Origin of the sequence: Acinetobacter beijerinckii CIP 110307 (genome assembly GCF_000369005.1) — a bacterium.
Lineage (GTDB): Bacteria > Pseudomonadota > Gammaproteobacteria > Pseudomonadales > Moraxellaceae > Acinetobacter > Acinetobacter beijerinckii.
In genome coordinates, this window is the sequence record NZ_KB849765.1 from 773,881 (window position 1) to 831,551 (window position 57,671).

At 37.8% G+C, this 57,671-nt stretch carries 52 protein-coding genes (1 of these 52 running past the window's edge); 36 read left to right on the forward strand and 16 right to left on the reverse strand.

Annotation, left to right across the window (positions count from 1 at the left end; genetic code table 11):
- Window positions 1–206: 206 nt before the first annotated feature.
- The 5 genes from argA to ubiG form a co-directional block, all read right to left on the reverse strand.
- Window positions 207–1,562, reverse strand: coding sequence for an amino-acid N-acetyltransferase (gene argA, locus F933_RS09185; RefSeq protein WP_005060556.1), 1,356 nt, complete (start codon window positions 1,560–1,562; stop codon window positions 207–209).
- 109 nt (window positions 1,563–1,671) lie between these two features.
- A complete protein-coding gene (locus tag F933_RS09190) occupies window positions 1,672–2,052 on the reverse strand; it encodes an RcnB family protein (RefSeq protein WP_005055445.1) in 381 nt (126 codons plus the stop codon).
- A 180-nt stretch (window positions 2,053–2,232) separates the two neighbouring features.
- Window positions 2,233–2,979 carry a YciK family oxidoreductase gene (locus tag F933_RS09195; protein WP_005055446.1) on the reverse strand — a complete coding sequence of 249 codons (747 nt, stop codon included), beginning with the start codon at window positions 2,977–2,979 and terminating at the stop codon, window positions 2,233–2,235.
- A 30-nt stretch (window positions 2,980–3,009) separates the two neighbouring features.
- On the reverse strand, window positions 3,010–3,708 hold the full coding sequence (locus F933_RS09200) for an HAD family hydrolase (protein WP_005060559.1): 699 nt from the start codon (window positions 3,706–3,708) through the stop codon (window positions 3,010–3,012).
- Window positions 3,708–4,421: a bifunctional 2-polyprenyl-6-hydroxyphenol methylase/3-demethylubiquinol 3-O-methyltransferase UbiG gene (gene ubiG, locus F933_RS09205; protein ID WP_005060561.1), complete on the reverse strand. Its 714-nt coding sequence runs from the start codon at window positions 4,419–4,421 to the stop codon at window positions 3,708–3,710. Before ubiG ends, F933_RS09200 begins: the two co-directional genes overlap by 1 nt.
- Before the next feature lie 177 nt (window positions 4,422–4,598).
- On the opposite strand from ubiG, the gene F933_RS09210 reads away from it, so the two are divergent.
- Complete coding sequence (locus F933_RS09210; protein ID WP_005060563.1) at window positions 4,599–5,219, forward strand: thiol:disulfide interchange protein DsbA/DsbL; 621 nt, start codon at window positions 4,599–4,601, stop codon at window positions 5,217–5,219.
- Window positions 5,220–5,269: 50 nt separating this feature from the next.
- On the opposite strand, the gene F933_RS09215 is transcribed toward F933_RS09210, so the two are convergent.
- Together F933_RS09215 and F933_RS09220 are read right to left on the reverse strand one after the other, a co-directional pair.
- Window positions 5,270–5,905, reverse strand: coding sequence for a TetR/AcrR family transcriptional regulator (locus F933_RS09215; RefSeq protein WP_005060565.1), 636 nt, complete (start codon window positions 5,903–5,905; stop codon window positions 5,270–5,272).
- A gap of 107 nt (window positions 5,906–6,012) precedes the next feature.
- Window positions 6,013–6,663: a TetR family transcriptional regulator gene (locus F933_RS09220; RefSeq protein WP_005060567.1), complete on the reverse strand. Its 651-nt coding sequence runs from the start codon at window positions 6,661–6,663 to the stop codon at window positions 6,013–6,015.
- 312 nt (window positions 6,664–6,975) lie between these two features.
- Here F933_RS09220 and F933_RS09225 point away from each other — a divergent pair, with 312 nt between their 5' ends.
- The 5 genes from F933_RS09225 to F933_RS17250 all read left to right on the forward strand — a co-directional run bounded on the left by F933_RS09225 (window position 6,976) and on the right by F933_RS17250 (window position 13,169).
- Complete coding sequence (locus tag F933_RS09225) at window positions 6,976–8,016, forward strand: ferredoxin reductase (RefSeq protein ID WP_005060569.1); 1,041 nt, start codon at window positions 6,976–6,978, stop codon at window positions 8,014–8,016.
- Between the two features lie 29 nt (window positions 8,017–8,045).
- Window positions 8,046–9,236 carry a fatty acid desaturase family protein gene (locus F933_RS09230; RefSeq protein WP_005060571.1) on the forward strand — a complete coding sequence of 397 codons (1,191 nt, stop codon included), beginning with the start codon at window positions 8,046–8,048 and terminating at the stop codon, window positions 9,234–9,236.
- A 124-nt stretch (window positions 9,237–9,360) separates the two neighbouring features.
- Window positions 9,361–10,077, forward strand: a complete 717-nt coding sequence (gene rph, locus F933_RS09235) for a ribonuclease PH (RefSeq protein WP_005060574.1) — start codon at window positions 9,361–9,363, stop codon at window positions 10,075–10,077.
- Window positions 10,078–10,391: 314 nt separating this feature from the next.
- Window positions 10,392–12,572 carry a phosphocholine-specific phospholipase C gene (locus F933_RS09240; protein WP_005060575.1) on the forward strand — a complete coding sequence of 727 codons (2,181 nt, stop codon included), beginning with the start codon at window positions 10,392–10,394 and terminating at the stop codon, window positions 12,570–12,572.
- Between the two features lie 429 nt (window positions 12,573–13,001).
- Complete coding sequence (locus F933_RS17250; protein WP_005060578.1) at window positions 13,002–13,169, forward strand: ABZJ_00068 family colistin stress protein; 168 nt, start codon at window positions 13,002–13,004, stop codon at window positions 13,167–13,169.
- Here the strand turns inward: F933_RS17250 and nadC are convergent.
- Window positions 13,166–14,011, reverse strand: a complete 846-nt coding sequence (gene nadC, locus F933_RS09245) for a carboxylating nicotinate-nucleotide diphosphorylase (RefSeq protein WP_005060580.1) — start codon at window positions 14,009–14,011, stop codon at window positions 13,166–13,168. The genes F933_RS17250 and nadC overlap by 4 nt on opposite strands.
- Window positions 14,012–14,156: 145 nt before the next feature.
- Between nadC and ampD the strand changes: the two genes are divergently transcribed.
- Together ampD and murJ are read left to right on the forward strand one after the other, a co-directional pair.
- Window positions 14,157–14,735 carry a 1,6-anhydro-N-acetylmuramyl-L-alanine amidase AmpD gene (gene ampD, locus F933_RS09250; protein WP_005060582.1) on the forward strand — a complete coding sequence of 193 codons (579 nt, stop codon included), beginning with the start codon at window positions 14,157–14,159 and terminating at the stop codon, window positions 14,733–14,735.
- 61 nt (window positions 14,736–14,796) lie between these two features.
- Window positions 14,797–16,350, forward strand: a complete 1,554-nt coding sequence (gene murJ, locus F933_RS09255) for a murein biosynthesis integral membrane protein MurJ (RefSeq protein WP_171065941.1) — start codon at window positions 14,797–14,799, stop codon at window positions 16,348–16,350.
- A gap of 32 nt (window positions 16,351–16,382) precedes the next feature.
- Here the strand turns inward: murJ and F933_RS09260 are convergent, their stop codons facing one another.
- From F933_RS09260 to F933_RS09280, 5 genes are all read right to left on the reverse strand, one after another.
- The gene (locus F933_RS09260; RefSeq protein WP_005060586.1) at window positions 16,383–17,066 is read right to left on the reverse strand and encodes a BamJ family beta-barrel-assembly machinery protein; all 684 of its coding nucleotides are present in this window, start codon (window positions 17,064–17,066) and stop codon (window positions 16,383–16,385) included.
- 50 nt (window positions 17,067–17,116) lie between these two features.
- Window positions 17,117–17,824 carry a BamJ family beta-barrel-assembly machinery protein gene (locus F933_RS09265; RefSeq protein WP_005060588.1) on the reverse strand — a complete coding sequence of 236 codons (708 nt, stop codon included), beginning with the start codon at window positions 17,822–17,824 and terminating at the stop codon, window positions 17,117–17,119.
- Between the two features lie 174 nt (window positions 17,825–17,998).
- On the reverse strand, window positions 17,999–20,182 hold the full coding sequence (locus tag F933_RS09270) for a polysaccharide biosynthesis tyrosine autokinase (RefSeq protein WP_005060590.1): 2,184 nt from the start codon (window positions 20,180–20,182) through the stop codon (window positions 17,999–18,001).
- Between the two features lie 18 nt (window positions 20,183–20,200).
- The gene (locus F933_RS09275; protein ID WP_005060592.1) at window positions 20,201–20,629 is read right to left on the reverse strand and encodes a low molecular weight protein-tyrosine-phosphatase; all 429 of its coding nucleotides are present in this window, start codon (window positions 20,627–20,629) and stop codon (window positions 20,201–20,203) included.
- Window positions 20,630–20,634: 5 nt separating this feature from the next.
- The gene (locus F933_RS09280; protein ID WP_005060594.1) at window positions 20,635–21,735 is read right to left on the reverse strand and encodes a polysaccharide biosynthesis/export family protein; all 1,101 of its coding nucleotides are present in this window, start codon (window positions 21,733–21,735) and stop codon (window positions 20,635–20,637) included.
- A 533-nt stretch (window positions 21,736–22,268) separates the two neighbouring features.
- Here F933_RS09280 and wecB (F933_RS09285) point away from each other — a divergent pair.
- From wecB (F933_RS09285) to galE, 18 genes are all read left to right on the forward strand, one after another.
- Window positions 22,269–23,393: a non-hydrolyzing UDP-N-acetylglucosamine 2-epimerase gene (gene wecB, locus F933_RS09285; protein ID WP_005060596.1), complete on the forward strand. Its 1,125-nt coding sequence runs from the start codon at window positions 22,269–22,271 to the stop codon at window positions 23,391–23,393.
- Between the two features lie 39 nt (window positions 23,394–23,432).
- The gene (wecC, locus tag F933_RS09290; protein ID WP_005060598.1) at window positions 23,433–24,692 is read left to right on the forward strand and encodes a UDP-N-acetyl-D-mannosamine dehydrogenase; all 1,260 of its coding nucleotides are present in this window, start codon (window positions 23,433–23,435) and stop codon (window positions 24,690–24,692) included.
- Window positions 24,693–24,700: 8 nt separating this feature from the next.
- On the forward strand, window positions 24,701–25,864 hold the full coding sequence (locus tag F933_RS09295) for a lipopolysaccharide biosynthesis protein (RefSeq protein ID WP_005060600.1): 1,164 nt from the start codon (window positions 24,701–24,703) through the stop codon (window positions 25,862–25,864).
- 12 nt (window positions 25,865–25,876) lie between these two features.
- The gene (locus F933_RS16870) at window positions 25,877–26,914 is read left to right on the forward strand and encodes a glycosyltransferase (protein WP_005060602.1); all 1,038 of its coding nucleotides are present in this window, start codon (window positions 25,877–25,879) and stop codon (window positions 26,912–26,914) included.
- On the forward strand, window positions 26,911–28,026 hold the full coding sequence (locus F933_RS09305) for a glycosyltransferase (protein WP_005060604.1): 1,116 nt from the start codon (window positions 26,911–26,913) through the stop codon (window positions 28,024–28,026). Before F933_RS16870 ends, F933_RS09305 begins: the two co-directional genes overlap by 4 nt.
- Window position 28,027: 1 nt before the next feature.
- The gene (locus F933_RS09310; RefSeq protein ID WP_005060607.1) at window positions 28,028–29,335 is read left to right on the forward strand and encodes an O-antigen polymerase; all 1,308 of its coding nucleotides are present in this window, start codon (window positions 28,028–28,030) and stop codon (window positions 29,333–29,335) included.
- Between the two features lie 19 nt (window positions 29,336–29,354).
- The gene (locus F933_RS09315) at window positions 29,355–30,392 is read left to right on the forward strand and encodes a polysaccharide biosynthesis protein (protein ID WP_005060608.1); all 1,038 of its coding nucleotides are present in this window, start codon (window positions 29,355–29,357) and stop codon (window positions 30,390–30,392) included.
- A gap of 2 nt (window positions 30,393–30,394) precedes the next feature.
- Entirely contained in the window at window positions 30,395–31,507 is a 1,113-nt protein-coding gene (gene wbjC / locus F933_RS09320; RefSeq protein ID WP_005060610.1) for a UDP-2-acetamido-2,6-beta-L-arabino-hexul-4-ose reductase, read from the forward strand.
- Window positions 31,508–31,519: 12 nt separating this feature from the next.
- A complete protein-coding gene (gene wecB, locus F933_RS09325; protein WP_005060612.1) occupies window positions 31,520–32,650 on the forward strand; it encodes a non-hydrolyzing UDP-N-acetylglucosamine 2-epimerase in 1,131 nt (376 codons plus the stop codon).
- Window positions 32,651–32,661: 11 nt separating this feature from the next.
- On the forward strand, window positions 32,662–33,855 hold the full coding sequence (locus F933_RS09330; RefSeq protein WP_005060614.1) for a glycosyltransferase family 4 protein: 1,194 nt from the start codon (window positions 32,662–32,664) through the stop codon (window positions 33,853–33,855).
- A 1-nt stretch (window position 33,856) separates the two neighbouring features.
- Window positions 33,857–34,816 (forward strand): NAD-dependent epimerase/dehydratase family protein, encoded by a 960-nt coding sequence (locus F933_RS09335; protein WP_005060616.1) that lies wholly within the window; start codon window positions 33,857–33,859, stop codon window positions 34,814–34,816.
- A 3-nt stretch (window positions 34,817–34,819) separates the two neighbouring features.
- Window positions 34,820–35,833 carry an MraY family glycosyltransferase gene (locus F933_RS09340; RefSeq protein WP_005060618.1) on the forward strand — a complete coding sequence of 338 codons (1,014 nt, stop codon included), beginning with the start codon at window positions 34,820–34,822 and terminating at the stop codon, window positions 35,831–35,833.
- A complete protein-coding gene (locus F933_RS09345) occupies window positions 35,826–36,353 on the forward strand; it encodes a PglD-related sugar-binding protein (protein WP_005060621.1) in 528 nt (175 codons plus the stop codon). The genes F933_RS09340 and F933_RS09345 overlap by 8 nt, the downstream gene beginning before the upstream one ends.
- A 135-nt stretch (window positions 36,354–36,488) precedes the next feature.
- Window positions 36,489–38,363, forward strand: coding sequence for a polysaccharide biosynthesis protein (locus tag F933_RS09350; protein ID WP_005060624.1), 1,875 nt, complete (start codon window positions 36,489–36,491; stop codon window positions 38,361–38,363).
- Window positions 38,364–38,376: 13 nt separating this feature from the next.
- Complete coding sequence (gene galU, locus F933_RS09355; RefSeq protein WP_005060627.1) at window positions 38,377–39,252, forward strand: UTP--glucose-1-phosphate uridylyltransferase GalU; 876 nt, start codon at window positions 38,377–38,379, stop codon at window positions 39,250–39,252.
- A gap of 16 nt (window positions 39,253–39,268) precedes the next feature.
- A complete protein-coding gene (locus F933_RS09360) occupies window positions 39,269–40,528 on the forward strand; it encodes a nucleotide sugar dehydrogenase (RefSeq protein ID WP_005060629.1) in 1,260 nt (419 codons plus the stop codon).
- Between the two features lie 2 nt (window positions 40,529–40,530).
- The gene (gene pgi / locus F933_RS09365) at window positions 40,531–42,204 is read left to right on the forward strand and encodes a glucose-6-phosphate isomerase (RefSeq protein WP_005060632.1); all 1,674 of its coding nucleotides are present in this window, start codon (window positions 40,531–40,533) and stop codon (window positions 42,202–42,204) included.
- Window positions 42,197–43,213 (forward strand): UDP-glucose 4-epimerase GalE, encoded by a 1,017-nt coding sequence (gene galE, locus F933_RS09370; RefSeq protein ID WP_005060636.1) that lies wholly within the window; start codon window positions 42,197–42,199, stop codon window positions 43,211–43,213. The genes pgi and galE overlap by 8 nt, the downstream gene beginning before the upstream one ends.
- A 55-nt stretch (window positions 43,214–43,268) precedes the next feature.
- Here the strand turns inward: galE and F933_RS09375 are convergent, their stop codons facing one another.
- Both F933_RS09375 and F933_RS09385 read right to left on the reverse strand, forming a co-directional pair.
- Window positions 43,269–44,639 carry a phosphohexomutase domain-containing protein gene (locus F933_RS09375; RefSeq protein WP_034710677.1) on the reverse strand — a complete coding sequence of 457 codons (1,371 nt, stop codon included), beginning with the start codon at window positions 44,637–44,639 and terminating at the stop codon, window positions 43,269–43,271.
- 226 nt (window positions 44,640–44,865) lie between these two features.
- Window positions 44,866–46,071, reverse strand: coding sequence for an amino acid aminotransferase (locus tag F933_RS09385; protein WP_005060640.1), 1,206 nt, complete (start codon window positions 46,069–46,071; stop codon window positions 44,866–44,868).
- Window positions 46,072–46,514: 443 nt separating this feature from the next.
- Here F933_RS09385 and F933_RS09390 point away from each other — a divergent pair, with 443 nt between their 5' ends.
- The 8 genes from F933_RS09390 to F933_RS09420 all read left to right on the forward strand — a co-directional run bounded on the left by F933_RS09390 (window position 46,515) and on the right by F933_RS09420 (window position 55,520).
- The gene (locus tag F933_RS09390) at window positions 46,515–47,225 is read left to right on the forward strand and encodes a GntR family transcriptional regulator (protein WP_005060641.1); all 711 of its coding nucleotides are present in this window, start codon (window positions 46,515–46,517) and stop codon (window positions 47,223–47,225) included.
- The gene (prpB, locus tag F933_RS09395; protein ID WP_005060644.1) at window positions 47,218–48,099 is read left to right on the forward strand and encodes a methylisocitrate lyase; all 882 of its coding nucleotides are present in this window, start codon (window positions 47,218–47,220) and stop codon (window positions 48,097–48,099) included. Before F933_RS09390 ends, prpB begins: the two co-directional genes overlap by 8 nt.
- Window positions 48,100–48,217: 118 nt before the next feature.
- Entirely contained in the window at window positions 48,218–49,375 is a 1,158-nt protein-coding gene (gene prpC, locus F933_RS09400) for a bifunctional 2-methylcitrate synthase/citrate synthase (RefSeq protein ID WP_004680106.1), read from the forward strand.
- Entirely contained in the window at window positions 49,375–51,993 is a 2,619-nt protein-coding gene (gene acnD, locus F933_RS09405) for a Fe/S-dependent 2-methylisocitrate dehydratase AcnD (protein WP_005060646.1), read from the forward strand. The genes prpC and acnD overlap by 1 nt, the downstream gene beginning before the upstream one ends.
- Before the next feature lie 78 nt (window positions 51,994–52,071).
- Window positions 52,072–53,835 (forward strand): DUF262 domain-containing protein, encoded by a 1,764-nt coding sequence (locus tag F933_RS09410; protein WP_005060648.1) that lies wholly within the window; start codon window positions 52,072–52,074, stop codon window positions 53,833–53,835.
- A 168-nt stretch (window positions 53,836–54,003) separates the two neighbouring features.
- Complete coding sequence (locus F933_RS17035) at window positions 54,004–54,147, forward strand: zinc ribbon-containing protein (protein ID WP_004637424.1); 144 nt, start codon at window positions 54,004–54,006, stop codon at window positions 54,145–54,147.
- Between the two features lie 125 nt (window positions 54,148–54,272).
- On the forward strand, window positions 54,273–54,851 hold the full coding sequence (locus tag F933_RS09415; protein WP_005060651.1) for a DUF4126 domain-containing protein: 579 nt from the start codon (window positions 54,273–54,275) through the stop codon (window positions 54,849–54,851).
- Window positions 54,852–54,866: 15 nt separating this feature from the next.
- On the forward strand, window positions 54,867–55,520 hold the full coding sequence (locus tag F933_RS09420; RefSeq protein ID WP_005060653.1) for a hypothetical protein: 654 nt from the start codon (window positions 54,867–54,869) through the stop codon (window positions 55,518–55,520).
- 88 nt (window positions 55,521–55,608) lie between these two features.
- Here the strand turns inward: F933_RS09420 and F933_RS09425 are convergent, their stop codons facing one another.
- A complete protein-coding gene (locus F933_RS09425; RefSeq protein WP_005060655.1) occupies window positions 55,609–55,968 on the reverse strand; it encodes an Mpo1-like protein in 360 nt (119 codons plus the stop codon).
- Between the two features lie 69 nt (window positions 55,969–56,037).
- On the opposite strand from F933_RS09425, the gene F933_RS09430 reads away from it, so the two are divergent.
- Together F933_RS09430 and F933_RS09435 are read left to right on the forward strand one after the other, a co-directional pair.
- A complete protein-coding gene (locus F933_RS09430; RefSeq protein ID WP_005060657.1) occupies window positions 56,038–56,853 on the forward strand; it encodes a helix-turn-helix transcriptional regulator in 816 nt (271 codons plus the stop codon).
- 82 nt (window positions 56,854–56,935) lie between these two features.
- Window positions 56,936–57,671: the 5' portion of a carbon-nitrogen hydrolase family protein gene (locus F933_RS09435; protein WP_034710682.1), read on the forward strand. 230 nt of this gene lie beyond the right edge of the window; 736 of the gene's 966 nt are visible here — the first part of the coding sequence; its start codon is at window positions 56,936–56,938; its stop codon lies beyond the right edge, outside the window.

Sequence of the window (57,671 nt, forward strand, 5' to 3'; positions counted from 1 at the left end):
TTTTATATGATTTTATATGATTTTATATGATTTTATATGATTTTATATGATTTTATATGATTTTATATGATTTTATATGATTTTATATGATTTTAAAATGTTGATAATTAAAACTGTGGTTCTTTAAAAAAATTATATAAGCAGAATAAATGAGCTTACATAGATATCATTATCAGAAATAACGATATCTATGCATCGTAGTATTACTAAATTAAAGCCTTTTTAAATACCAAAGAATTGCGCTGATAGTTATACAAGGCTTGGCGTGCATTCGGTAAATCATCCACACTTGCAGCAACAAAACCATGTTCTAAAAACCAATGTGCCGTTCGAGTAGTGAGTACGAATAACTGTTGAATGCCTTGTTGTTTAGCTTTGCTTTCTAAAAACTGTAAAATTTGACTACCACGATTAGACTTCCGATAGCTTGCATCTACGGCCACACATGCAATTTCGGCTGAATGAATTTCCCCTGATCCAACCGGAATTGGATAGAGTGCTGCGCAAGCTAAAATCATCCCATCTCGTTCAATTACCGCAAATTGTTCAATTTCACTTTCCAGCAATTCTCGTGAGCGATAGACTAAAATACCTTCCTGCTCAAGTGGACGTAGTAGGTTCATTAGACCGCCGACATCATGAATATTAGCAATTCGCACTTCTTCATAATGTGCATCAGTGATCATGGTGCCAATACCATCACGTGTGAATAGTTCTTCAATCAATGCGCCATCATAAGCATAGGAAATCAGATGCACACGATGTACACCAGATAAAGACGCCTGTTGTGCTTGTTTGAGATGCAAAGCGAATTCTGGATACTGAGTTTGATATTGTTGAATATACGGTTCGAGTTGGTGCGAACTTAACTCACGTAATAATTGTGCTTTCTCATTCAGTAAACCTTGTTTTTCTCCTAAGAAAATCAACTTATCAGCTTTTAACGCAGTTGCTGTTTTGGTTGCCACTTCTTCGGCAAGTAAATTAAAAACCTCGCCTGTGGTTGAATAGCCTGTGGGTCCCAGTAGCACAATATTATGATTATCTAAGTGGCGTTGGATCGCATTCGTATCTATAGAACGTACTTCACCTGTTAATTGAAAATCAACGCCGTCACGGATTCCATAAGGTTTGGCGGTGACAAAATTGCCTGAAACCACATCGATACGTGCACCATACATGGGTGAATTTGCTAATCCCATCGACAGTAAAGCTTCAATTTCTAGACGTATTGAACCGACAGCATTCATCACACCACGTAAAGACTCGCGTGTGGTAATGCGACGGCTTTGGTGAAATGGTGTCTCAATGCCTCGTTCAGATAAATTTTGATTAATTTGAGGACGTGCGCCATGAACCAAAATCAATCGGATGCCTAGTGAATGCAGTAAGGCAATATCATGAATAATATGTTGGAAATTTTCATGCTGAACGGCTTCACCACCAAACATCAATACAAAAGTTTTATGGCGGTGTGCGTTGATATAAGGTGCAGAGTGGCGAAACCAATGTACATAATCTTGCGCTGTACTTTGTAAAGTTTCAGAAATTTGGTTCGCCATGTGGATCTCGAATTTACATCATTGGTTTGATTCTATCGAAAAAAAAGAAAAGATAAATCAATTCCTAGAGCAACAATTCAAGTTTATGGCGATGTTGCTTCAAAATGGCTTAAAAACCCATAATTTTAACAATGCTATTATCATCAGAGTTCACCAAGATATAGTCATTATTAATTTTATACCATTGTTCGTTTCGTCCAGGTCGAGGTAGATTATTGTCTTTATAATCAACCTTGTAACCATTTCCGCGATAATGCTGTGGCATTACATAACCTGCTTGCCAGCGATGTTGTTTTAGACGTTCTACACCACGTTCTTCACGCATGCGACGTTCACGCATGCGATTTTCATCATTTGGACGATCAACATTACGACCTTGCCAACCACCACGAGGATTTTCCTCACGGTCGAAGTGCGGACCTGCGAAACTACCCATACTCGTGAACAGGGTGGTTGAACCTAAAACCAAGATAATGAAAAAATTTTTCATGATGCACCTTAATGGACTTCGGATGTCTCTCATGTGAAAACTGTACCTTAAAAATGCAGAGAAACTGTGAAGATCAATTCATTCTTCCATTAAAAAGATGAAGATTTTCGAGCAACTTCTATGCATCAACACATTTAAGGTCAGTGCTTAATATTGTTTAAAATTATTATAATCAATGAATTAACTTTGTGCATCAATACTTTGACCATTCATATCTAAGCTATCATCACCCATCAGGTACAGATAAGCGGGCATGATGCTATCGGCTGTAGGTAATGTTTTAGGGTCTTCATCAGGATAAGCCTTTGCGCGCATCGCTGTACGAGTGCCTCCTGGGTTAATGCAATTGAAACGAATATTTGGATAGCTGTTTTCGGCAGCAAAAATCTTGCTCATAGCTTCAGTTGCCACTTTGGACACCGAATATGCTCCCCAAAGCGCGCGTGCTTCACGACCGACACTTGAACTGGTAAACACCACAGAAGCATGTTCTGATTTTTCAAGTAAAGGAAGTAATGCTTGTGTTAAAGCAAAAGGTGCACGTAAATTCACCGCTAAAACATCATCCCAGACATCGACGGGATAATGCGCTAATTCAACACGATCACCGAGCATGCCAGCATTATGCAAAATACCATCTAAGCGACCAAATTGTTGCTCTAAAGTACTGACCAAAAGCTCATAGTCATGGCTAGAAGCAGTTGAAAGCTGTAGTGGCAAAATGGCAGGTTGAGGCGCACCTAAGCCCTCAATCTCATCATAAATAACTTCCAGCTTATTCAGTGTACGACCATGTAAAACAACAGTTGCACCATGAAGAGCATAACTAAGAGCGGCAGCTCGACCAATTCCATCACCTGCGCCAGTGATGAGAATAATGCGATCTTTGAGTAGATCTGGGCGAGGTTGATATTCTGAGTATTTCATTGTTATGCCTCCTATAGTTATCTTCAATGTTTAATTCATCATACCCTGATTTTCTGACAATACAGTGATTTTCTGTTTAAGCAGTTGATGTAATTCAGGGATGGTGTAAATAATCGAATCCGCTTGCCATGCATCAAGATCATCACGGGATTCAACAGGTAAATAGCCGTAAGCCGCTAAAATGGTATACATCGATGCATTTCGACCCGCATCAATATCACGTGGATGATCACCCACATAAATAATATTTTCAGCATCAATCCCGAGCTGCTGAGCTGCTAAATACATGGGTTCTGGATCAGGTTTAGTATGCGTGACATCTTCAGGGCATACCAAAACGGCACAGCGTTGAGTCAGATTTAATTCAGCCAATAATGATTCACTTAAACCACGTGGTTTATTGGTGACAATGCCCCACGGAATTTGTTTGGCTTCAAGTGCTTCAAGCAAAGGATACATGCCTAAAAATAGATCGGTATCCACTACAATATTGCCACCGTATAGATCTAAAAAGCGCTGACGATGGGCGAGAAAAATTGGATCAGTGACTTCTAATTCAGGATAAACCAGCTTCACCATGGCACGTGCGCCTTCAGATACTTGAGTACGAATGGTTTCAGCATCTACAACTGGACGTTGTTCATCGCGACACATTTGTTGAATGATACGAATAAAATCCGCCGCAGTGTCAATCAACGTTCCATCAAGATCAAATAATACCGCTTTCATTAGGCACCCGTATTCGTGGTATGAACCATATAATTCACATCAACATTTGGTGCTAACCAGTAATGTTTAGTGATTGGGTTGTAATGTAATCCCGTCATTTCTTTTAGTGTCAGACCGGCATTACGAATGTCATGTGCCATTTCTGATGGGCGAATGAATTTATGATAATCGTGCGTACCTTTGGGTAATAATCGCAATACGTACTCAGCACCAATAATCGCAAATAAATAAGATTTTGGATTGCGGTTAATAGTTGAGAAGAACACATGACCACCTGGTTTAACCAAGCTTTGGCATGCTTTAACAATAGATGCTGGATCTGGTACGTGTTCCATCATTTCCATACAGGTCACGACATCGTATTGACCAGCTTGCTCTTGAGCGAGTTGTTCAACTGGAATCTGACGATATTCAATATTTTGTACATTGTCTTGTTGAGCATGCAAACGACCCACCGCAAGCGGTGCTTCACCCATATCAATACCCAAAACATCAGCACCTCGACGTGCCATGCTTTCCGCCAAAATACCGCCGCCACAGCCGACATCGAGCACTTTTTTTCCAGCCAAGCCACCGACACGTTCATCAATCCAATTTAGACGTAAGGGATTGATCTGATGTAGAGGTCGGAACTCAGAATGTTGATCCCACCATTTGGCAGCCAATGCTTCAAATTTTGCGATTTCTTGTGGGTCAACATTCAATTGCGACATGACTTACCTCTGTATTAGGATGATTATTTCGGTTTAATCTGTTGGTAGTGTAGCGCTTCTTGAAAAAAAAGCGATAAATCCAATAAAAAACTTCACACAAGCAAAACGAATTGCTCGTGTTTGTTTTATATTTAGCATATAAACTTACGAAAAATGCTTAGAGGAAAAGCAAAGTCAATGAAAAATTTAGTATTAAGTGGTTTAACAGCAGCTGTAATGGCATTTTCTGCAAATGCAATGGCTGCAGATTTTGTTGCTGGTAAAGACTATACGGTTGTTGCCAATCCAGGTAAAACAGCAGCACCAGCAGGAAAAATTGAAGTACGTGAATTTTTTTGGTACGGATGTCCACACTGCTTTAAACTTGAACCACATATGCAGACGTGGTTAAAGAAAGCACCGAGTGATGTATATTTCCTTCGTACCCCAGCAGCGATGAATAAAGTATGGGAACAAGGCGCTCGTGGCTACTATGTTTCTGAAGCACTTGGTGTCCGTAAGAAAACCCATATTCCATTATTCCATGCCATTCATGAAGGTGGTCAGCAAATTTTTGACCAAGCATCACAAGCAAAATTCTTTGCGCGTTATGGTGTACCTGAGCAGAAATTTAACAGCATGTTTAACTCTTTCCCAATCACTGCAAAAGTGGCTGAGTCAAACAAATTGGCGCAACAGTATCAATTGACAGGTGTGCCAGCGGTTGTGGTAGCTGGTAAGTATGTGGTGCAAGGTGAAGATGGAAAAGTAACTCAAGTCGTAGATTACTTGTTGGAAAAAGAGCGTAAAGGAAAATAAACCTCACGCTTTTTGATATAAAAAAGGACTGTAAAAACAGTCCTTTTTATTTATGCTTGATCCATTTGAAAGTCTTTCAGATCAATTTGAACTTTTTGTGTTGGCAACGATAAGGCCTGATTCACATACAGATTAATCAATTTCTCACGTGAACCAATCGAACGTTGATAATAGCTTGAATTTAATAATAAAGCCGCGCCGTAAGTGAGTGACCAAATATAAGAAAGATAATCACGAATCGACATGTCATAATTCTGTGATTTTAAATATTTCTCAGTCATTTCTTTCAGTGAAACAATACGTTGTTGACGAATAGCATATAACTCATCGAACAAATGTTTTAACTTCGATTCCGTCATCGTTAAATGTTCTTCTAACTGATGCAGCAGAATCGTGCGACTCGGTGAGGTTAAATGATAGAGCATATAACGCGGTGCATATTCTTTGACATCAGTGTTGTAGTTTTCTGAAATCTTTAAAATTTCTTTTTCGTTTTGAATGATCAGTTCCAGTAATAATTCATTTTTACTACGGAAATGTTTGTATAGCGTACCTTTAGCAATATCTAGCTCGGCAACCAGTTCATCTAAGGTCATTTCTTGGTTGTTTTCTAATAATAGCTTTTCCGCAACCTGCAAAATTTTTTCTTTACGAATTAAGAACTGAGTATGACGATCAGGATTCATGATGCTTGTAAGCTCCTCATAGTGTTCTAAACGGCATTTGCATTAGTGTCTAATGAATACTAACGCTAAGCAATGCTTTTATATATCAAACTTTCGCTTGGATAGGATCAGGCGTTTTGTGGTTCCCAATTTGAGATGCCACGGAATAACAAGCGCACTTGAGTCGCTGCATTATCAATAAACAAATTTTGCTGTTCTAACAGGTGATCAATGGTGAATTGTTTCGGTAAGTTGATCCATGTCATTGCCCAAGTAAAAGACATATTAATTAAGATCGTGGATAACACTTGCAAATCTTTGGCTTCTTGAATGTGTTTAAACGTATCCAATTTGCAAAGGTCGATAGCAAGATCTTCAATCAAAAATTCGATTTCGCGTGCAATCGCAATTCGTACGGTTTCAGAACCACCCCAACGTTCAGAAATCATAAATTGCCATTGTTGTGGGCTATGATTCACAGCTTGTACAAACAATTCAATACTGGTACGAGTTTTAGCAGATCCGCTGTGCTTTAAATAGCTTTGTCCTAACTGATGAATCAGACTTTTTAAATGCAAAGAAACTTGATCAACCAGTTCTTGACCTAAAGTGTCCATATCTTGGAAATGACGATAAAACGCCGTTGGTACTAAACCAACTTCTCGCGCAACTTCACGCAAACTAATACTACTAAATGAGCGCCCAGATGTACTGAGATGAAGTGCTGCATCAAGTAAAGCCTGTCGACTCTGTTGTTTTCGTTCATCTCTAATCGACATGAATAAGATCCATTAAAACCGTACGCTAGAGTCTAGCAAAAAAAACATGATTTTTTTAGCTTTTATCCATTGCTAAATCATATGCATTTGTGGTTTTAGCTAAATAAATCGTTTTTTTAAAAAATAATAAATGCTAGATCGTGATCAATTTTCAAGAAAATTGAAATGTTTATAGGAAAGAACAAAAAATATTCAAAAAAATAAGTGTACAAGTGTTGACTCAGTGAACACAAATAAATATAGTGTACACATGTTCACTACACGAACATTTGTTCACTCAAAATAAATAGCCAGATACAAAACGAGGAACGTATGAGCGCACAGTTAAGTTATCAGCCACATTGGATTCGAGAAGATTTTGTTGATTTTATCCTTGCAAAGGTTAACCCGATGTGGACTTTGCGTCGCATTATGGCAAAAATCGAAGCGATTGAGCCTATTGCCGATGAAATGATCAAGGTCACTTTAAGCAGTAACAATAAATTTACAACCTATCAGCCTGGTCAATTTGTGATGGTGACGGTTCGTATTGATGGTGTGCAGCATCAACGAGCGTATAGCTTGGTGAGTTCACCAAGTCACGACAAATTGGTATTAGGTATCAAAAAACAAGGTCGAGTATCTAACTATTTAGCCAACAGCGCACGTGCTGGTGATGTGATTGAAATTACTCAGGCGATGGGCGAATTTACGCTAAAAGACTTTGATACAGAAGAAGGTAAACAACCGATTCTTTTGGTATCTGCGGGTAGTGGTATTACGCCGATTATTCCGATTGCGAAACAGGCATTAGCACGTTCGAATCAACCTGTGACATTGATTTATTACTCACGTGATCCAGCGTTCCGTACTGAATTGGAAACACTGGCAGCAGAATATGCGCACTTTGACCTACACATTATTGTCGATAGTGCTGAAAAACCTGCTTATTTTGATGAAGAAACTTTGGACCGTTTGTGTGCCGATGCTGTTCAACGTCAAACCTATGTGTGTGCTGCTCCAGGATTGATGAAAGCGACACGTCAAATTTGGGCGAAACGTGGTTGGTTAGACCGTTTAACGCAAGAAAGCTTCTTGCCAGTGACGATGGATGTGGATGCTCAAATCCAACCGGTCAATTTCCGTCGCAGCATGCAAGAGTTTGAAGGCCGTGGCAACCTATTGGCCAGTGCTGAAGCTGCGGGTTTGAAACCATCTTTTGGTTGCCGTATGGGGATTTGTAATACCTGTGTTTGTACCAAGATCAGTGGTGCAGTGAAAAATCAACTTACAGGTGAAATCGATAACCAAAACAATGTGCAAATTAAGTTGTGTGTGAGTGAAGCAGTGAGTCCCGTTGAGATTGACCTTTAATTCATATTGACTAGATAGAGAATAATATTATGAACATGATGACAGTAAATCCGACTAAAACGATTCCTCCAATCAAATTTGGCGGTAACACAAGCCGTGCATTAACACCAGAAGAAGTACAAGAGTTTGGCCGTAAGATTGACACCATCCGTACTGAAACCATGGCTAAAATTGGCAAAGAAGATTCTGATTATATTTATAAAGTACGTAACTTTGTACGCTACACCGAAATTGCATCGCGTGGCATGTTGATGTTTGGTGGTTGGATTCCACCTGTCTGGTTATTAGGTACCGTTATGCTAGGCGTATCTAAAATTGTTGAAAATATGGAACTCGGTCACAACGTGATGCACGGTCAGTTTGACTGGTTAAACGATCCAACCTTGAACGGTGCAACCTATGATTGGGATACCGTGTGTACTGGTGAGGACTGGAAATATACCCATAACTATAAGCACCATACCTATACCAATGTGGTTGGCATGGATCATGACATTAGCGGTTATGGTGTGATGCGTATGAGCCGTGAGCAAAAGTGGGAACCCCGCTTTTTATTTAACGTACCAACGGGTTTTGTATTATCTACGGGTTTTGAATGGCTACTGGCTTTACAACGTCTAGAGATGGAAAAAGTATTGTTTGATGGCACCAAGACTTGGAAAGAAGTGTATGTAGAATCAAAAAATCTACGTAAAAAGATGGTACGTCAGTTTGGTAAAGATTATGTATTGTTCCCATTGATCGCGGGCCCAATGTTCTTGCCAGTATTAGCAGGTAACTTTTTTGCCAATCTGATCCGTAACTACTGGGCATCGACCGTGATTTATTGTGGTCACTTTACAGAAGATTCTGAAATTATCACTGACAATATTGATAATGAAACCAAAGCAGAATGGTACTTACGTCAGATTCGTGGTTCAGCAAACTTTACTGGCGGTAAAATCATGCACTTCTTGAGTGGTAACTTGAGTCATCAAATCGAACATCACTTGTTCCCTGATGTACCTGCCAACCGCTATCAAGAGATGGCACCTAAAGTACGTGCAGTCTGTGCAGAGTTTGGTCAACAGTACAATACAGCACCGTTTGGCTCTCAAATTGTGAGTGTATATAAACGTTTGGCTATCCACTCTTTGCCTGACAATATGGTTGACCGTTTGGGGGCGATCAAGCATAGCCTTGTTGACGCAGTGAAAAGTATGTTTGGTAAAGCTGCTTAATCAATTTAGAGCATTCTTTGAGTCATCAAGCGATGCTCTTTACCAACAAGTAAAAGGGAAAGTACGAGTAATTGAGATATACTATGGTGCAATTATATTTGTGCCATCGTTTTAAGGAATCATTATGCGTATTGACCAAAGAGAATTAGACCAGTTACGTGAAGTAAAAATCACCCGTAACTATACCCGTTACGCAGAAGGTTCAGTTCTGGTTGAGTTTGGTCATACCAAAGTATTGTGTACGGCAAGTATTGATAATTCGGTTCCACGGTTTTTAAAAGGAAAAGGACAGGGCTGGGTCACTGCCGAATATGGCATGTTACCGCGCTCAACCCATACCCGTAGTGACCGTGAAGCGGCGCGTGGTAAACAGTCAGGTCGGACACAGGAAATCCAACGTTTGATTGGTCGTAGCTTACGTGCCATGGTGGATTTGAAAAAACTGGGTGAGAACACGATTACGATTGACTGTGATGTGATTCAAGCTGATGGCGGTACGCGTACTGCTGCGATTACTGGTGCAGCGGTGGCTTTAGTCGATGCAATGAATGTGTTGCTGAGCAATAAAAAAATTAAACAAGACCCTTTAAAAGGTCTCGTGGCAGCCATCTCAGTCGGGATGTACCAAGATGAAGTGCTCCTCGATTTATGCTACGAAGAAGATTCAAATTGCCAAACGGATTTGAATGTGGTGATGACACAAGCGGGCGAATTTATTGAAATTCAAGGAACGGCAGAAGAGAAACCGTTTACTCGTCAACAGTCTAATGCCATGTTAGAGCTTGCAGAAAAAGGAATCGCTGAATTGATTCAGAAACAACAGCAGGCACTCGGTTGGTAATCTCCAGTTGATAGTGCGGGCGGTCTGGTATGTTTAGACCGCCTTTTTTTTGTCTTATATTTTCTGTCATCAAATTGCGATCTAATCATCATCGAATTGTCATTTATATTGTATTGACTATCTGCACGAATATTTAACGGATAGTAAAATGCGCAATTTCCTTTTAATACTGCTTTGTAGTAGCTGCTTATTGTTAAGTGCCTGTAACGACAGTGATGGCGATAATAATAATTCTACGCCAACACCAAAACCGCCTACATCAAACTGTAAAATTCATTGTGCGCCATAAACTACAATAATAAGGAAATTAAAAAATGAATCGTCGCGACTTTTTATTAAATTCAACCAAAGCCCTGTTTGGTACTGCTGCACTCACTAGCTTTCCGATGAGCATTCAAAAAGCACTTGCGATTGACGCCAAAGTTGAGACGGGCACCATTAAAGACGTAAAACATGTGGTGATTTTGACCCAAGAAAATCGTTCTTTTGATAATTATTTTGGCACTTTAAAAGGTGTAAGAGGGTTTGGAGATCGATTCACCATTCCATTAACTCAAGGACGCAAAGTTTGGGAACAATATGATGCCAATAAAAATAAAGTTTATCCTTATCATTTAGACAGTAAACGCGGCAATGCGCAGCGAGTCAGTGGTACGCCACATTCTTGGACAGATGGTCAGTATGCTTGGGATCATGGTCGCATGGGCAATTGGGTGCAATATAAGCAGCCGCAATCCATGGGATATTACAAACAACAAGAAGTTGAATATCAATTTGCTTTGGCGAATGCATTTACAATTTGCGATGCCTATCACTGTGCAATGCATACTGGAACCAACTCAAATCGTATGTTTATTTGGACAGGAACCAATGGTCCAACTGCTGCTAATGTTGCCAGTGTCGTCAATGATTTAGATGCGATTGGACCATCAACGACAGGATACGACTGGACCACGTATCCAGAGCGTTTACAACAGGCCGGTGTGAGTTGGAAAGTTTATCAAAATATGCCTGATAATTTTACCGATAATCCGTTGGCAGGCTTTAAGCAATATCGCCGTGCCAATGAGCTTTCGGGAAAACCTGTAAATCATGATAGCGACTGTCCAGCTTATGATCCAGCGATTGATGCGACGCAACCGCTATATAAAGGAATTGCCAATACTATGCCTGATGGCGGTTTTTTGGGGACATTTAAAGAGGATATTGGGAAAGGGCAGTTACCCCAAGTCAGTTGGTTGGTTGCACCTGCAACGTACAGTGAGCATCCTGGGCCTTCAAGTCCCGTGCAAGGTGCGTGGTATATTCAAGAGGTTTTAAATGCTTTAACTGAACGACCAGAACTTTGGAGTCAGACGGTTTTCATCATTAATTTTGATGAAAATGATGGTTATTTTGATCATATCCCATCGCCAAGTGCGCCTTCGATTGATGTGTCTGGTGAAGTATGTGGGAAATCAACACTCACTACAGAACAGATGTCTTATGAGTATGCGACGCATGCCAAAGCATCAGCAGGTCAACCAAATTTTACTGATCCAAAAATCAGTAATGGTGTTGGGGTTTATGGACCAGGTATTCGCGTACCAATGTATATCATTTCCCCTTGGAGTCGGGGCGGTTGGGTCAACTCACAGACCTTTGATCATTCTTCGGTGATTCGTTTCCTTGAACAGTGCTTTGGCGTACAAGAACCGAATATCAGTCCATATCGTCGAGCAGTATGTGGCGATTTAACCTCAGCATTTAATTTCAAAACCCCAAATCTTTTACCTTTACCTAATCTGTCAGGTCAAAGCACCAAAGCCGAAGCGGATGCAATTCGTAAAGCACAAGAAGGCATGCCACAAGTCAGCCGTCCCCTCAATCAAGCCTATCCAGCTCAGGAAACAGGTATTCGACCATCTCGTGCATTGCCTTATATTTTGCATACCAGTGCGAAAGTAGATAGTGCGAGCAAAACTGTGAAATTGATGTTCTCAAATACTGGCAGTCACGCGGCGGTTTTTCATGTTTATGACAAATTAAATTTAGATGCTATTCCGCGTCGCTATATGGTTGAAGCAGGGAAACAACTGGATGATGTGTGGCAAACAAAAGAGAATCGATATGATTTATGGGTTTTGGGTCCGAATGGTTTCCATCGAGCTTTTAAAGGTCATTTGGCTAAAATCGCTCAACGAGAAGCACTGCCAGAAATTCGAGTGTGTATGGAGGAGTGTGACCCAAAAATGTTTTTAAAAGTTCGACATGATGGTAAGCAAGCGGTGAAATTGATTGTGAAAGCAAATGCCTATCTGCCTAATAAAACGTGGGTGATTGAAACTGCTACGACTGAAAAAGAACTGAGTTGGGATATGTCTGAATTTGGGGGATGGTACGATTTCACGGTGACGATAGAAAATGAACCAAGTTTTAGTCGTCGTTTTGCAGGTCGTATCGAGACCAACGAGGATTCGATTTCTGATCCTTATATGGGCTTTATTGGATCATAAGTGACTTTTCTATAAGCGAAAAAGCAGTCTAAATTTAATTTTAGACAGCTTTTTCATTTTCAAATCAGCGAAAAAAAACCAATAAACGCTTAGAGCAATAATCACGGTCCATGTAATAAAGCCAGCGATAAAATATCCAGTGCCACGAATCAAACTCTCGATAATGACTTCAAAAATGATGTGTAGAGAAAAGAGAAAGATTTGAAAAAATCAAAGAAAACACGGCTTCAAAATCGATTCCATTTTTTATTCTTTAAGATCTGTTCTTGGTCAAGCTATCTCTACGCAGCAAAAAAATAAACATGACAAATCAATATTTGTATCTACAGAGACGCATTACAAATTTTCAAACTGTAACAATGCCCGCTTATTCAGCTCATTTTAGTTTGATACAGTGGCGAAAATCGAAAATAACAAGGAGGGGAAATTATGGTTCAAGTATTTCTCGTATTTTTAACGGCAGTGACTTTTGTTTTAATGGCTGCGGATCCAAGACCAACAGATTTAACACAAGCTAAGTCAGCATGGAGTGAAAAAGCCGAAGCATCTATCGATACTTCGACTCAAAAGCATTCAACTGAGATGGATGATGTCTAAGCATTAAAACGCATAGATAAATCCACAGCTCTCACATCCTTAGTGAGTACACCCATTGAAATGTAATCTACGCCAGTTGTTGCAACTTCGCGTAAATTTTCAATGGTGATATTGCCTGAGGCTTCTAATTTGCAACGCCCTACGACATGTTTAACCGCATCAATCATCTGTTGTTGGCTGAAATTATCCAACATTATGATATCAGCTCCAGCTTCAAGCGCTTGATTCAGTTCGTCCCAAGTTTCAACTTCTACTTCAACGGGTTTACCTGGTGCAATGTCATGTGCTTTGCTAATCGCTTGGGCAATACCACCCGCAGCCATAATGTGATTTTCTTTAATTAAGAAAGCATCAAATAGACCTAGACGATGATTTTGACCACCACCGACTGCGACTGCATATTTTTGAGCGATGCGTAAGCCTGGTAAGGTTTTGCGTGTATCAAGTAGTTTGGTATTTAAGCCATCAAGCTGTTTGACATAATTTGCCGTTTTGGTCGCCACAGCCGAAAGGGTTTGGACAAAATTCAAAGCAGGACGCTCAACGGTCAGTAAACTACGCGCAGAACCTGCAAGCTTTAAAAACGCCTCATTTGCCGCTACAAGTTCACCCTCTTGCTTTAGCCATGTAATTTGAACATTACTATCATATGCTTGAATGAGTGCATTCACCCAAGGCTGACCCGCCAATACCATATCTTCACGGGTGATAATCGTTGCGGTAGCTTGCTCTTGTTCTGGAGTAAGTAAGGCAGTGATATCGCCGTCACCAATATCTTCCTGTAATGCTTGTTGAATATTGATTTGAATAGATTGTTCAAGCAAAGATTGAGGAATACTCATACCTGTTCCAGTATATTTTGACCAAAAAACTTGGCGCTTATATTAGCACCCTCAACATAAAAAATAAGTATTCCATCTCGATTATTCCTGATAAAGCATGTCAAAATGGAACGATATAAATATTAAATTGCCGATTCGAGTCTTCATGCCACAGTCTAGATTTACTCAGGTCCAAGATGGGAAATTGTTGGGTGCGACGCAAATTGCTTCACCAAATTTTAACGCACGTCCTAACAATACTGATATTCAACTTATTGTAATTCATAACATTAGTTTGCCTCCTTCTCAGTTTGGTGGCGGCTATATTCAGCAATTTTTTCAAAATAAACTAGATTGGTCTATACACCCCTATTTTCAAACCATTGAAGGGATGCAAGTCTCCGCCCATCTTTTAATTTTACGTACGGGAGAGGTGATTCAATTTGTAAATTTCAATGACCGATCGTGGCATGCAGGACGTTCAAGTTATTTGGCGCAAAAAGAATGTAATGATTATTCGATTGGAATTGAGCTAGAAGGTAGTGATGATCTTCCTTTCGAGATTGAACAATACCAAGCATTGGTTGAAGTGGTTGTAACCTTACGTCAAAGCTATGAAAAAATTCAAAATCATATTGCAGGTCACTCGGATATTGCGCCTAAACGTAAAACTGACCCAGGTTTACATTTTGATTGGCAACTATTTCGTCAAATGCTAGCTAAAAAAACTTCATCGAATTTATGATTTCACAACGAAATCTGGTTTGAGTTTCATTACAATAACGCTTTTTAAAGATAAGCCGTAGGTGAATACGATGGCATTGTGGCGATCGACTATTATTGTCAGTGCAATGACGATGTTATCTCGAGTTTTGGGATTAGTACGCGATATCGTGCTATTGAATGTATTTGGTGCGGGTAAAGATTTCGATACTTTCGTCGTTGCCTTTCGTATCCCTAACTTTTTTCGGCGCTTATTTGCTGAAGGGGCATTTTCTCAAGCTTTTATTCCTGTTCTAACAGAATATAAGACTAGTCGAACTCATGCTGAAGTTCAGATTTTGATTAGTCGGGTTTTTGGCTGTTTATTAACGGCGATGTCATTACTGACCTTTGTGGCGATGGTTGCTGCACCTGCGATTATTTATTTGTATGCACCTGGATTCCACAGCGATCCAGAAAAATTCGATTTAGCGGTAGATCTGTTTCGGCTCACGATTCCATATTTAATGTTTATGTCCTTAACTGCTTTTTCGAGCAGTATCTTGAATAGTTATGGTTCTTTTGCTTCACCTGCTTTTTCTCCAGTACTGCTGAATATTGCAATGATTGCAGGTGCCTGGTGGCTAACGCCGTATATGTCTGAACCTATTATGGCATTAGGTTGGGCTGTAGTTGCAGCAGGTATTTTACAGTTGGCGATTCAGATTCCAGAGTTATGGAAAAAGAATTTACTGATCCCACCAAAAGTTGATTTTAAACATGAAGGTGTAGATCGCATTTTAAAATTGATGTTACCTGCATTATTTGGTGTCTCTGTTACGCAAATTAATCTACTGCTGAATACAATTTGGGCATCATTCATGCAAGATGGTTCGGTGTCATGGTTATACAGTGCCGAACGTATGACTGAATTACCCTTAGGTCTGATTGGTGTCGCGATTGGAACGGTGATCTTACCTTCGCTCTCTGCGCGTCATGCAGAACAAGATAAAGAGAAATTTAAAAGCATGATTGATTGGGCAGCTAAGATTATTATGCTGGTCGGTATTCCTGCAAGTATTGCATTATTTATGTTGTCGACACCGATTATTCAGGCCTTGTTCCAACGTGGTGAATTTACCGTGGAAGATACGCGAATGACCGCACTGGCATTGCAATGTATGAGTGCTGGGGTGATTTCATTCATGCTGATTAAAGTATTTGCACCTGGTTTTTATGCACAACAAGATACTAAAACACCTGTCCGTGTTGGTTTAATGGCTGTCGCTGCGAATGCCATTTTAAATGTGATCTTTATCGGCTTCTTTAAATTGATCGACTGGCATGCTGAGCATATGGCTTTAGCCTTGGCATCATCAGGTTCAGCTTTGGTGAATGCGGGTATGCTTTATTTCTATTTACATAAACGTAATATTTACCGTTTTGGCTCGCATTGGAAGAAGCTAGCGTTCCAATACGCGATCGCGAATCTAACCATGATTGCAGCACTTTGGTATGGTTTAACTTGGTATCAAGGTGATATCTCGCAGTGGTTACGTATTGCTGAGGTTGCTGGTTTATGTGTGCTTGGTGTCTTAGCGTATGTGATTGCTTTATTTGCAACAGGTTTCCGACCTCGACATTTAAAACATTCATGAATAAAAAAACCCTCCGTTTTGGAGGGTTTCTACTATTTAACTTCAAGTAATTCAATATCGAAAATCAATGTACTATTAGGACCAATTGCATCACCAGCACCGACCTCACCATAAGCGAGTGTTGACGGAATAAAGAAACGACTTTTGCCGCCTTCTTTCATGGTTTGAACGCCTTCCGTCCAACCTGCGATGACTTGATTGAGCTTAAAGTCAACTGGATGATTACGAGCAATTGAACTATCAAACACAGTTCCATCTAAAAGACGGCCTTCATAATTGACTTTGACCGTAGACGTCGCTTTAGGTGATTTACCCGTACCTTGTTGTAAAACCTGATACTGCAAACCTGACTTCGTGGTTGAAATATCGGATTTTTTTGCATTTTCAGCTAGAAAGCTTTTACCTGCTTGATCATTCTTTTGAGCCAGTTCTTGAAACTCAACCAATTGTTTTGCTTCTAAACGCTTTTTATATTGGTTTAGTACTTTCGCCATGTCCTCGTCGGTTAAAGAGGGCGCTTTATCATTAACGGCTTCTTGTAAACCTTGTATAAATGTTTCGATATTTAAATCTTTGAGTGTTTCAGCACTTCCTTTGCCCATTAAATAACCGTAACTATATCCCAATTGATCTTTTTGTGGACTTTTTAAGCTAATTGGCGCAGCGTGTGCTGTACCTATGATTGATGCTATTGCTATTAAAGTGAGTTTTTTCATTATTTCATTTCTTCCAAAATAAAGGAGAGCCTATGCTCTCCTTATATCATTTATTTAACCGCGATTAATTCAACATCGAAAATCAATGTACTGTTTGGTGGAATAGATCCTGGTACACCTTGTTCACCATAACCAAGATTTGATGGAATATATAATACAGCTTTGCCGCCTTCCTTCATTAATTGTAGACCTTCAGTCCAGCCTGGAATTACTTGATTAAGTGGGAACTCGATTGGTTCACCACGATCATAAGAACTGTCGAATACTTTACCATCGGCAAGTTGACCTTTGTAATGTACTTTGACAACTGAAGTTGAAGTAGGTTGTTTTCCTGTGCCTTCTTTAATGATTTTATATTGTAAGCCTGAAGCCGTTGTTTTAATGCCTTCTTTTTTGGCATTTTCAGTTAAGAATGTATTGTTTGTGGTTTCAGTTTTTTTAGTTTCATCAATCTGTTTTTGCTGCAATTCTTTTTGGAACTCCATATACGCAGCTTGTAATTCTTCTTCAGTATACGCAGCAGGTTTTTGGGCATGTCCATCACGGAAGCCTGTGATAAATGCATTCGTCTCTAGCTCAGGTGGTGTTTGTTTTGCAACTTCATAGCCTAATGCATAGCTGATTTTTGCAACAGGTGTTGCATTTTTATCAGCCTTCGCACCAAGTTCAGTGGTTGGATGCTTAGTAGCATAATAAACAGGAACAAGGGCAGCACTCGCTAAAACAGCTGCAACAATGACAGGTAAAGCTTTACTCATGAGACGTCCAAAAGTGAGATTTTGATAAAAAATATGGCAATGATCTTAGCATGTCTAAGCTTAAGCAATGAATAACTCATATAAAAAATACGTGTATTTTTTATAGGGATTATGTTTTCAATACATAAAAGCCAGATACTGGGATCTGGCTTTTATCATACTGATCAATAAAGCTTAATCTTCTTTATTTGCTTTGTAAGCATATGCATAGTTGTAACCATAGCCGTATCCTGCACTTGCACGCTGAATATCATTGAGGATAAAGCCATTCACTTTTACACCAGCCTGATCAAAACGATTTAAACTCAGCTCAAGCTCTTTCATTTGCGATTTAGCATAGCGAGCGACAAGTAAATTTACACCTGCATATTGGGAAATAATAATACCGTCGGTCACAGCCAGCACAGGAGGTGTATCAATAATAATATGGTCATATTGTTGATCTAAGTTTTCCAGTAAAAGCTTAAACTGCTGTGATGAAAGCATTTCAGATGGGTTTGTTGGATTCTTACCACGTGTAATCACGCTCAATCCATCCACATCGGTTTGGTGAATCACTTGAGATAAATTAGCTTGATTACTCAGTAATTCAGATAAGCCAGGTTTCACATCGAGATTAAAGTATTTATGCATATAACCACGACGCATGTCGGCATCAATCAACAAAACTTTTTTATTACTTTGCGCAAAAATAGTCGCCAGATTGGTTGAAATAAATGATTTACCCACTTCAGGTGCTGGACCTGCAATCATAATGATATTGTTCTTTGCGTTTGCTAAAGCAAAGTGGATCGCTGTACGAATGCTTCTCAAACTTTCGACAGCAATATCATCATTATGTTTAACCGCAAGAATAGGAATATTTTTCTTTTTCTTCAAAATATTGATACGAGTTTCTTGAATTGGTGAACGAGGCACTGTTGCATAAACAGGAAGGTCGAACTCTCTTTCGATTTGAGTCGAGTCTTTGACACCTGTACGTAACATATTGCGTAATAAAGCAATCAATGTGCCTAAGAAACCACCCAAGAACATCGCTAAGATAAGAATTTGAAGTTTCTTCGGTTTGATTGGCTCTACAGGTTCAACTGCGGTATCTACAATCCTTACATTGCCAATTTCACCTGCTTTTGCAATTCGAAGTTGCTGGTATGAATTTAACAAAGCAGTATAAAGTTGAGTCTTAACCTCGACTTCGCGGTAAAGCTGCAAATATTGTCTTTGTATATCTGGGAGCTGTTTAAGCGTACTATTCAACTCAGTAATTTGTTTATTTAAAGCCGTAATCTGTGCATTGATCTCACGCATTGCAGGATGTTCAGTCGTGTATTTAGCTGCCATGTCAGCGAGTTGTTGTTCTAACTCGATTTTTTTGGTTTCCAAAGCCATACTTTGTGTCAGATATAACTCAGACTCTTTGGTTACATCAACCGTATTATACTTTTGACGGAATTTATTAAACTCTCGTTCAGCGTCGTCGAGTTGTTTTTTTAGATCAGGAAGTTGTTCATCTAAGAATTTGAGTGTTTGAGCTGTTTCAGCTGAGCGACGTTCCACATTTTGGGCACTATAAGCTGCCAGAATCGCATTTAATACTTGAGTGATATGTTCTTTATCTTGACCTTGATAATTTAAACCTAAAATACCTGTTAATTTACCGCGTTCAGCAACAGAATAGTTTGAGCTAATAGCTTGGACTGAGGCTGGTAAAGACTTTTTCTCGATTTTATAGCTTGTGTCTAACTGGTGCTTAGAGAATACGCCAATATTCCAGTTTCCATATCGATTATTCATTTGAGTGATTTGATTTAAAGGTACTGTTAAAATTAATTCATCAGTCTTACCATCAATTAGATTTATTTTATTACTCTCAAATTTCAATAAAATTGTTTTATCTAAATAGTGACTAGGTACATCAAATTTTTGAATTTCAAAGGACTTTTCATCATCGTTGAAAATCACTGCTTTCGGAGTATATTCGGTGCTGTAATTTTGTTTGTTAATTAAACGATGACTCAACGTATCTTCTGTACTTGAGATATTAATATCAAGATGAAGAGCTTGTATGACTGAACCCAGCACTAAACGTGATTTTAAAATTTCAATTTCAGATTGAGCTGGTGATTTTTGATCGATCATTTGTGATAGATCACCTAAAAGCGCCGCCGAAGCTCCTTTACTATCTTCGACTTGAACTAATGCATCTACTGAATAAGTGTCTGGAGTAACACGAAGGTAAAGTAGTGCGCAGACCAAGCTCAAAATAATACATAAAGCAATTAGCTTCCATTGTGCTATTAAAGCAAAGAACAGCTCTTTCAGGTCAATCGTATCTTCAGTATTGGTATTTTGGCTCATAATCTAAAATCTAAAAAGTTAAATATATTTTTTCCAGTCAGTAACACACTGTTGAATCAGCTGACAAGTTTCATCAAAAAAAGCTTGATCGTGTTGATAAGGATCTGGCACGTTTTTACTTTGCCAATGCCCTAAACGGAATATTTTCCCTTTAGCAAAAGGCCATGTTTGTTCAATATGTTTTTGTTGATTATTACTCATCACTAACACAAGGTCAGCTTTTTTAAGCTGTTCGGCATTCAGTTTTTTTGCAATGTGTCCAACCATATCTATAGATAGTCTTTGCATACATAATTGCGCTTTTGCGTCCGCTGTATGTCCAGTAAGACCTGAGATACCCGCAGATTCAATGTGCAAAAGCGGATGTTGTTGTTTTAAAAGATATTCAGCCATAGGGCTACGGCATATATTACCAACGCAAACAACCAAGATATTTTGTATATTCATTAAGACTATTGTCCTAAACGATCAAAATTATAGAGCGCGCTTGAGAATGGTATAACCTGATTGATCACACGCTGCCAACGGGTTAGGCCAGTTGCATCAACATATACAATGTCATTGCTTCTGAGTTTAAATTGATTGGCAAGACCAAAATCACCTAAGCTCATCAGATTCATATGATAAAGTGCAGTACTACGATCATTGGGATTAGTTCGAAGCACATAAATACGACTTGCACTTGCAGAAAGAGGATTTAAACCTAAGCTTTCTCCCAAAGCATCGCTCAATGTCATCCCTTGATCACGCATTGGTAAGGCTTGGTTTTTGCCTGACTCGCCCATGATATAGACTTTTTGATTTTCTTTGGTACTTACGTAAATCGTATCATTCGGTTGTACAAGGAGCTTGTGCAAAGAATAACCTGCTTTTTCAAGTTCAATCGTATTAAGGTCGTATGTGATACCGTTCCGAATCAGTTGAATGTAAGTACTGTCCCCCTTTTCTGTTACGCCGCCGGCCATACCTAATGCAGTGTAAATACTAATCGGCTGGTCAGATAAAAAGAACTGCCCCCCTTTAATAACACTGCCTTGTACAGAATAGCGTTGCCCTTGATAAGAAAGTACTCGAACAATAACATCAGGGTTTTTTAAGTATTGCGAAAACTGTCTGCGTAAATCTGTATTTAGTTCTGCTAAAGTTTTCCCTGAAGCTTTGTAGCGCCCTACCAATGGAATCTGAACAAAGCCATTATAATCAATTGGATATCCATTCGCTTGTATAGATTGATCATTGGTTAAGTTGTTGACTGGTGGAGTAATTTCAGGATATGCCCATAATTGGATAGACAATACATCTCCAGCACTTAGACGATACGATTGCTGCTGTTTTTTAAAAAGAGAAACATAGTTATTTTGATAATTTATTTGAGCAGGTTGAAACGCAGGTAAACTTTCCTGTGTGATTTTTATAACATTTACATTTGATCCGAGATCAGTTGTATACACACCTTCATTTGGAATGTCGTATGTTTGTAAGCCAGAAGTAACAGCACAACTTGTAGCACTAATACTAATCGCAAGAATGGAAAAAAGTTGATAATGCTTCACACTTGACCCTTGAATATTTATATCTAATTAATATCAGCTGTCTTACAACAACATGTCTTTAGACTTAGAATTTCGCCAATTCTAGCTTAAAAATATCAAAAAAGCATGGATAAATCTTTTAGGTTTGTATGTTTAGTTTATCTGGTCAATTTGCTGAAAAATGCAATTAAATGAAAATTATATTTTGAGCGAATTGAGTTAAGTGTTTGTTACACACAATCATACAATTCAATTTTTAGAGAAATTGAAAATCTGTTATAGTACGCGCGTTTGACATTAATCATTGAGTAATAGCTATTCTTGTTAAGATCAAGATTCTGTTTTATATAAGTTAATTTTTTAATTTGTAAGTTAGAAAATCTAAAGAAATTTTGTCTCTTAGGTTTCTTAATGTTGTAAGTTTTAGTGGCTCTATCATTGCTATAGCTCATTAGCGTTACAATTTATTTAGTTGAGTAAATAAAATTAAGTTCTTTATAGTTTAAAATTATTTAGAACATACTTGAGAAAGTCATAGAAGAAGGGTGGACTGGGTGAAAAAAGTATTGCTAGTATTTGGTACGCGTCCAGAAGCGATCAAAATGGCACCTTTGGTATTGAAATTAAAAGAAAATGACAAAGACTTTGAGACAAAGGTATGTGTGACAGGTCAACATCGACAAATGTTAGATCAAGTTCTGACTTTATTTGATTTAAAGCCCGATTTTGATTTGAATTTAATGAAGCCAGGACAAACGTTGTCTGATGTTACCTCTAGGGTGCTTAAAGGCTTGGAGCATGTGTTTGAAACATGGACACCCGATGTGGTTTTGGTGCATGGAGATACTGCTACGACTTTCGCAGCATCTTTGGCAGCTTATTATCATAAAATAAAAGTAGGCCATGTTGAAGCTGGGTTGCGCACAGGAGATTTATATTCTCCTTGGCCAGAAGAGGCCAATCGGAAACTAACAGGGGTGCTTGCAAATTATCATTTTGCACCGACGCAGTCATCGTATGAAAATTTAATTAAAGAAAATGTAAATCCTGTGAATATTGTGGTGACAGGAAACACCGTCATTGATGCTTTGTTGCAAGTCAAACAAAAAGTTGAACAAGATCAAGCATTGGTCAATCAATTCCATCAAGAATTTTCATTTCTTGATGAAAATAAAAAACTCATCTTAGTCACAGGACATCGTCGTGAGAACTTTGGTCAGGGTTTTTTAAATATCTGTAAAGCATTGGCAAATTTAGCTAAAAAATATTCTGATATTCAAATTGTTTATCCTGTGCATTTAAATCCGAATGTACAACAACCTGTTAACGAGTTGTTAGCGGGTATCGCTAATATTCACTTAATTGCCCCGCAAGATTATTTACCTTTTGTGTATTTGATGAATCGAAGCTATCTAATTCTGACCGATTCTGGTGGTATTCAAGAAGAAGCACCATCATTGGGTAAGCCAGTTCTGGTCATGAGAGATACTACTGAAAGACCTGAAGCGGTTCGTGCGGGAACGGTACGTTTAGTTGGCACAGATACAGAAACCATTGAGTGTTCAGTCATAGAGTTACTTGAAAATCCAAATATTTATGCTGAGATGGCTGAAGCCCATAATCCTTACGGGGATGGTGATTCATGTCAGCAAATTATTGATTTTATTAAAGTGAACTAAGCCGAAATTTCCATTTAATTTGATTTAAAAGTATAGAGTATGAGCAATTCATTCAAGCATATCTGCGTTATAGGGTTAGGTTATATTGGTTTACCAACAGCTGCGACATTTGCTGCGCATGGGGTAAAAGTAACAGGTGTTGATGTGAATCAACATGCGGTAGATATGATTAATCAAGGTAAAGTTCATATTGTTGAACCTGATTTAGATGCTTTGGTTCGTGATGTAGTTGCTCAGGATAAATTGTCTGCTCAATTAGCACCGACTGAAGCCGATGCTTATATTGTTGCAGTACCAACACCTTTTAAAGATGATTATCAGCCAGATCTCAAATATATTGAAGCCGCTGCTAAAGCTTTAGCACCATTTTTAAAGTCAGGTAATCTAGTTATTTTAGAGTCGACATCACCAGTTGAAGCGACTGAACAAATGTCAGCTTGGTTAAGTGAGGCGCGTCCAGACTTAAGCTTCCCGCAACAAAAGGGTGAGGAGGCTGATATTCTAGTTGCGCACTGCCCAGAACGTGTGTTGCCAGGTAAAGTTTTACAAGAATTGATTAGTAATGACCGTATTATTGGTGGAATGACACCACGTTGTTCAAAAGCGGCATGTGATTTATATAAAATCTTTGTAAAAGGTGCATGTATTGAAACCAATGCTCGTACCGCAGAAATGTGTAAATTGACAGAGAACTCGTTCCGTGACGTCAATATTGCATTTGCAAATGAGCTTTCAGTTATTTGTGACAAGTTAGATATCAATGTATGGGAGTTGATTTCACTCGCAAATCGTCACCCACGCGTCAATATTTTACAGCCAGGACCTGGAGTGGGCGGTCACTGTATTGCTGTCGATCCATGGTTTATTGTAGCAAAGACACCAGAACAAGCACGTTTGATTCGCACTGCACGTCAGGTGAATGATGCTAAGCCTCAATGGGTTATTGATCAGGTTAAAATTAAAATTGCGGATTTCTTACAAGCGAATCCAAATAAGACGATACAAGATATAACGATCGCTTGCTATGGTTTAGCCTTTAAACCTGATATTGATGATTTGCGCGAGAGTCCAGCATTAGAAATTACTAAAAACTTGGTAAGACAAGGTTTAAATGTCTTGGCTATTGAGCCTAATATTGATTCACTCAAAAACCTTGAAAAAGAAAATTTTAATTTAGTATCGATAGAAGAATCAATGAGTGCTGATATTAAGTTAATATTAGTAAAACACACCAAATTTAATGAGATAGATTTTAGTAATGAAAAGTATATAGTTAATGTCATTGATAGTAGTTGTTGATATTTAATATGGTTACTAAGGCGCTTTATAATAAAGTAATGAATTATGGCTTGATTGAAGTGGTTTCAAAAGGCATTAATTGGATTACTCTACCATTATTAGCCTTGGTGACCACAGCTGTCTTTTATGGAGAAGTTGCATATTATTATTTAATTATCGTGCTAACAGGTACATTTTTTGCATTTGGACAAAATAGGGTAATATTATCTAGCCAAGATAATGAAGTAGAGATAAAGAAAAATATATCTATATTGATTTCATTCTTTTTGGTTATTGTTGTTGAGGCTTTAGTTTATTTTCTTGGGTACTTGGAATTAAAGCTATTTTTTGCTATTTTATGTGGCTGTTTTTTTGCAATTCAAAATAACATTTCTTTGACTTTTAGGGCTCAAAATAGAATAAATGACTTTGCTTTACTGAAGACGTATTATGTAGTTAGAATAATTACAATATTTTTGGTTGTTTATTTTATTAGAAGTATAGAGTGGTATTTGTTTTTCGAGTTGCTTATTTTGGTTATTTATTTTTTAGCCTTCTCAAAATTTAAATTTATAAAAAATGACTTTGATGTTATTGCCTCATTGAAAGATGGTTTAATATTAGTAATGTATGCGATATCAATGTATCTTATTACAAATGTAGATAAGTTTTATATTGAGCATTTGTTTTCAAAAGAAGTGTTGGCGAGTTACTATTTTCTATTTTCTTTATCAATGAGCTTTACTTTTATTTCAGCTTATTTTTCTATTAAATATGAACGAGATATTTATAATAGTCCAAATTATAATGTGGCAAGATTAAGAGCTAGTGAGTTTGCAAAAAAAACAATACTTTATAGTATATTAATCTTTCCTTTTATTTTCTTATTTTATTACTTTTATGTGAGTTTTACATCTTTAGATTATAAGCCTTATTGGTTTATTATGGTTTTTATTGCTCAACTTATATATTTTATTTCAATTAAAGAGACGTATGTATTAACTTATCTAAAGAAAAATAAAATTATTTTTTATTGTAGTTTTTTTGTTTTGTTTTTTAGTATAATCTTAAATTATTTTTTAATAAAATTCATAGGAGTGCTGGGTTCTATATTAACATTAATTTTTTGTTATACTGTTTTTTGGTTGGTAATGGCTTTTTTTAACTCTAGATATTTAAGTTTAAACAAATGATGGTAGGATCTTATGAAGAAAAAAGTTTTGCTAATTAATGAAGGGCTTGTGCAGCATTATAGAATTCCATTGTTTGAGAAGTTGTTGGATGATGTTGATTTATATGTTGCGCACTCTGGTGAATATTTAGATGGGGTTGGTTTTAATCAAATTTTAATCAATCAAAAAAAAATAGGACCATTTAATTATTATTCCATAACAGATTTTGATCAATATGATTTTGTGGTTTTTCCTTTTAATTTAAGAAATTTAAATTTATATTTTGAGTTTTTTAAAAAATCTATATATAAGAAAATTTTATTTGGTATAGGGGTTAACGCTTCTTATGGCAAAAAATACGATTCAAAAAATTTAATGTCACTGCTCAGAGTTCTATTTGTATATAAATATGATTACTCAATTTTTTATGAGAGATATCCTTTATTAAAATATATTTCTTATGGTGTATCACCAACAAAAATGTCTGTCGCATATAATACAGTCGCACCAAATGAAAATTTTAATATTAATAAAAAAACTTATGAATCTATAATTTTTATAGGCTCACTGTATAAACAAAAAAAAATTTTTGATTTAATTGAAGCTTATCGGATTTTGATCAATAACAAATCTATAGCTTTAAATCTAGAAATTATTGGAGATGGAGAGGAGTTTGATAATTTAAGAAAATACATAGATGATAATAATTTAACTAATTGTATTACATTGCATGGGAATGTTACTGAAGACGATAAGCTTCTACCTATAATGCAGCGAGCTGCTGTATGTGTATCTCCTGGTCAAGCCGGTTTGTCGGTCCAAAAATGTTTTTCTTATGGTACAGGTTTTATAACGACACAAAATGCAATTACAGGGGGGGAAATATTTTCAATTCAAGATGGTATTACTGGTAATTTTTATGATGGAAGTATTTCTGATCTCGTTGATAAACTATCAATGTATTCAGATTCTAATTATTGTAAAAAAATATCAAAAAACTCCTATTTATTTTATAATAACTTTCGAAATTTAAATGTTTGGCATGATGGTTTTTTGAGAGGTATTAGATGAAGTATATAATTGATAATTCAAATCTGTACGCAGGCGGTGGTATACAGGTAGGTACTTCATTTATTAATGACCTTAATAAATTAAACTTGCCTAATGAGTATCATATTATACAGTCATTTAATATGTCTAAAAGTTTTGTTAATGTTGGCTTTCCTGATAACTTTAAATTTTATAATCTTGATGAAAAGAGTCAGAAATCAATACGATTTCGTTCTTTAACAATGAGGAGATTAGAAAATATAATAGCGCCAGATTGCATTTTTACAGTATTTGGCCCATCTTATCATAAAAGCAAATTTCCTAAAGTTGTTGGTTTTGCTATAGGTCATATAATTTATAGAGACTCTCCTTATTTTAAAACTTTAAATATTAGAGAAAAGTTTAAGAATTTTTTAACATGTGAAATAAAAAAAATATTTTTTAAAAAAAATTCTGATGCTCTGATATTTGAAACAAATGATGCGATGTCTAGATTTGAGAATATATCTAAATTTAAAGAAAATTACGTTGTGGGCAACACAATTAATGAAATATTTCTTGAAAGTTCGAAATGGGAATCAGTTTTTCTAAGAAATGAAAATAAGAAAAAGATTTTAGTCGTAGCTGCAAATTATCCACATAAAAATCTAAAAATTATTCCTTTTATTATTGATAATTTAATAACGCAAAAGAAAATACATGATTTTGAATTTGTAATAACTGTTGAACCAGAAGAGCTGAGCTTTCCTGATTGTTATAATGACTATATTCAATGTATAGGTAAAGTGTCTCTGGAGAAATTACCATCTTTATATAAACAATCAATGATAGTTTTTATACCTACTTTACTCGAAATTTTTTCAGCTACATATTTAGAAGCAATGTATATGTCTAAAGCAATTGTCGCTTCAGATATGGGATTTAGTCGAGATATTTGTGGTGATGCTGCTTTGTATTGTGAGCCAATTAACATTGATGAATATGCGAATGCTATCTTTACACTGCTTGGAAATGCTAAATTAAGACATGATTTTGAAAAAAAGGGTCTTTCTCAAGTATTAAAATTTGGTTCTAGTATGGATAGAACAAAAATGTATTTAGATATAATGCATCAAGTTTCCGAGGAATTTTGAAATGAAATTTATTTTATTTTTTTTTAATATTTCCTTGATATTTCTTTCTTTTTTACTTAGTAATGATTTTTTAATTTATAATGGTTGGATTGTTTATTTCTTCCAATTCTTTTTTAACTTTTTATTTTTATTAACAAGAGTTCATAACTTGGCTGATTTATTCATGCCTAGTTTTATTTTTTTGATTTATTTGTTTTTAGGTCAAGTTGTAGGCGGATATCTGTCCCCTCTAGGATATGGTTGGTATGGTGAGTTTGATAAGGCATTAAATACTGTAGATAATATGAATATCATCGTTTTTTATAACCTTATTATTAATTATATTTTATTTTTTCTAACAAATGTTTTTTTGACTAAAACAAATTATACGCTATATTATTTAAAATCCAGAAGTTATTTTTTTTCAGTTTGTTTGATAATTTTAATTTTTATTTCTGTTAGTTTTTTTAGAGGTGTTTGGACCTTCCCTGTTCAACTAGCCTCATTCATTATCTTGTATTTAATTTCTTTGAATAAAAGTTATTTAGTAAAAGTAATGTCTATTTTATTGTTTTTCTTTGTGATGATAACAACCAGCTATGATAGCAAAAGAGAAATCATTATGGTGCTTGTTGTTTTTCTTTTGATTACATTGATGTATAAAAAATATCATTTAAATTTTAAAACTATATTATTAGCTCCATTGGCTTTTATTGCATTTTCTTTAACCATTTTGTTGTCTTCGATTCTTAGGGGTTATGGTGATTTAGACAATCGATCATTCTTATCAGCATTACAATACATTCCAACCTATATTTCTTCTGAAAATTTTTTAGATAATCTAGTTGAGAATTTTGAATTAAACTATTCATATTCTTTACCTGTTTTAGCTATGGATTATGTTTTAAACGGAAAAATTGATTTTCAGTATGGACTTAGTTTGATAAAACCTTTATTTCTAATAATTCCTCGTGAAATCTTCGATGTGAAACCTGAGAGTATTATTTTTACTTTTACTAAAGCATATGATTATAATTTTTATCAAAATGGCGGGTCACTACCGGTTTTACTCCCAGCTGAACTTTTTATTAATTTTTACATGTTTGGTGTTATAGCTTTTTTATTGATCATGTATTTTTTGAATTCAATTTATCGTAAGATTTTCTTTTTTAAAAGTGTTTTTTCTTTTATTGTCTGTATCTTTATTTGTGGTTTGTTTTTGATGTTTATGCGTGGTAGTGGTTTTGATCTTTTTATACTTTACATAGCCTTAGGTTGCTTATACTCATATTTAATGTGTATTTTCCTAAAGATCCAAATCCAAAAATAGTTTATTGAGTAGGTGATTAATGAATTTTTCGAACAAAACTTTACTGATTACAGGTGGTACTGGATCTTTTGGGAATGCTGTTCTAAAACGCTTTTTAGAAACTGATATCAAAGAAATCCGTATTTTTAGTCGTGATGAAAAAAAGCAAGATGATATGCGTAAAAAGTTTCAATCATCTAAGTTGAAATTTTATATTGGTGATGTACGAGATTACAACAGTATCTTAAATGCGACCCGTGGTGTGGACTATATTTATCATGCTGCTGCGTTAAAACAAGTACCTTCTTGTGAATTCCATCCTATGGAAGCAGTAAAAACAAATGTAATTGGTACTGAAAATGTACTTGAAGCCGCTATTCAGAATCGTGTAAAGCGTATTGTTTGTCTGAGTACCGATAAAGCGGTTTATCCGATCAATGCGATGGGTATTTCTAAGGCAATGATGGAAAAAGTTATTGTTGCCAAATCAAGAAATTTAGAAAATTTAGATATCGTTATTAGTTGTACGCGATATGGGAATGTTATGGCATCAAGAGGATCGGTGATACCATTATTTGTTGATCAAATGCGACAAGAAAAACCTCTAACCATTACTGATCCTAATATGACTCGTTTCATGATGACGCTTGAGGACGCGGTAGATCTAGTTCTATACGCTTTTGAACATGGTGAAAACGGAGATATTTTTGTACAAAAAGCACCAGCTGCAACAATTCAAGTTTTAGCTCAAGCATTAAAAGAACTGCTTAATCAGAACGATTACCCTATTCAAATTATGGGTACCCGACATGGTGAAAAGGCTTATGAAGCTTTATTAAGCCGTGAAGAAATGGCTGTTGCTATTGATCAAGGTGATTATTTCCGTGTACCTGCGGATCAGCGTGATCTAAATTATGAAAAGTATGTGGAAAATGGTGACCTAAAAATCACGGAGTTTGAAGATTATAACTCTCATAATACTGAGCGATTAGATGTTGAAGGAATGAAAAAACTATTACTTAAGTTAGAGTTTGTGAGAGCTTTAACTAAAGGGCAATATGTAGATCCTGAGGCTTAAATATGAAAATTCTAGTTACAGGTTCAAATGGTTTTATCGCTAAAAATTTGATTCAGTTTTTATCTGAAAAAACCGAAGTCGAAATTTTAAAAGTTCATCGGGAGTCATCTGAGCAGGAATTAAAAGAATCTATTTTATCTGCGGATTGGATTGTTCATTTAGCGGGTATCAATCGCCCATTAAATGAAAGTGAATTCATTGAGGGTAACGTTACGCTCACAGAGAAAATTACTCAAACACTCAGAGAAGAGCACAAGTTAACACCGATTATCTTATCGTCATCTATTCAAGCTGATCGTGATAATGCTTATGGAAAAAGTAAGCTTGGTGGTGAGCAAGCGCTTGAGCAGTTGCATGAGGAGCAAGGAAATCCAGTTCACATTTGTCGTTTAGCCAATGTTTTTGGTAAGTGGTCTCGTCCAAACTATAATTCTGCTGTTGCAACCTTTTGTCATAATGTTGCAAATGATTTGCCACTTCAAATCAATGATGCAAATGCGATTATTCGATTGGTTTATATTGATGATGTTGTTGAGACTTTTTGGAATATGATCAATGGGTCAGTGAGCGTTGATCAAACCTTCCAAATCCAGCCAGAGTATCAAATTACTGTTGGTGATTTAGCTAAGACCTTAAATGGTTTTAAAGCATCAAGAGATACACTTATTACTGATCAGGTCGGAACAGGTCTTACTCGTGCACTTTATTCAACATACTTAAGTTTTCTTAAACCTGATCAGTTTGATTATAGCGTGCCTAAATATGGCGATGCTCGTGGTGTTTTTGTGGAAATGTTAAAGACACCTGATGCTGGTCAGTTTTCATATTTTACTGCTCATCCAGGGATTACTCGCGGTGGTCATTATCACCATACCAAGACTGAAAAGTTTCTTGTTATTAAGGGTAAGGCAGTATTTAAGTTTAAGCATGTCGTGACAGGTGAATTTTATGAGCTTGAAACGCAAGGTGATGAACCAAGAATTGTAGAAACAGTTCCTGGTTGGACACATGATATTACTAACATCGGTAATGATGAGATGATAGTGATGCTATGGGCAAATGAAATTTTTGATCGTAATAAACCCGATACTTATGCGATGCCAATAACAAATTAAGAGTATAGATTTGTGAAAAAGTTAAAATTAATGACAGTGGTGGGCACACGTCCAGAAATTATCCGTTTGTCTCGCGTAATGGCTGCGTGTGATGAATATTTTGACCATATTATTGTTCATACTGGTCAAAACTATGACTATGAGTTAAATGAAATTTTCTTTACCGATTTGGGTATCCGTAAACCTGACCATTTCTTAAATGCAGCTGGCGCTACTGGTGCAGAAACGATTGGTAATGTCATTATTGCAGTTGATAAAATTTTAGATGAGGTAAAGCCTGAAGCTTTACTTGTTTTAGGTGATACTAACAGTTGTATGGCTGTATTACCTGCAAAACGTCGCAAGATTCCAACTTTCCACATGGAAGCTGGAAACCGTTGTTTTGATATGCGAGTTCCTGAAGAAATTAACCGCCGAATTGTTGATCATACTGCTGATATTAATTTAACTTACAGTACGATTGCTCGCGATTATTTATTAGCGGAAGGCTTGCCAGCTGATTTAGTAATCAAATCGGGTAGTCCAATGTTTGAGGTACTTCATCATTACAAAGCAAAAATTGAAGCTTCTGATGTACTTGAACGCTTAAATTTAAAAGAGCATGAATATTTTATTGTTAGTGCTCACCGTGAAGAGAATATTAACTCAGATCAGAACTTCTTAGATTTGGTAGAGATGTTAAATGCAGTTGCAGAGAAGTATAAGTATCCTGTAATTGTATCTACGCATCCTCGTACGCGTAAACGTATTGAAGAGTTAAAGGTTGAGTTTCATCCTTTAATTCAATTATTAAAGCCACTAGGCTTTAGTGACTACAATAAGTTGCAGCTTTCTGCAAAAGCTGCATTGTCTGATAGTGGGACAATTAATGAAGAATCATCAATCTTAAACTTCCCTGCACTGAATTTACGTCAAGCACATGAACGTCCAGAAGGAATGGAAGAAGCTGCGGTTATGATGGTAGGTCTAAAAGCGCAACGTATTTTACAAGGTTTGGCAATTTTAGAAGGACAATCTAGAGGTGAGCAACGCCTTTTACGTCTAGTCGAAGACTACAGTATGCCGAACGTAAGTGAAAAAGTGGTTCGTATTATTATGAGCTACACAGATTATGTAAATCGAGTAATCTGGAAACAATTTTAAGGTCATAAACTGTGAAAAAAGTGTTGGTTGTTTCAGAGTTTATTGATCCTGATCAAAATTCTACAGGATACTTTTGGTATAAGATTATACAGAAACTTGCTCAATCCGATGGGGTTGAGCAGTTATCTGTTATAGCGCCTTATTCAGGAGATCGTGAGGAAATACAGAAAAAGTTCTGTAGTAATATTGGCTTCTTATTATTTTTACATGCTTCTTATGATAAAAATAATTTATTAAAGCGATTGCTAGGTCAAGTACAGCAAACTTTTGGTTTTTTAAAGATTTTGTTAAAAAACTTAGCTAAGGATAAGGTTGTTGTTTCTGGAACAAATCCACTTTTTCTACTTGTATTATTAGCCTTTTTAAAAATATTTATTCCATTTAAATGGTATCTCTTAGTCCACGATGTCTTTCCTGAAAATTTAGTTCCTGCAGGAATTTTAAAGAAAAATTCTGTTTTATTTAAAATAATGAATTTTATTTTTAATCGTATCTATTCTAGAGCTGATCATCTGATTGTGATTGGTCGTGATATGAAAAACTTAATGAGACAAAAAACGGGCAGCGATAATATTACAGTAATTCCGAACTGGGTGGATTTCACTGAAATAGAGGTTAAACAGAAACAACAGTCTTCAATTATTAGCTCACTTGATTGGAACGAAAATATAGTTTTTCAATTTTTTGGAAACATGGGGCGTGTTCAAGGAATTTCTAATCTATTAACCGCAATAAATTTAAGTAAACATCCATCTGCTAAATTCTTATTTATTGGTGGTGGAAATGATGCTCGGTTGGTAAAAGAATTTGCTGAAGACGAGAACAATAAAAATAAAGTTGCTTATATCGGAGAGTTAGCTGCCCAAGAGCGGAGCTTAGGTTTGAGCTCATGTGATATTGCGATTGTTACTTTAGCTGAGGGTATGCTTGGCTTGGGTGTTCCTAGTAAAGCCTATTTTACCATGGCTGCTGATAGACCAATTTTAGCTGTCATGGAAGAAGATGCAGAAGTGGCTAATATGGTTAAAGAACATCATATTGGTTGGGTGTGCCAGCCAAATGATCCAATTAGCTTGGCATCTTTAATTGATGAAATTTGCGAAAATAAGCTAAATATATTGTCTAAATCACCACGTCAAATTTTACAAGATCATTATCATCAAGATAAGTTACTGCAAAATTTTGCTGACATTGTGGAATCGTAATATGAAAAATATTTTAGTTACAGGTTCATCTGGCTTTGTCGGTAAGTCTTTGATCCGCGCACTCATTCAGAGTAATAAATATCAAAACATATATGCTTTAAACAGACGACACTTGCATACACTACCTGACATGGTTGAGCAGTTAGTAGCGATTTCTGAAGAAAATGTTTTTTCGACGCCTATTCCTACTGACATTGATGTGATCATACATTTAGCAGGAAGAGCACATATACTCAATGATAATATACAAAACCCTTTAGAGCAGTTTAGAGCGGTAAATGTTGAGGGTACATTACAACTTGCTCGACAAGCATTAGAAAATAAAGTTAAGCGGTTTATTTTTATCAGCTCTATTGGTGTGAATGGTGCTGTAACAGCGACCACACCTTTTGATGAGTCAGATATACCTCAACCACATGCAGATTATGCGATTTCAAAACTTGAAGCTGAACAAGCTTTGAAAACATTATTTGTAAATACGGTCACAGAATTAGTAATTATCCGTCCTCCATTAGTTTATGCTGCTGACGCACCTGGTAATTTTGCTAGATTACTCAAATTGTCTTCGACTAAACTACCATTGCCATTTGCTAACTTAAACAATAGGCGTTCTTTTGTTGCTTTAGAAAATTTAGTTTCATTTATTGAGACCTGTATAGATCATCCTCAAGCGAAAAACGAACTATTTTTAATCGCAGATAGTGAAGTATTTTCAACTGAGCAACTTGCTCAATTATTAAGAGAAGGTATGGGGAAGAGGCCAAATTTAGTTTATATTCCTCGATTGTTTATGAAAATTGGAGCTGTTTGTCTTGGCAAATCTAAACTATTTGAGCAGTTGTTTTCATCTTTAGAGGTCAATACGACAAAAGCAGAAAATTTACTGGCTTGGAAACCCGTCGTAAGAGGAAGTGATGCTTTGAAAAGAGCAGGAAAAATATATCTTGAGAAAAGTGAGTAATATATGTCAATAATTTGGATGTTATTAGCCAGTTTCTTAATATCATTCTTGCTAACTGGCTATATGCGTCATTATGCGCTAAAGAAAAATATTATCGATAATCCAAATGAGCGAAGCTCGCATACGATACCGACGCCTCGTGGTGGTGGTGTATCGATTGTGATTACTTTCTTATCCTTTCTAGTTTTATTAATGTTTACTCAGCACATTCCAATTTCTACAGGTTTGATTTTACTTTGTTCTGGATTTGGGATCGCAGTTTTAGGATTTTTAGATGACCATGGTCATATCAATTCTATGCTGCGTCTTGCGATACATTTCATTATTGCAATAGCCGTTGTTTTTGCTCTAGGTGGTTTTTCGGAAGTAGCATTATTTAATGGAACCCTTCATTTAGGTCGGTTTGCAAATATCATTGCCGTACTTTTTCTTGTATGGTTATTGAATTTATACAACTTCATGGATGGTATTAATGGAATTGCAAGCGTCGAAGCGATTACTACAACAATCAGCCTTGCAATAATCTATCTGTTATTTTCCTCATCACTATCTATTGAACTATTACTTACTTTAGCTGCTAGTGTATTCGGCTTTATGCTTTGGAATTTTCCGAAAGCTCGTATATTCATGGGGGATGCAGGGAGTGGTTTTTTAGGAATGACTTTAGGCGTTTTAGCTTTGATGGCACTTCAAGTTGATGCTGCATTATTTTGTGCATGGATTATTTGTTTAGGCGTGTTTGTTGTCGACGCAACATTTACTTTAATTCGTAGAGTTACGAATGGACATAAGATGTATGATGCGCACAGATCCCATGCTTATCAATATGCTTCACGTCGATATGGTCATACTACTGTGACGATCTCAGTATTGCTTATTAACTTATGTTGGCTTGCACCAGTGGCTTATTTGGCTTCACAGCGTGTTTTAATGCCAGAAATATTGTTATTAATTGCCTATCTTCCACTTATTCTGCTTGCACTATTTTTTAGTGCTGGGAAAACTGAGAATGCTTAAACGGGGTGCTCTATTAATCTTAGGTGCAGGTGGGCATGGCAAATCTGTTGCAGAGGCCGCACTTCTATCTGGAAAGTGGAAATCAATTGTATTTGTAGATGATTGTTGGCCTCATAAAAAAGAAATTGCAGGCTTTCCGATAATTGCAAATATGGAAACAATTTCAAATATTATCAATGAAGTGTCAGCAGCAATTCCCGCTGTAGGCAACAATAAACTTAGACAAGTTTGGTTTCAGCAACTGAAAGAATTATCAATTCCTATTGCTAGCGTAGTCCATCCTTCAGCAATTGTTAGTTCAACAGCTTTAATCGGTGATGGTGTGGCTATCATGGCTGGATGTGTGATAGGCGTGGATGTAAATATTGATGATGGTGCTATTGTGAATATGGGTTCTTCAGTTGATCATGATTGTCATATTGGGATGTTTGCACATCTTAGTGTAGGGGTTAAAATCACGGGAAATAAAACTGTGGATTCTTTAATTTTTTTAGAGGCTGGTTCAGTTATTACTCACTAAATCAGTTATCCTATTGTTTTTCATTCATGACATTTTGCTAAAAAGATTATGTAATGAAGATGTAAAAGTCATTTCTAGTTGATAAAGAAATGTTTATAAAGTCCAAACTGTAAATGAGCTGCTTAGAAGATTACTGTGAAAAAAATTATTCATCAATTTGCTTCAGCACCTAGATTGTTCAAACAATTTTTTCTTGTTGCTCTAGATGCCTTTGTTTTTCCTGTAATTTTATGGCTTTGTTATGTCATTCGCTTATTTGATTTAGGCGCTGATGTGATACCAGGAATTAAGCATGGTATTTTTCTAGTCACGTTGATTGCGATAACTAGTCTGGCATTTACGGGTGTTTATCGATTCATTGTTCGAACGTTTAATGAGTTTTTTATCATAAAATTAGCATTAGCTGTTTTTATTACAATGGCTAGCTTATATGTTCTAAATTTTGCAACACATGCATATATTCCGATGTCTATACCATTCATGTTTGGTTTTATGATGTTTGCATGGGTATGGATTAGTCGAGCGAGTATTCGTTTTATTGTAAAAGCGTCTTTCTATTCTGAGTTAGGTCGAAAAAGAATTGCAATTTATGGTGCAGGAGATGCAGGGCAGCAGATTGCAGAGGCCTTAAATCGTTCAGATGATCATTTTCCAATATTCTTTATTGATGATTTTGCGTCATTACAAGGACAAATTGTTGGTGGATTAAAGGTTTTTCCAGTTGAAAAAGCTTTACAGCGGTTTAAAAAAGATCGAATAGATGAAATTTTATTAGCACTTCCATCAGTTGGGCGTGTCAGAAAAACAGAGATTATTCAACAATTTGAATTTGCCCATTTGAAAATTACCGAATTACCTGGTTTAACTCAACTTGTTGATGGTGAGATTCGCGTTTCTGATATTCAGGAAGTTGATATTATTGACTTGTTAGGAAGAGATCCTGTTCCACCTGTCGCTCATTTATTGACTAAAAATATTAATAATAAAATTGTAATGGTGACAGGGGCAGGTGGTTCTATCGGCTCAGAGTTGTGTCGTCAAATTATTAAGAATAAACCAAAAATGTTAGTGCTTTATGAACTCACAGAATTTGCTTTATATGATATTGATAAAGAGTTAAGACAAACAGCAAGTTGTGAGATTGTCCCAATTTTAGGAACCGTGCAAGATCAACAAAAGCTTGAGCGTATTATTGAGCAATATCAGATTCAAACGGTTTATCATGCCGCTGCTTATAAGCACGTACCCTTAGTAGAATGCAACCCAATTGCTGGATTAAAAAATAATGCGATAGGCACAGCGAATAGTTTGAATGCAGCGGTCAAAAAAGGTGTAGAAACCTTTGTACTCATTTCAACGGATAAAGCGGTTAGACCCACCAATGTCATGGGCGCATCCAAACGTATGGCTGAACTTTATTGTCAGGCTGTAGCAGAAACTCAACCGAATACACAAATTAGTATTGTGCGGTTTGGTAATGTTTTAGGTTCTTCTGGCTCGGTAGTGCCTTTATTTAAGCAACAAATTGCATTAGGTGGTCCAATCACGGTTACTCATCCAGACGTCACCCGCTATTTTATGACGATTCCTGAAGCTTCACAATTGGTGATTCAAGCGGGAGCATTGGGTTCAGGTGGGGATGTATTCTTACTTGATATGGGAGAGCCTGTGCGTATCCAAGATCTCGCTCGTCAAATGATTAAGCTCAGTGGTTTGAAAGTTCGCGAAAACGGTTCATCAAATGGTGATATTGAAATTGCTTATAGTGGGTTAAGACCTGGTGAGAAGCTCTATGAAGAGTTGCTAATTGATCAAGACAATACTGAATATACAGAACACACTCGTATTCTACGCTCCTTTGAAAAACATTATCCATTGCAAGAAATACAAGCTGTATTTAGTCGCATCAATCAAATGACCGCGGTTGATCATGATGTTGATTGGGCACTTACACAGTTAGAACATTATGTTGATGGTTATAAACGTAGTGGCGAAGTACGAGTCAATTAAGCTGAGAAGTAAGATGATTAAGAAAGCAATTTTACCAGTCGCAGGTTTAGGCACACGATTCCTGCCAGCAAGTAAGTCTATCCCTAAAGAAATGGTCACCGTTGTGGATCGTCCTGCGATTGAATATGTTGTACGTGAAGCTGTCGCTGCTGGGATCGAACAGATTATTTTGGTCACGCACTCTTCAAAAGCATCAATTGAGAATTATTTTGATCGTAATTTTGAACTTGAAACGACATTAGAGCAAAAAAGGAAATTTGATTTACTCAAAGAAATTAATGATATTTTACCTAATAATGTCAGTGTTGTAAGTGTGCGTCAGCCACAACCACTCGGATTAGGTCATGCTGTTCTTTGTGCAAAAGATATTGTCGGTGATGAGGCCTTTGCTGTCTTATTACCAGATGTGCTGGTTAAAGATACTGAAACAGAAAATGATTTATTGTTAATGATTCAACGCTTTGAACAGTCGCAAGCAGCGCAAATTATGGTGGAAGCGGTACCTGATCATTTAGTTGATCAGTATGGTATCGTAGATGTAGCAAACTCTCCGAATGAAGGTGAGAGTATTGCTATGCAAGGAATTGTTGAAAAGCCTGCTTTAGGCACTGCACCCTCTAATTTATCTGTAGTGGGCCGTTATATTTTACCTGCTCAAATTATGCAACTGCTTGAGGATACACCTCGTGGTGCGGGCAATGAGATCCAATTAACAGATGCTATTGCCTCGTTACAGAAATCTCAGTCTGTAGAAGCGTATCGTATGAAAGGTCAAACCTTTGATTGTGGTAGTAAGCTTGGTTATCTTAAAGCTGTATTACATTATGGTATTGAACATCCAAAACTGGGTGAAGATTTTAAGGGCTTAATTCGTGAGTTAGCCCTATAGTTTAGGGTGAGCAATTATGAAAATCGCAGTTTTTGGCAATACTTTATATGCTGGGGTGATGTCTGCTCTGCTATCTGAATCTGGGCACTTTGTGTATTGGTGTTCAGATATTCAGAGACAAGAAAATGATTTGCAATATGCATTTCACGATGAGAACGTGAGTCAATTATTAACAAAACAACTTCAAAGTGGATTTCTTAATTATTGTGATAGTCAGGATATTCCTCTAGATACCGATACTTATTTCTTTAGTTTTAATCAAACTCAAGAAGCTCAAGTTTTTCAGTTATTACATGATCTGAAACAACGCCCGATTATTCATCCTAAACTCATGATTAACGCTTCAACCTTTGGGTTACAAGCGACGGAGCGCTTTAAAAAAATTCTATCCGAAGATGACTGGGTTTATTTACCAGATACAATTCAGGAAGGGAATGCTCTACACAGCTTGACTCAATCGAAGCAGTTATTTGTTGGCTGTACCCAGGTTGAAGTTCAGATCAAAGTTAGAGAGTTACTCAGACCTTTTTTCCCTATAGAACAACAATTTTTGTTTATGCCAATTTTGGATGCTGAGTTTACCAAACTCAGCATCTCAGGCATGTTAGCGACACGGATTAGCTATATTAATGATTTGGCAGTCGTGGCAGAGAAGTTAGGCATAGATATAGCCTCAGTTCGTCAGGGGATGACTGCTGATAATCGTATTGGGTCAGCTTATTTAGCACCTGGCGCTGGTTTTGGTGGTGAAAATTTTTCACATGATATTTTGACACTCTCAAATACAGTTACAAACACAGGGGTAAAAAGTCAATTGCTTGCCCAAGTTTGGGATATTAACGAACAACAAAAAGAAATTTTATTCCGTAAATTATGGAATTATTATCATGGCGATTTAGATGGTAAGTCAGTTGCGATTTGGGGTGCTTCTTTTAAAGAGAATACATCGAGTATTCAACAATCTCCGATTCATCAAATGTTGGCGGCTCTTTGGGCGCAAGATGTCACCGTCTATTTACATGATCCTCAAGCCTTAGAGGAAATTCAGATGATGTATGGACAGCGCGAAGATTTGATCCTTTGTGATGATCAATATAATGCAGTTAAACATGTTGATGCTTTATGCATTTTGACGGCGTGGAAGCAATATTGGAGTCCTGATTTCAGACGTTTACAACAATTGATGCAACATCCTTTAATTTTGGATGGTCGCAATATTTATGATCCACACTATGTTAAATCTCAAGGTTTTGCATATATGGGCGTGGGGCGTTGAGTATGATCAATCAGATTTATTCTATTCCTGTAAAAGATCAAACTTTAGCATTTGATAAACTGTCAATTATAAAAAATAAAATCAAAGATACTCATCTCAATGATTTATTTGCCAAAGCCCCGAGTCGGTTTAAAGATTTCTCTGTTGAATATGATCAAGTTGTCTTTGATTTTAGTAAACAGCGTATTGATTTAGATACATTTAAAAATTTGATTGACTTTGCGCACGAGCAAAATCTAAATCCGTGGATAAAAAAATTATTCTCTACTGAGCAAATTAATTATACCGAACATCGAGCTGCAATGCATTGGGCCTTACGGTTGCCTAAATCGAGTTCTGAGTTTTCTGAAATCAACCCATCTGTACAGACACAGTTAGAGCGAATGTACGCTTTAGTTGAGAAGATTCATGCTGGGCAATTCCGTGGTGCAACAGGTGAGGTAATACAAGATGTCGTTAACATTGGTGTTGGTGGCTCTGATTTAGGCCCACTGATGGTGACGCATGCACTCTCTGACTTTAAAGTGAAAACTGCAAAACCGTTGGACGTTCATTTTGTTTCGACTATGGATGGCAGTCAGTTGTCTGAATTATTACATCAGCTCAGACCTGAAACAACGTTGTTTATCATTTCATCAAAGTCGTTTGGCACCATAGATACACTTTCTAATGCGCAAACTGTGCGACAGTGGTTAGAGAAAGCGTTAGGTTATAATGAGAAAATTTTGCAGAACCATTTTATTGGTGTATCAACCAAACCTGAAAAAATGACGGAATGGGGGATTGCTGTAGATAAGCAGCTTTTACTTTGGGATTGGGTGGGTGGTCGTTACTCACTTTGGTCATGCATTGGATTACCAATTGCGCTAATGGTTGGAGTAGAAGGTTTTAAACAATTACTAGCAGGTGCTTATGCAGTAGACCAACATTTCCAGTCTGCACCTTTTCATCAAAATATTCCTGTTTTAATGGGCCTATTAGGTGCATGGAATAATAACTTTCTAGATATTCAGACCCATGCAGTCTTGCCTTATGATGGTCGATTAAAATATTTCGCTGCTTATTTACAACAGCTGGAAATGGAATCGAATGGGAAATCGATTCAAAGAAACGGTGAAAAAGTAAGCTTTGCTACATGTCCAATTGTTTGGGGCGAAGTTGGACCCAATGCACAGCATGCTTTTTATCAGCTTTTGCATCAAGGTACACATTCGGTGAGTTGTGATTTCATTGCACCTGTAAGACGTTATAACGCGAATCAATTTACCTACGTTGAAAGTGCGGATGCATTGGTTGAACAGCATCATTTGGCTTTATCTAACTGTTTAGCACAATCTCGGCTACTGGCTTTTGGTAATCAAGCATTGGTAGCAGATGAACTGGAAGACTTACCAGCGTATAAACAATATGAAGGCAATCAACCGAGCTCAACTATTTTACTTAAAGAGCTGAACCCCTATAGCTTAGGTATGCTTATTACAATGTACGAGCACAAGGTTTTTGTGCAATCCGTACTTTGGAATATTAATCCTTTTGACCAATGGGGTGTTGAGAAAGGCAAAGAAATTGCCAATCAACTATTACCGATTCTAAATCGTGAGCAAGATGATTTATCAACTTTCGATGCATCTACTCAAGGTTTATTAAAGATATTATTAGGAAAGACAGATGGCTAAAATTTTAGTGACAGGTGGTGCTGGCTATATTGGTTCACATACCTGTTTAGAATTACTCAGTGCGGGTCATGAGGTGGTTGTCTTCGATAATCTCTCAAATAGTTCCGAAGAATCTCTGGAGCGTGTCCAAAAGTTAGTGAATAAATCTTTGGTTTTTGTGCAAGGTGACATCCGAAATCAGCATGAGTTGGATCAGGTCTTTCAGGATCATCAAATCGATGCGGTGATTCATTTTGCTGGTTTAAAAGCAGTGGGTGAAAGTCAGGAAAAGCCTTTAATCTATTTCGATAATAATATTTCGGGTAGTATCCAACTTGTGAAGTCAATGGAGAAAGCGAGTGTTTTTACTCTTGTGTTTAGTTCATCTGCAACTGTTTATGATGAGGCCAATGTATCCCCTCTGAATGAGAATATGCCTACAGGTATGCCTAGCAATAATTACGGGTATACGAAGCTCATAGTTGAGCAATTATTACAAAAATTATCCTTAGCAAATCCGGAGTGGTCAATCGCATTACTTCGTTATTTCAATCCTGTTGGTGCACATAAAAGCGGTCAAATTGGCGAAGACCCACAAGGGATTCCAAATAATTTAATGCCGTACGTCACTCAGGTTGCTGTGGGGCGTCGCGAAAAGTTATCAATTTATGGTAATGATTATGATACGGTGGATGGTACTGGTGTTCGAGACTATATCCATGTCGTGGATTTGGCAAATGCTCATCTGTGTGCTCTAAATAATCGCCTGTCTGCACAGGGTTGTCGTGCTTGGAACATTGGAACAGGCAATGGTTCATCGGTACTCCAAGTCAAAAACACTTTCGAACAGGTCAATAGTGTGCCCGTGGCTTTTGAATTTATTGCTCGTCGTGCTGGGGATGTTGCCACTTCTTTTGCAGATAATGCGAGAGCTATTGCCGAACTCGGTTGGACACCACAATATACTTTGCAAGATATGTTGGCAGATAGTTGGAACTGGCAAAAACAAAATCCAAATGGATATCAATAATAATTGTTTCATATAAACAGGGAGTAACAGCTCCCTGTTTTTTTTAATTCTAAGATTATCCTTGAATTAAAGCAGTTAACTCATCCACATAACTTTGCATTAGTTGTGGATTTTTATCAGCACGGCTTTCAATATTTAAGCGCAGTAATGGTTCTGTATTCGAGGCTCGAACATTTAAACGCCAATTACCAAAATCTAAACTCACACCATCAGTACGATCAACCTGTGGGTTCTGATTGGCATAATGATCAAAAATCTTTTGCACCGTTGCTTGTGTATCCGCCACTTTAAAATTGATTTCGCCACTACAAGGGAATTTGGCAATCATATTTTCCACGAGTGTCGAAAGAGATTGTCCTGTTTCTGAGAGTAGAGCTATGGTGAGTAACCAAGGAATCATACCGCTATCACAATAAGCAAAGTCACGGAAATAATGATGCGCACTCATTTCACCACCGTAAACCGCATTGTGTTCACGCATCACATCTTTGATAAAAGCATGCCCAGACTTTGATTGCACCGCAATCCCTTGATATTGCTCTACAATATCAAAGGTATTCCAAACTAGACGTGGATCATGCACAATTTTCTCGCCTGATTGTTTGATCAAGAATGCTTGTGCCAATAAGCCAACAATGTAATAGCCTTCGATGAATTGACCTTTTTCATCAAATAGGAAGCAACGATCAAAGTCACCATCCCATGCAATGCCCATATCTGCTTGATGCGCAAGCACAGCTTCACGGGTACTGTCTCGGTTTTCAATTAAGATCGGATTCGGAATTCCATTAGGAAAAGTTCCATCGGCTTCATGATGAATTTTAATAAATTCAACAGGAATATTCAGTTGTTGGAATTTCTGCTCAATCGCATCAATGACATGACCTGCTGCACCATTACCTGCATTCACCACCAGCTTGAGTGATTTAATTTTTTGTGGGTCTATATATGTTAATAAATGATCGACAAACTCTGGCAGAATATTATAGTTTTCAGTTGTACCTTTTTGCTCAACTTCGGTAAAGGTACTTGATTCAGCGAGTGCTTGAATGTCTTTTAAACCCGTATCAGCACTGATTGGACGTGCATTTTCACGAACCAATTTCATGCCGTTATAATCCATTGGATTATGGCTCGCCGTAACTTCAATGCCACCTTGTACATCAAGATGGAAAGCACCGAAATAAATTTCTTCAGTACCCGTCATGCCTAAATCTAGAACATTGACACCTGCATCATTAAGACCACGAATCGTTGCTTGTTTTAAAGCTTCACTACTCAGACGGATGTCACAACCAATCACCACTTTTTTAGGTTGATAGATTTGTCCGTATGCACGACCAATTTTATAGGCGATTTCTTCGTTCAGTTCTGTACCTAATTTTCCGCGAATATCATACGCTTTGAAGCAAGTCAGTTGAGTCATTTTGAAAAGTGCTGTTATGTGTGAATGCCTTGCAGTATACAAAGACTCAGTTAAATTGAACATTGATTGATACAGAATTAAGCAAAGTGAAAGTCTTATTTTTAAGTGGTTGACCTTTTCTTATTTCAATCAACTTGAGTTTAGAAAATAAAAAAGGTTGTTTCACGTGAAACAACCTTTTTTGATCCATAAAGTCTCCCTTTTAAAAGGGAGATTTAGCGGGATGTTAAGCTGATTTTGCTAGAACTTCAGCCATTGCTTTTGCAACTTTATAAATATTATTCATATTTAAACCTGCAACGCAGATACGACCACTGCGAACAAGGTAAATTGCATATTCTTCACGTAATGTGTCGACTTGCACGCCTGTCAAACCTGTGTAGCTGAACATACCTTTTTGGTTTACAAGGTAGCTAAAGTCACGGTCAGGAAGTGCTTTGCTCAGTTCATCTTTTAAGATGCTACGCATTTTGATAATACGCTCACGCATCTCTTTAACTTCGTTTTGCCATTGTTGATTGAGATCAGCGTCATTTAATACTTGATCAACCAACCATGCACCAGTTGTTGGTGGGCTAGAGTAGATACGACGTACAGTTGCTTTTAACTGACCGAATGTACATTTTGCTGCTTCAGCATCGTCACATACGAAAGTTAAACCACCAACACGCTCACCATACAGTGAGAAGATTTTAGAGAATGAGTTGCTGACGATGAAGTTTAAACCAGCTTGGTCTAAAGCACGAATCGCATAAGCATCTTGTTCCATGCTATCGCCAAAGCCTTGATAAGCGATATCAAGGAATGGAATCAGGTTACGCTCTTTTAATACAGCAATAACTTGATCCCACTGTGCTGGATTTAGATCCGCACCTGTCGGGTTGTGACAGCAAGGGTGTAACAATACGATGCTTTGCTCTGGCAAAGTTTTTAATGTCGACAACATGCCATCAAAATCAACGCCACGTGTTTCAGCATCGAAATATGGATAGTAGTTGCTCTTGATGCCAGCACCGTTGAAAATCGCAACATGGTTATCCCACGTTGGTTGGCTCACCCAAACTTCTGAATTTGGGAAATAAGTTTTTAAGAAATCTGCACCAACTTTTAATGCACCTGAACCACCAAGCGTTTGAATGGTAGCAACACGACCCTGTTGAATTGCAGGGCTATTTGCACCAAACAATAACGCTTGAATCGCATCACGGTAAGGTTTAAAACCTTCCATTGGTAGATAAAGTTTGGTTTGAGTATTTTTAGGTGTAATACGTTTTTGAGCTTCGATAATAGTTTCGAGCTGTGGAACGATACTGTCTTCGTTGTAGTACAAACCAATACTTAAATTAACCTTTTCAGCGCGTGGATCAGCGTTGAACTGTTCCATTAAAGAGAGAATTGGGTCGCCTGCATAAGGTGGGATATGTTGAAACATTAACAATGTCCTTTTATTCAACAAGGTGCATGGATGTGTCTTGTGGAGCGCTGCTCCAGATGCCCAATAATGTACCAATAAAGCGATGATGAAGCACGCTGTTATTTACATTTCTAGTGCAGTATTTACTTACAATAATTTGTGGCAAAGTGCTCGATTATAAAGATTGTCTACAATCAAGCTGTCATACCATAGTCGTAGCATAAGCAATATCAATGCGTACGAAGATATACAAAATTGAGCGTAGATCAATTGCAATAAAATCATAAATATTTGTTTTATTTGTAATTATCATGATTTTTATGACGGTTTTGAATGATTCTAATCAGAATGAATAGAATGTCTGACTGACTGCACAGGTCTCTTTTATTGTCGACAATCCTATTGCATTTTTTCTTCTATCTCGTTATAAAATCATCAAAACTGTAGAGATTGTCGACAATATGCAAGATACCCTTGTTCCTCAAGCCATCAGCACAAGTCAGAGTATTACTCTGACGGAACACGTATTTAAGCAAATTCAATCGGCGATTGTATTAGGACAAATTCCTGCGGGCAGCAAAATTTCAGAGCCCGAGTTGGCACGTATTTACGGGATTAGTCGTGGTCCATTGCGCGAGGCGATTCATCGTCTTGAAGGACAGAGATTGGTTGAGCGTACGGCACATGTCGGTGCGCGAGTTGTTTCCCTTTCTCTACAACAGTTTCAAGAACTCTATCAGATTCGCGCTTCGCTTGAGGGTTTAGCCTGTAAATTAGCAGCTCAGCATATTGATAAGAAACAAATTTTGGCATTGCGTGATGTGTTGCGTATGCATGCTGAAGATGAAAATTTTAAAGCAGGTAAGGGTTATTACCTACAAGAAGGTCAAGACGATTTCCATTACTGCATTATCAAAAGCAGTGGCAATAAAACCTTAGAAAAAATGTTATGTGATGAGCTTTATCACCTCATCCGTATGTACCGAATTCAGTTTTCAAACACCCCAAATCGACCGAGCAAAGCTTGGGACGAACATATCCGCATTTTAGATGCGATCGCAGAAGGTGACGGTGAACTTGCCGAAATGCTGATGCACCGTCACATCAATGCATCTTACAAAATTGTTGAGCAAACATTGCTGCAAACCCAAGGAGAACATCAACATGGCTAAATCTGCTGGTCAGCTATTCCGCGACGCGGTCGCAAATGAAAAACCATTACAAGTGGTCGGTGCGATCAATGCCAATCATGCATTGTTAGCAAAACGTGCAGGCTATAAAGCAATTTATTTGTCAGGTGGTGGTGTTGCCGCAGGTTCGTTAGGTTTACCTGATTTAGGGATTAGTAACCTTGATGATGTATTGACCGATGTACGCCGTATTACTGATGTCTGTGATCTACCATTATTGGTTGATGTGGATACAGGTTTTGGTGCTTCAGCATTCAATATTGCGCGTACCACTAAATCAATGATTAAGTTCGGTGCAGCAGCAATGCACATCGAAGACCAAGTGGGTGCTAAGCGTTGTGGACACCGTCCTAACAAAGCGATTGTTACGCAACAAGAAATGGTGGATCGTATCAAAGCGGCAGTGGATGCACGTACCGATGAAAGTTTTGTGATTATGGCACGTACCGATGCTTTAGCGGTTGAAGGTTTACAAGCAGCGATTGATCGTGCAGGTGCTTACATTGAAGCAGGTGCGGATATGTTATTCCCTGAAGCAATCACTGAATTGGCGATGTACAAGCAATTTGCTGACCTGACTAAAGTTCCAGTATTAGCAAACATTACTGAATTTGGTTCTACACCATTATTCACTACTGAAGAGTTGGCTTCTGCGGATGTGAGCATTGCGTTGTACCCACTTTCAGCATTCCGTGCGATGAACAAAGCAGCGGAAAATGTCTATGAGACTCTGCGTAAAGAAGGCACACAAAAGAACGTTGTTGACACCATGCAAACCCGTCAAGAATTGTATGACCGCATTAACTACCATGCGTTTGAACAGTATCTTGATGCATCGTTTGAAAAAGCAAAATAAGAAATCCCCCTAAATCCCCCTTTTTCAAAGGGGGATTTCCCTCCCTTTCCAAAGGGAGGGCTAGGGAGGGATTTTAGAACTCATAATTCACATAGAAAGAACAGAAAAGGACAATCTTATGAGCAGTAATGAAACACCAGTAGGCTTCAAGCCAAAAAAATCAGTTGCGTTAAGTGGTCAAGTTGCAGGTAACACAGCACTTTGTACCGTAGGTCGTAGTGGTAATGACTTGCACTACCGTGGTTATGACATTCTTGACCTTGCAGTGGGTAGCGAATTTGAAGAAGTTGCGCACTTGCTAGTACATGGCAAACTTCCAAACAAAGCTGAGTTGAAAGCCTATAAAGCAAAACTTAAAGCACTTCGTGGCTTACCAGCAGCATTGAAAACTGCACTTGAGCAGTTACCACCATCTGCACACCCAATGGACGTGATGCGTACGGGCGTTTCAGTTCTAGGTTGTTTAACGCCTGAACATGAAGACCACAATGAAGCAGGTGCAAAAGACATCGCTGATAAATTGATGGCAAGCCTCGGTTCAATGTTGTTGTATTGGTACCACTTCAGCAACAACGGTCGTCGTATCGAAGTTGAAACCAATGACGATTCAATTGCTGCGCATTTCCTCCATTTACTTCATGGCGAAGCGCCATCTGAAGAATGGATTCAAGCAATGCATACATCTTTGATTCTGTATGCTGAGCATGAATTCAACGCTTCTACATTTACTTCACGTGTTGTTGCAGGTACAGGTTCAGACATGTATTCAGCAATTACAGGTGGTATTGGTGCGCTACGTGGTCCAAAACACGGTGGTGCGAACGAAGTTGCTTTCGTGATTCAACAACGTTATGACAACGCTGACGAAGCAGAAGCAGACATCCGTAGCCGTGTAGAGAAAAAAGAAGTGATCATCGGCTTTGGTCATCCTGTTTATACCATCTCTGATCCACGTAACGAAGTGATCAAGAAAGTGGCGCGTGATCTTGCTGAAGCGCAAGAGAACACCAAAATGTACCTCATTGCTGAACGTTTAGAAGCAGTGATGAAGGAAGTGAAGAACATGTTCCCGAACCTCGATTGGTTCAGCGCGGTGAGCTATCACTTGATGGGTGTTCCAACAGCAATGTTCACTCCATTATTCGTGATTGCACGTACAGCTGGTTGGTCAGCACACGTGATTGAACAACGTCAAGACGGCAAGATCATTCGTCCAAGCGCGAACTATACAGGCCCTGAAAACTTAGAATTCAAACCATTGGCGGAGCGTGGTTAATGACAAATCAATACCGTAAACCGCTGGCAGGTACCCAGCTCGAATACTATGACGTGCGTCAAGCCGTTGAAGATATTCAGCCAGGCGCATACGAAAAGCTGCCATACACTTCGAAAGTACTTGCTGAACAGCTGGTGCGTAAAGCGGATGCCGAGAATTTAACGGCCTATTTAACCCAATTGATCGAATGCCGTCAGGACTTGGATTTTCCTTGGTATCCTGCGCGTGTGGTCTGTCATGACATCTTAGGTCAAACAGCACTCGTTGACCTTGCGGGCTTGCGTGATGCGATTGCTGAAAAAGGTGGTGATCCATCTAAAGTCAATCCAGTGGTGCCAACTCAGTTGATCGTCGATCACTCTTTGGCGGTGGAATTCGGTGGCTTTGATCCTGACGCGTTTGAGAAAAACCGTGCAATCGAAGATCGTCGCAATGAAGACCGTTTCCATTTTATCGAGTGGACGAAAACAGCATTTAAAAATGTTGACGTGATCCCTGCGGGTAACGGCATCATGCACCAGATCAATTTGGAGAAAATGTCTCCAGTGATCCAAAATCGTGATGGTTTAGCGTTCCCAGACACATGCGTAGGTACAGACTCACATACACCACATACGGATGCACTTGGTGTGATCTCAGTGGGTGTAGGTGGTTTAGAAGCTGAAAACGTGATGTTGGGTCGTGCATCTTGGATGCGTCTTCCAGACATTATCGGTGTTGAGCTAGTCGGTCAGCGTCAAGCAGGCATCACGGCTACTGATATCGTATTGGCACTCACTGAATTCTTACGTAAAGAACGTGTAGTTGGTGCATACCTTGAGTTCTTTGGTGAAGGCGCAGACACCATGTCGATTGGTGACCGTGCTACGATTTCAAATATGACCCCAGAATATGGCGCAACTGCTGCGATGTTCTACATCGACCAAAACACGATTGATTATTTACGCCTGACGGGTCGTGAAGATGCACAAGTGGCATTAGTTGAGCAATATGCCAAAGAAATCGGTCTTTGGGCATCGGATATGACCAAAGCGCAGTACCCACGTGTACTTCGTTTCGATCTTTCAACAGTCACTCGTAACATTGCAGGTCCATCAAACCCACATGCACGTGTATCGACTGCTGACTTGAAAGCGAAAGGTATTGCAGGGAATTTGGATGTTGCAAAAGCACAAGAAGCAGAAGGTTTAATTCCTGATGGTGCAGTGATTATTGCGGCGATTACCTCTTGTACTAATACTTCTAATCCACGTAATACCGTTGCCGCAGGTTTATTGGCACGTAAAGCCAATGAACTCGGTTTAGTGCGTAAATCTTGGGTGAAATCATCATTTGCACCAGGTTCAAAGGCAGCTGCGCTGTATCTTGAAGAAGCTGGTGTACTGAAAGACTTAGAGAAACTTGGTTTTGGTATCGTGGCATATGCATGTACAACCTGTAACGGTATGTCAGGCGCACTTGATCCAGTGATTCAACAAGAAATCATTGACCGTGATTTGTATGCGACAGCGGTACTTTCGGGTAACCGTAACTTCGATGGTCGTATCCATCCATACGCAAAACAAGCGTTCTTGGCATCGCCTCCACTGGTAGTGGCGTATGCGATTGCAGGAACCATTCGTTTTGACATCGAAACCGATTCTCTTGGAAATGACAAAGACGGTAATCCAATTTACCTGAAAGACATTTGGCCTTCAGATGCTGAAATTGATGCTTTAGTTAAAGAATCAGTGAAGCCTGAGCAGTTCCGTAAAATCTACATTCCAATGTTTGATTTGGGTGTGAATGAAGAAGCAGCAAGCCCATTGTATGACTGGCGTCCAATGAGTACCTATATTCGTCGTCCGCCGTATTGGGAAGGCGCGTTGGCTGCACCACGTACTTTAAGCAACATGCGTCCGCTTGCAATCTTAGGTGATAACATCACCACTGATCACTTGTCTCCATCGAATGCGATTGTGCTTGATAGTGCTTCAGGTGAATATTTGGCGAAAATGGGCGTGCCTGAGGAAGACTTTAACTCATACGCAACTCACCGTGGCGACCATCTCACTACGCAACGTGCAACCTTTGCCAACCCGAAACTGTTTAATGAAATGGTGGTTCGTTCAGACGGCACCATTAAGCAAGGTTCAAAAGCGCGTGTTGAGCCAGAAGGCGAAGTAATGCGTATGTGGGAAGCGATTGAAACCTACATGAACCGCAAGCAACCGTTGATCATTGTAGCGGGTGCGGATTATGGTCAGGGTTCAAGTCGTGACTGGGCTGCGAAAGGTGTTCGTCTTGCAGGTGTTGAAGCGATCGTTGCCGAAGGTTTTGAGCGTATTCACCGTACCAATTTAGTCGGTATGGGCGTTTTACCGCTTGAGTTTAAAGCAGGTGTGAACCGTAAGACATTAAAGCTAGATGGTACTGAGCTTTATAGTGTGATTGGTAATATTGCACCGCGTTCGACTTTAACTTTAGTGATTGAGCGTGCCACAGCGGATGGTAAAGAAGAGATTCTTGAAGTGCCTGTAACTTGCCGTTTGGATACAGAAGAAGAAGTTTCTGTATATGAAGCGGGCGGTGTATTACAGCGTTTTGCACAAGACTTTTTAGAAGGTCAAGTAGCTTAATACTTTAGCTAAAAATAATTGATATTGTTTAAAAAAAGCCCTACTTTAGAGTGGGGTTTTTCATGGTTAATTAATGTTATGGCTAGTATAAAAATTAAGGATTTTTTTAATGGGCGGTTTTTCGAAATACCGAAGTATCAAAGAGGATATGCTTGGGAAGTGAGCAATATTCGTGATTTATTTGATGATATCAAAGAATCTATAGAATCAAGCTCAAATCATTATATTGGAACCATTGTTTTATCAAAGGCTGAAGATGATGAGGAAAAATTTTATATTGTAGATGGTCAACAAAGGATGACCACGATAAGTCTAATTATAAATTCATTAATAAGTAAGTTATCTGAAAAAGATAGATTCTTTTATGAAAGATTTTATCTAAAAGAGGATGACAGATATAGAATGTTACCACTCAATCGAGACCAAGGCTTTTTTAAACAAATTCTTGAGGACATTTTGATAGAGCCTCAGAATAAGAGTCAACGATTATTACGAGATGCTGTTGAGGAAATCAATTTCAAAGTCGATGAAATTGAAGATAAATTAAAATTTCTTAAATCTGTTGAAAAATTAGAGATTATGGAGTTCGTAGAGAATTCAGAAGGTGATGCAATTCGAATTTTTCAGACAGTTAATGATCGGGGTAAGCCATTATCTAATATGGAAAAGGCTAAGAGCTTATTAATTTATTTTTCAAATCGTTATTTAGATAAAAAGTTAGATAACACTGTTAATGATTATTTTAGTGATATATTTGAAATATATGATGATATCAAGCATTTAGGGGATACATTAGGGGTCAATTTAATTAGAAATAAAGAGTTTAATGAAGATAATCTCATGAGGTATCATTTTGTTACTTACAGTAATGAAAGTTATGACCCTACAGCTAACTATGTTTTAAATTTTTTGAAAAAAAAGTTGATAGAGCTTAGGAATAATAGTTCTGATTGTAATTATGAAGCAATACATGATTTTATATATGACTATATTTCTACCTTAAAGAATTTCTTTATTAACTGTAAAAATGTTTTGGAAAGAGCGCTAAAAGAAGAAAAGTTCTATAAAATATTCGTTATATTAAACCTTTCTGCAACACTTTATCCTTTAATAATAAGGTTGCAATCTTTAAATTTATTAGACCAATCTCTAGAAGGTGTGGGTAGAACACAGTTCAATTTTCTAGATCTAGTGGAATTAATAGAGGTAAGAGTTTATAAAACTAGGGCAACAGATCCAAAAGCTGATATTGCAAGACTAGTTTATAAAATTGGTAAGATTTCTGCTAGCGAAATAGAAGAAAGCTTGATTTGGTTTAATAATAGGTGGATGTCAACGGAAGAATTTCAAGCTAATTTATCACAAGCAATTTATGGCAATAGAGCGTTAAATTATATTTTTATTACATACTGTGAAGAAGTAAAAGGTATTCAATATAGCTTAGAGGAACTTAAAAAGTTAGTCGTATCTAGCCCAAATATTGAACATATTTTATCTCAAGCTCCTAATTTTGATCCTTTAACTTTAGGATTCCAAAGTAAAGAAGATTTTATTGATTTTGAACATCATCTAGGAAATTTAACGATCCTAGAAAAAGGATTGAATTCTAGTGTTTCGAATAAAAATCCTATTGATAAAATAGATGGTTATGGGCGGAGTGCATTTATTATGACAAAGAAATTAGGCTCTAGTATCGACAGTGATCAGGAATTTAATAAGTCTACAATACAGGTTAGAACTAAAGAATTATCACAATTCTGTTTAAAACGCTGGTGGAGTGAAAAGTCGATTGATACAAAAGTTGTTCTAGCTGATGAGTATGATTACCAAGAGGTTTCTTGAATATCTGTATTTAAAAATAGAGGTTTTATTCCTTTTTCAGTAGTTTAGATTCTTGAATAACAGTTATTTCACCTTTCCGACACCACCATTCGTCAGAAAGGTCAATAAATAATCAAAACTATCACGCTATAGTATATGAACCATTTCTAAAATCTATGGAGAACAAAGATGGTTACTGCTGGCGAAAAACCTGGAACTGGCTTCTATTTTTGTGTTCAATGCGGACACCGCACCTATTTAGAAATTGGTACTGATCGTTTACCTCCGTGTACCAAATGCCTTGGCAATCAATTCAACAGTAAGAATGCCTAAGCCGCAAACACCAAACAGTTACCCACTGTTTTGATGAAAGCCCTGTCACTCGATAGGGCTTTTTTGTTACTGTAAAATATGAAATAACAAGATAGCGATATCTGACAAAAATAAGGAAAACCCAGATGGAAACAATATTAGGACTTTGTATCGGCGTAGGATTAAGCGCAGCCTGCGGTTTTCGTGTCTTTGTTCCTTTATTGGTGATGAGCATTGCAACTTTGTTGGGTTGGTATGAACCTGCCAAAGGTTTTGAATGGTTAGCCATTCCATCTGTATGCGCTGCACTTGGATTTGCAACCCTCTGTGAAATCGCTGCTTACTATGTGCCGTGGGTCGATAACCTGTTAGATACTATTGCCACACCTGCCGCTGTGGTTGCTGGCACACTCAGTACGATGGCAGTCAGTAGTGGAGAAATGTCGCAGTTTGCGACGTGGGCAGCCGCACTGATCGTGGGTGGCGGAACAGCAGGTGTGGTACAAATAAGTACCGTAGCGGCACGTGGCGTTTCAACGGCAACCACTGGTGGACTGGGCAATTTTGTGGTGGCAACAGGTGAATTGCTTGGCTCAATTGTCTTGTCGATCTTGGCATTTGTGATGCCAGTCGTGATTACGGTATTTGTGATTATTCTCGTGATTGTAGTTGCACGTTGGGTACAGAAAAAAAGAAAAACTCAGATCAATCCGTCAGCTTACTAATCATAAAGGTATGATATGGACTCAGATATTTTAAAAAACATAATTCAAAATTCATTTAATCAAGCTTTTGAATATTGTAATGCCTTTGAATTGGAAAATATTGAGTCTGAACAACGCTTCCGCCATGCCAATCGCAGCCGAATATGGATTGAAACCTTTGCAAAAGCATTACTAAAAGCCTCGCAACAAGCAGAAGTTTCAGCAGAAAATTTCCAAGCGTTTTATCGTAAAAATCGAAAAGATGATCATCAAGAAGATAACAATGCTCAAATGTTTGGTTTAACTGAGTTTCTGTTTGACATCGTTATTGCGGAAATGACCGAGTTTGATACCGCAAGTAAGAAAAGACATCCCCACTCAAAATATGCAAAGCTTCAGGCAATTCGAAAAGCAATATGGATTGTTGAAAGCGAATTTAAACGGAAAGATTCAAGAGCTTTATTGCTTGATATGAATAAGTTAGTGTTAGGGCGAGCTGAACATAAGTTATTTATTATGAGTCAGGATGAAAGCGACACCCAAGATTGGGCGATCGAAACCTTGAATACGCTTTCAAAAGAAGATGATGCAAAGATTTTTCTAGCGCGAATACCGCATCCTTGTGATTGGGGTAAACCACATAAAAACGTAGAAGTATTTGAGATTCCTTATGTTCAGGAGAAAATCTAGCTCAGTAGATTGTATGGGTACAAACCATCGTCGGAACTAGATTTATTTGAATTCAATACAGTTTATAAGCTGTGCTTAAGCTTCAAGATCACCACTTGACACGTTTTAATAAAATATCTTTATACATAATAAAATCGCAGGCGAGGCTAAAGAAAGGCTGTTTAAAGGTCGCAGGTTTATTATGCTCATAAAAGAAATGACCTACCCATGCAAAGCCATATCCCACTACAGGCAAAGCCCAAAGTAATTTGGCATTTCCAGTTGCAACAGATGCAGCAGCTATACCAATCACACAGCTTGTACCCACGAAATGCAGACGACGACAAGTCGCATTTTCATGTTGCGAAAGATAAAAAGGATAAAATTCAGCAAGGGTTTTATAACGAACTTCACTGGTTTCCATCTGCACAGTATTGTTTTTCATCAGTTCTTGAGTATTGTGAGACATACGACTATTCCTTTCGTTTTAAAGTCGTCTTCATTTTGAACACTCCAACCGAAATGGTCTTGAACGAATATGCTATCTCAACATACGGAATTAGACTCGATCACACCGCAAAAAAGCTTGGTCTATGCGTGGGATGGCGTGATTGTGTATGTGACTCAAGATCATTTGAATAAAGCACACGCGCATTTTCCAGCACTATTACAAATCGGTTTGGGCACTGCTTTTGCATTGGCTGTTGAAGATCAGCCTGCGAACTATTATGAAATTGTGGTGATGGCACCCAATATTAGCCACAGTACCGATTCACAGAATCAGCCTTATATTGCGATTTTGATTGATCCTGATCACGTGCTTTATGCTTATCTGCATCCTTTATTGAATGGACAAGCATTTTGTTCCTTAGCTGCTGATCGACTTCAATCTTTTCAAAAACAGTTTCAGCAATTGATAACTGCTCAACTCTGCTTAGAACAAGTAAAGCAATTGCTGATGGATGTATTACTGGCACTCAATCCTCAGCCATTATTGGCTTTACCATGGGATCAACAGGTTCAACTCGCATGTGAATACATCAAACGCTGTGTACCCCATCAAATTACAACCATCGCAGATGTTGCGCTAAAGGTTGGGTTATCAGAGTCACGTCTGATGCATCTGTTTAGTCAGCAACTCGGACTATCTATGCGACAATATATCTTGTGGTTGCGTATCCGCTATGTCATCAAGCTGTGGATACAGGGCAAAACTTTGATTGAGATTGCGGTTGAATCAGGCTTTTCTGATCAAGCTCATTTCACTCGAACATTACGCCGTATGGTGGATTTTGCGCCGTCGATGTTGAAAGCCAATACGATTTTTATCAGCGATGACGCTAGAGAAAAATAAACTAAGCATTGAAGAGGTAAGGTCAAAGTATTTCTAAAATTCGATGCTAAGATTTTCTTGAGTACTCAAAAGAATGATAGATATGAAAATCGTCGCCATTCAGCCTGAATTGCAGTTAGGACAGGTTGAAGCAAATTTAAAAAAACTCGAACAATTGATTTTAGCGGCATATCAAGAGCATACGCCTGATGTGATCGTACTTCCTGAGTCGATGACTTCTCCAAATGTCTATTCACCACAAGCTTTGCTGACTCCACAACCATTACAGGGTCAGCCCTTACAGCTTTTAATTCGTTTAGCTAAGCAATTGAATGTGGTGATCACAGGTGGCTTCGTGGCAATTCGTGACGGGCATACCTATGGTACTTATGTCATGGTGGAGCGGAATGGCGATTATCATCTGCATGACAAAGATATTCCAACCGCATGGGAGCAAAATTTCTATCGCGGTGGTTCGGATGATGGAATTGTGGATTCAACTAGCTTGAACTGTAAGGTTGCATTGCTCTCAGGTTGGGAGTGGGCAAGGTTCCGTACCGCCAAACGTGTTCGAGAACAACATGCACAGTTGATTTTAGGTGGAATGTGTTGGTATTCGATGCCGATCAATTGGTATGGATTGTTGGGTAAATGGATGCGTCGTGAACATGAAATTTATAAACAACAAAGTGAAGCGCTACCAGCGCAAATGGCACGCTTAACAGGTATTCCCGTAGTGCATGCTGCTCATGTCGGCGAAATCTTGAGTGATATGCCATTGTTACCTTATGTCAAATGGTTCACTGAAATGGTTGGCGAAACGCAAATCTGTGATGCTG

What these genes read in the sequence shown, in the direction of transcription:
- argA (WP_005060556.1), bottom strand. Translation starts at nt 1,562, where the DNA reads ATGGCGAACCAAATTTCTGAAACTTTACAAAGTACAGCGCAAGATTAT.
- F933_RS09190 (WP_005055445.1), bottom strand. Translation starts at nt 2,052, where the DNA reads ATGAAAAATTTTTTCATTATCTTGGTTTTAGGTTCAACCACCCTGTTC.
- F933_RS09195 (WP_005055446.1), bottom strand. Translation starts at nt 2,979, where the DNA reads ATGAAATACTCAGAATATCAACCTCGCCCAGATCTACTCAAAGATCGC.
- F933_RS09200 (WP_005060559.1), bottom strand. Translation starts at nt 3,708, where the DNA reads ATGAAAGCGGTATTATTTGATCTTGATGGAACGTTGATTGACACTGCG.
- ubiG (WP_005060561.1), bottom strand. Translation starts at nt 4,421, where the DNA reads ATGTCGCAATTGAATGTTGACCCACAAGAAATCGCAAAATTTGAAGCA.
- F933_RS09210 (WP_005060563.1), top strand. Translation starts at nt 4,599, where the DNA reads ATGAAAAATTTAGTATTAAGTGGTTTAACAGCAGCTGTAATGGCATTT.
- F933_RS09215 (WP_005060565.1), bottom strand. Translation starts at nt 5,905, where the DNA reads ATGAATCCTGATCGTCATACTCAGTTCTTAATTCGTAAAGAAAAAATT.
- F933_RS09220 (WP_005060567.1), bottom strand. Translation starts at nt 6,663, where the DNA reads ATGTCGATTAGAGATGAACGAAAACAACAGAGTCGACAGGCTTTACTT.
- F933_RS09225 (WP_005060569.1), top strand. Translation starts at nt 6,976, where the DNA reads ATGAGCGCACAGTTAAGTTATCAGCCACATTGGATTCGAGAAGATTTT.
- F933_RS09230 (WP_005060571.1), top strand. Translation starts at nt 8,046, where the DNA reads ATGAACATGATGACAGTAAATCCGACTAAAACGATTCCTCCAATCAAA.
- rph (WP_005060574.1), top strand. Translation starts at nt 9,361, where the DNA reads ATGCGTATTGACCAAAGAGAATTAGACCAGTTACGTGAAGTAAAAATC.
- F933_RS09240 (WP_005060575.1), top strand. Translation starts at nt 10,392, where the DNA reads ATGAATCGTCGCGACTTTTTATTAAATTCAACCAAAGCCCTGTTTGGT.
- F933_RS17250 (WP_005060578.1), top strand. Translation starts at nt 13,002, where the DNA reads ATGGTTCAAGTATTTCTCGTATTTTTAACGGCAGTGACTTTTGTTTTA.
- nadC (WP_005060580.1), bottom strand. Translation starts at nt 14,011, where the DNA reads ATGAGTATTCCTCAATCTTTGCTTGAACAATCTATTCAAATCAATATT.
- ampD (WP_005060582.1), top strand. Translation starts at nt 14,157, where the DNA reads ATGCCACAGTCTAGATTTACTCAGGTCCAAGATGGGAAATTGTTGGGT.
- F933_RS09260 (WP_005060586.1), bottom strand. Translation starts at nt 17,066, where the DNA reads ATGAAAAAACTCACTTTAATAGCAATAGCATCAATCATAGGTACAGCA.
- F933_RS09265 (WP_005060588.1), bottom strand. Translation starts at nt 17,824, where the DNA reads ATGAGTAAAGCTTTACCTGTCATTGTTGCAGCTGTTTTAGCGAGTGCT.
- F933_RS09270 (WP_005060590.1), bottom strand. Translation starts at nt 20,182, where the DNA reads ATGAGCCAAAATACCAATACTGAAGATACGATTGACCTGAAAGAGCTG.
- F933_RS09275 (WP_005060592.1), bottom strand. Translation starts at nt 20,629, where the DNA reads ATGAATATACAAAATATCTTGGTTGTTTGCGTTGGTAATATATGCCGT.
- wecC (WP_005060598.1), top strand. Translation starts at nt 23,433, where the DNA reads ATGAGCAATTCATTCAAGCATATCTGCGTTATAGGGTTAGGTTATATT.
- F933_RS09295 (WP_005060600.1), top strand. Translation starts at nt 24,701, where the DNA reads ATGGTTACTAAGGCGCTTTATAATAAAGTAATGAATTATGGCTTGATT.
- F933_RS16870 (WP_005060602.1), top strand. Translation starts at nt 25,877, where the DNA reads ATGAAGAAAAAAGTTTTGCTAATTAATGAAGGGCTTGTGCAGCATTAT.
- F933_RS09305 (WP_005060604.1), top strand. Translation starts at nt 26,911, where the DNA reads ATGAAGTATATAATTGATAATTCAAATCTGTACGCAGGCGGTGGTATA.
- F933_RS09310 (WP_005060607.1), top strand. Translation starts at nt 28,028, where the DNA reads ATGAAATTTATTTTATTTTTTTTTAATATTTCCTTGATATTTCTTTCT.
- F933_RS09315 (WP_005060608.1), top strand. Translation starts at nt 29,355, where the DNA reads ATGAATTTTTCGAACAAAACTTTACTGATTACAGGTGGTACTGGATCT.
- wbjC (WP_005060610.1), top strand. Translation starts at nt 30,395, where the DNA reads ATGAAAATTCTAGTTACAGGTTCAAATGGTTTTATCGCTAAAAATTTG.
- F933_RS09335 (WP_005060616.1), top strand. Translation starts at nt 33,857, where the DNA reads ATGAAAAATATTTTAGTTACAGGTTCATCTGGCTTTGTCGGTAAGTCT.
- F933_RS09340 (WP_005060618.1), top strand. Translation starts at nt 34,820, where the DNA reads ATGTCAATAATTTGGATGTTATTAGCCAGTTTCTTAATATCATTCTTG.
- F933_RS09345 (WP_005060621.1), top strand. Translation starts at nt 35,826, where the DNA reads ATGCTTAAACGGGGTGCTCTATTAATCTTAGGTGCAGGTGGGCATGGC.
- galU (WP_005060627.1), top strand. Translation starts at nt 38,377, where the DNA reads ATGATTAAGAAAGCAATTTTACCAGTCGCAGGTTTAGGCACACGATTC.
- F933_RS09360 (WP_005060629.1), top strand. Translation starts at nt 39,269, where the DNA reads ATGAAAATCGCAGTTTTTGGCAATACTTTATATGCTGGGGTGATGTCT.
- pgi (WP_005060632.1), top strand. Translation starts at nt 40,531, where the DNA reads ATGATCAATCAGATTTATTCTATTCCTGTAAAAGATCAAACTTTAGCA.
- galE (WP_005060636.1), top strand. Translation starts at nt 42,197, where the DNA reads ATGGCTAAAATTTTAGTGACAGGTGGTGCTGGCTATATTGGTTCACAT.
- F933_RS09375 (WP_034710677.1), bottom strand. Translation starts at nt 44,639, where the DNA reads ATGACTCAACTGACTTGCTTCAAAGCGTATGATATTCGCGGAAAATTA.
- F933_RS09385 (WP_005060640.1), bottom strand. Translation starts at nt 46,071, where the DNA reads ATGTTTCAACATATCCCACCTTATGCAGGCGACCCAATTCTCTCTTTA.
- F933_RS09390 (WP_005060641.1), top strand. Translation starts at nt 46,515, where the DNA reads ATGCAAGATACCCTTGTTCCTCAAGCCATCAGCACAAGTCAGAGTATT.
- prpB (WP_005060644.1), top strand. Translation starts at nt 47,218, where the DNA reads ATGGCTAAATCTGCTGGTCAGCTATTCCGCGACGCGGTCGCAAATGAA.
- prpC (WP_004680106.1), top strand. Translation starts at nt 48,218, where the DNA reads ATGAGCAGTAATGAAACACCAGTAGGCTTCAAGCCAAAAAAATCAGTT.
- acnD (WP_005060646.1), top strand. Translation starts at nt 49,375, where the DNA reads ATGACAAATCAATACCGTAAACCGCTGGCAGGTACCCAGCTCGAATAC.
- F933_RS09410 (WP_005060648.1), top strand. Translation starts at nt 52,072, where the DNA reads ATGGCTAGTATAAAAATTAAGGATTTTTTTAATGGGCGGTTTTTCGAA.
- F933_RS17035 (WP_004637424.1), top strand. Translation starts at nt 54,004, where the DNA reads ATGGTTACTGCTGGCGAAAAACCTGGAACTGGCTTCTATTTTTGTGTT.
- F933_RS09415 (WP_005060651.1), top strand. Translation starts at nt 54,273, where the DNA reads ATGGAAACAATATTAGGACTTTGTATCGGCGTAGGATTAAGCGCAGCC.
- F933_RS09420 (WP_005060653.1), top strand. Translation starts at nt 54,867, where the DNA reads ATGGACTCAGATATTTTAAAAAACATAATTCAAAATTCATTTAATCAA.
- F933_RS09425 (WP_005060655.1), bottom strand. Translation starts at nt 55,968, where the DNA reads ATGTCTCACAATACTCAAGAACTGATGAAAAACAATACTGTGCAGATG.
- F933_RS09430 (WP_005060657.1), top strand. Translation starts at nt 56,038, where the DNA reads ATGCTATCTCAACATACGGAATTAGACTCGATCACACCGCAAAAAAGC.